The organism is Bradyrhizobium sp. (assembly GCF_030646015.1).
GTDB lineage: Bacteria > Pseudomonadota > Alphaproteobacteria > Rhizobiales > Xanthobacteraceae > Bradyrhizobium.
The window spans coordinates 1-57,126 of record NZ_JAUSLT010000072.1; the positions used below are offsets into that span (position 1 = coordinate 1).

The following is a 57,126-nucleotide window of genomic DNA, read 5'->3' on the forward strand; positions in this document are numbered from 1 at the left end:
CAAGGTGCAGGTGTCGATCAAGGCACTGGAAGTCGCCGAAGAGAAGGAAGCCATCGCGCAGTACGGCTCCTCCGATTCGGGGGCGACGCTGGGCGACATTCTCGGCACCGCGCTGAAGCAGCGCACCGACAAGTAAGCCTCGGGCCTGCTCGTTTCATCCATCGGGCCCCGGTTTCGGCCGGGGCCCTTTTTGTTTCGGTGAACCAATCATTCCTCGCGTTCGTCAAGCCCGGGCATGACGGTAGCCGGCCGTCACGGGCCTTGTTTTCTTCATATTGCATCGCAATTGATGTAATTGAGGCACGACATATTAGGGCTGTGCGGAGAATACCGTGCGGCCCCTCAACGACCGCTCGCTGGGAGAATTCTCGATGTCGCTTGATTCAGACGTGATCGTCGATCGCCGCCGGATCCGCCGCAAGCTGACGTTCTGGCGCGTGGTCTCGGCCCTGGTCGTGATCGCGGCCATCGTCACCGTTGCCGTGGTGGCGACGCCGGCCGGACGCGGCGCGTTCACGACGTCGGGCTCGATCGCGCGGGTCCATATCGACGGCCTGATCCGCAGCGACAATGACCGCGTCGAGGCGCTGGAGCGGCTGGAAAAATCCCGCGCCGCGGCCGTCGTCGTGCATATCAATTCGCCCGGCGGCACCACGGCCGGCTCCGAGCAGCTCTACGACGCGCTGGTGCGCCTGAAGGCGAAGAAGCCGGTGGTGGTCGTGGTCGAGGGACTGGCGGCATCCGGCGGCTACATCGCCGCGATTGCGGCCGATCATATCGTGGCGCAGCAAAGCTCGCTGGTAGGCTCGATCGGTGTCCTGTTCCAGTATCCGAATTTCAGCGAATTGATGAAGACCGTCGGCATCAAGGTCGAGGAGGTGAAGTCTTCGCCGTTGAAGGCCGCGCCCAACGGATTTGAGCCGACCAGTCCGGAAGCGCGCGCCGCACTGGATTCGCTGGTCAAGGATTCCTATGCCTGGTTTCGCGGCCTCGTGAAGCAACGGCGCGGCATGGACGATGCCTTGCTCGAGAAAGTCGCGGACGGGCGGATCTTCACCGGCCGCCAGTCGGTCGAACTCAAGCTGGTCGACGCGCTCGGCGACGAGAAGACCGCCATTGCCTGGCTGGTCGCCCAGAAAAACGTCAAGCCCGATTTGCCGGTGCGAGATTTCAAGCTGACGCCGCGGCTCGGCGACCTGACTTTTCTGCGAACGGCGGCTTCCATTACGCTGGACGCGCTCGGGTTGAGCGCGGTCGCGCGCCAGGTCGAGCACGCCGGCCTGGTCCGGGCCGTCGACCGCCTCAGTCTCGATGGAATGCTCGCATTGTGGCAGCCCGCGGGGGCCAATTGATCCGCTTATGTCCGGTGTCCGTGCCGTTCTCCCGCACTGCGGGTGTCGGCGCAATCCTGAATCCGGCCGCTTGTCACGCCTTTTCGCGCTGCCCAAAATCGATTTAGCGTCTTGACAGTTCAAGCTATTTTCACGGAAATGCATTTCCGCATCTTCCCGGGTCCCAATCTCGATGATCAAATCCGAACTTGTTCAGCGTATCGCCGAGCACAACCCGCACCTCTATCAGCGGGATGTCGAGAATATCGTGAACGCGATCCTCGACGAGATCGTGGCAGCCCTGGCGCGCGGCGACCGGGTCGAGCTGCGCGGTTTCGGCGCGTTCTCGGTGAAGCATCGTCCCGCCCGGGCCGGCCGCAATCCGCGCACCGGCGCGCATGTGCCGGTCGACCAGAAGAGCGTTCCGTTTTTCAAGACGGGCAAGGAAATGCGCGAGCGGCTGAACCGCGACGGCGGAGTTCCCGACACCGGCGCGTAGGCGTTTTACGCGTATCGGCGGTCAGCCCGCTGCCCCTGGCGTTCCCGTGGCGGGAGACACGAGCCGGCCCAAGCCGGCCTTCGCAACGCGAGAGATGATCATGCGAAAATTCTTCTCGGCCCTGTTGCTGATTCCGTTGGGCCTGTTCTTCGTGATCTTTGCGGTCGCCAACCGCCATCTGGTGACGGTATCGTTCGATCCGTTCAATTCCAGCTATCCGACGGTCGCGGTGACGCTGCCGCTGTTCGTGCTCATCATCGTGGTGGCGATCCTTGGCGTGATGGTCGGCGGCACGGCGACCTGGTTCCGGCAGAGCCACTGGCGGCGCTCCGCGCGCCGGCACGAGGCCGACGCCCGGGCGGCGCGGTCGGAACTGGCCGATCTGCGCGCCAATACAGCGGCCCTGCGAGGCGATCCGCAGCGCCTTCCCGCGCTGATGCAGGGCGGCGGCTATCGGTCCGGCGGGCGAGACAAGCAGGACGCGACGTTGTAGAACCCGCCCCGTCCGCTTCCTTGCCCTGGCCTGTTGCTGCCGCCCGTATCCGTGCTTTGAAACCAGTTTGCTTTGAAACCATGTCCCTGATCGTCAAAATCTGCGGCCTGTCCACGCGCGAGACGCTCGACGTCGCGCTGCAGGTCGGCGCGGACATGGTCGGATTCGTGTTCTTTCCGCCCTCGCCCCGGCACATCAGCTTCGAGACGGCACGCGACCTCGGCAAACAGGCCAAGGGCCGCGCCGTCAAGGTGGCGCTCACGGTCGATGCCGACGACGCCACGCTCGCCAATATCGTCGAGGCGCTGCAGCCGGATATTTTGCAGGTGCACGGCAAGGAGACCGTGGCGCGGCTGCGCGACATCAAGCAGGCCCTGGGATTGCCGGTCATGAAGGCGATGGCGGTTGCGACCGCAGCCGATCTTGCGCCGCTGCCGGGCTATGCCGCGGTCGCCGATCGCATCCTGTTCGATGCCCGCGCGCCGAAGGACGCCACGCGTCCGGGCGGCCTCGGCGCAGTGTTCGACTGGCATCTGCTGGAACATCTCGACCTCAAACTGCCGTTCATGGTCTCGGGCGGGCTGCATGCCGGCAATGTCGCGGAAGCCGTGCGCGTCACCCGCGCCGGCGGCGTCGATGTCTCCTCCGGCGTCGAGCGCACGCCCGGCATCAAGGACCCCGAGATGATCCGCAATTTCATTCGCGCCGCGCGCGCCACCGACCTTACTTCACCTCTCCCCGTTTACGGGGAGAGGTCGGATCGCTCTTGCGATCCGGGTGAGGGGGACTCACCGCGTTCACATCTGTCACCGAATTTGCCGAAAGAGCCCCTCACCCCAACCCTCTCCCCGCAAGGGCGGGGCGAGGGAGCAGAGGCAGCGCGACGCGCTAACAAGAGTTGATGGTCCGATGAATCCCAATCTTCCGAATTCCTTCCGCAGCGGTCCTGGCGACACCGGCCATTTCGGCAAATTCGGCGGCCGCTTCGTCGCGGAAACGCTGATGCCGCTGATCCTGGAGCTGGAAAAGGCCTACGCCGCCGCCAAGGCCGATCCGGCGTTCCACGCCGAAATGAACGGCTACCTCAAGCACTATGTCGGCCGACCGTCGCCGCTGTATTTCGCCGAACGGCTGACCGAGTATCTCGGCGGCGCCAAAATCTACTTCAAGCGCGAGGAGCTCAACCACACCGGCTCGCACAAGGTCAACAATGTGCTCGGCCAGATCATGGTGGCGCGGCGGATGGGCAAGAAGCGCATCATCGCCGAGACCGGCGCCGGCCAGCACGGCGTCGCCACCGCCACTTTGTGCGCGCGGTTCGGGCTCGAATGCATCGTCTATATGGGCGCGGTCGACGTCGCGCGTCAGGCACCCAACGTTTTCCGGATGGAAATGCTGGGCGCCAGGGTGGTCCCGGTGCAGTCGGGCACCCGCACGCTGAAGGACGCGATGAACGAGGCGCTGCGTGACTGGGTCACCAACGTGCATGATACGTTTTACTGCATCGGCACCGTCGCCGGCCCGCATCCGTATCCGATGATGGTGCGCGACTTCCAGTCGATCATCGGTGTCGAAACGCGCGCCCAGATGCAGGAAGCCGAGGGCCGGTTGCCGGACTCGCTGGTCGCCTGCATTGGCGGCGGCTCCAATGCCATCGGTTTGTTTCATCCGTTCCTCGATGACCCCAGTGTCGAGATCTTCGGCGTCGAAGCCGCGGGCCATGGCCTGACCCAGCTGCACGCGGCGTCGATCGCGGGCGGCAGGGCCGGCGTGCTGCACGGCAACCGTACCTATCTGCTGATGGACGACGACGGCCAGATCCAGGACGCGCATTCGATTTCGGCCGGGCTGGACTATCCCGGCATCGGCCCGGAGCATTCCTGGCTCTACGAAACCAAGCGCGTCACCTATCTCAGCGCCACCGACGACGAGGCGCTGGCCGCGTTCCAGCTGCTGTCGCGGCAGGAAGGCATCATCCCCGCGTTGGAAACCGCGCATGCCATCGCCAAGGTGATGGAACTGGCGCCGAAGCGGCCGAAAGATCATCTGATGGTGGTCAACCTCTCCGGCCGCGGCGACAAGGACATTCCGCAGGTGGCGGAGATCTTGGCGGGGAAGAAGATATGAGCGAGCGTCGCCGCTCTCTTCACCTCTCCCCGTTGGGGAGAGGTCGGCTGCGCAGCAGCCGGGTGAGGGGCCTTTCCGGTCACTCCGACCGAAGCGTGCTTTCGATCATTTCCAGCACACCCTCAAGATTGTCGTACACGTCGGTATTGGATACGCGGAGCACGAGAAATCCGCATGCTTCCAATACTTCGGACCGGGCTTTGTCTCGCGCCAGTTCCGCCGGCTCGCTGTGCGTAACACCGTCGACTTCGACGATCAGTTTTCCATCGAGCGTCACGAAGTCGACGATGTACCGATCGATCGAATGCTGGCGGCGAAATTTCCACCGCGCCAGCCGCCGGTTGCGCAGCGCTTGCCAAAGCTTCGCCTCGGCACTGGTTTGCGACGAGCGAAGCTTTCGGGCTCTCGCCTTGAACTTGTCCATCCCCCTCACCCGGCTGCTGCGCAGCCGACCTCTCCCCAACGGGGAGAGGTATAGCACAGCGAACGCCGCCACATGACCACCCGTATCGACGCCCGCTTCGCCGAGTTGAAAAAACAGGGCCGCTCGGCCTTTGTCACCTTCCTGATGGCCGGCGATCCCGATCCCGCGACTTCGCTCGCGATCATCAAGGCGCTGCCGCAGGCCGGCGCCGACATCATCGAGATCGGCATGCCCTTTACCGATCCGATGGCGGATGGTCCGTCGATTCAGGCGGCCGGACTGCGCGCGCTGAAGGCCGGCATGACCCTGAAGAAAACGCTGGCGATGGTCGGCGAATTCCGCAAGGGCGACACCGCCACCCCGATCGTGCTGATGGGCTACTACAATCCGATCTACATCTACGGCGTCGACAAGTTTCTCGTCGATGCGAAAGCCGCCGGGGTCGACGGCCTGATCATCGTCGACCTGCCGCCGGAGGAAGACGCCGAATTGTGCCTGCCGGCGATGAAGGCGGGACTGAATTTCATCCGGCTGGCGACGCCCACCACGGACGACAAGCGGCTGCCCGCGGTGCTCGCCAATACCTCGGGCTTTGTCTACTACGTCTCGATCACCGGCATCACCGGCAGCGCCAGCGCCGATACCGCCGTGGTCGGCGAAGCCGTCGCCCGCATCAAGCGGCATACCAAATTGCCGGTCTGCGTCGGCTTCGGCATCCGGACCCCGGAGGCCGCCCGCGGCATCGCGGAAAATGCCGATGGTGCCGTGGTCGGAACCGCGCTGGTCGATGCCCTGGCCGCCAGCCTCGATGCCGAGGGCCACGGGACGGCGAAAACCGTCACCGCAGTTGCTGACCTCGTCGCCGCCCTGGCCCAGGGGGTTCGGGGTGCCCAACAGGCCGCCGAATAAGCCACAATTGCGGGCGACATAGGCATTTGCGGCGGCTTGCCGGCGAGCGCCCGGGCCGCCATATATTCCCAAGTAATGCGTATTTGACCGCATTTCGGAGCGAAGCATGAATTGGCTCACCAACGTCGTCCGACCGAAGATCCGCAACATCCTGCGCCGCGAGACGCCGGAGAATTTGTGGATCAAGTGCCCGGATTCCGGGCAGCTGGTGTTCTACAAGGACGTCGAGGCCAACCAGTTCGTGATTCCCGGATCGAACTACCACATGCGCATGGGCGCGGTGGCGCGGCTGAAATCGGTGTTCGACAACGAGACCTGGTTCGACGTCGCGCTGCCCGAGGTGACCGCCGATCCCCTGAAATTCCGCGACGAGCGTAAATATGCCGATCGCATCAAGGATGCCCGGGCCCGGACCGGCCTGAACGACGCCATCAAGGTCGGCTACGGCAAGCTTGAGGGCGCCGGCGTCGTGATCGCGGTGCAGGATTTCGATTTCATGGGTGGCTCGCTCGGCATGGCCGCCGGCGAAGCGATCGTGCGCGGGCTCGAGCTCGCGGTCGAAAAGAAATCGCCGTTCATCGTGTTCGCCGCTTCCGGCGGCGCCCGCATGCAGGAAGGCATCCTGTCGCTGATGCAGATGCCGCGCACCACCGTGGGCGTGCAGATGCTGCGCGAGACCAAACAGCCCTATATCGTGGTGCTGACCAACCCGACCACCGGCGGCGTCACCGCCTCCTATGCCATGCTGGGCGACGTGCAGATCGCCGAGCCCGGCGCGCTGATCGGCTTTGCCGGCGCGCGCGTGATCGAGCAGACCATCCGCGAGAAATTGCCGGAAGGGTTTCAGCGCGCGGAATATCTCAAAGACCACGGCATGGTCGACATGGTGGTGCATCGCCACGATTTGCGCCCGACGCTGGCGCGGCTGTGCCGGCTGCTGACGAAAGCGCCCGCGGTGGAAACCGCCGCGAAGCCCGCAACCCCCGTCATCGAGGCCGCCCATATCGTCTCACCCGCGGACGTGACGCCGGCAGCACCCCAGGCGTGAATTCACCGGCTGCCAAACGAGATCAGCCGCTCGGCGAATTGATCGCGCGGCTGTCCGCGCTGCATCCCAACCGCATCGATCTCGGCCTGGAGCGGATGCAGCTCTTGCTGAAGCGGCTCGGACATCCCGAACGCGAGCTGCCGCCGGTGATTCATGTCGCCGGCACCAATGGCAAGGGTTCGACGATCGCCTATCTGCGCGCGATTCTGGAAGCAGCAACCCTGCGCGTTCACGTCTATACCTCGCCCTCATTGGTGCGGATCAACGAATGCTATCGTTTGGGCGCAGCCGGCGGCGGCACGCTGGTCGGCGACGAAGAATTGCGTGCGGTGCTGGAACGTTGCGAGCAGGCCAATGCGGGCGCTCCCATCACCCTTTTCGAAATTGAAACCGCGGCGGCGCTCTGCCTGTTCGCGCAGCACCCGGCCGATGTGGTGCTGCTGGAAGTCGGTCTCGGCGGGCGGCTCGACGCCACCAACGTGATCGAGTCGCCGCTCGCCACCGTGATCGCGCCGGTCAGCATGGACCACACCGAGTTTCTCGGCGACACGCTGACGACGATCGCCGGGGAAAAGGCCGCCATCATCAAGCGCCACGTGCCGGTGATTTGCGCGGAGCAATCGCCCGACGCCGCCACCATCATCGAGACGCAGGCCAAGCGCATGCACGCGCCGCTGTATAGCGCCGGGCAGGAGTGGCACGTCAGTGTCGAGCGCGGACGGCTGGTCTATCAGGACGAACGCGGGTTGATGGATCTGGCGGCGCCAAAATTGTTCGGCCGGCATCAGTTCGACAATGCCGGGCTCGCCATCGCCACGCTGCGCGCGCTGGATACATTGAACGTCGACAGCGCGGCGTTCGAGGCTGGCATTGTCAGCGCCGAATGGCCGGCGCGGATGCAGCGGCTGGCGTCGGGCGCGCTGGTGGACCAGGCGCCGCCGGGCTGCGAGGTCTGGCTCGACGGCGGCCACAATGCCGAGGGCGGGCGCGTCGTCGCCGCCGCGCTCGGCGATCTCGAGGAGCGGGTATCGCGTCCGCTGGTGGTGATAACAGGCATGATGGCCAACAAGGATGCCAAAGCGTTTCTCGCCAATTTCGCCGGCCTCACCCGCCACATCATCGCGGTGCCGATCGAAGGTCGCGACACCGCCATGTCGCCGGATCGGCTGGCGGATGCCGCCCGCGCGCTCGGCATGCGCGTGGAAACCCTTGGCAGCGTCGAAGCCGCCTTGCGTTCGCTGGCGCGGCTCGCCTATGAGGTGCCGCCGCGCATCCTGATCACGGGATCGCTGTATCTCGCGGGGCAGGTGCTGGCCGCCAACGGCACCCCGCCGGGCTAACATCCTCGTGTCCCGGACGCGGTGCAGCGCGACTTGGCGGTGCACCGCAGAGCCGGGACCCACAACAGGAATCACCATGCGCTTTGCCGCGATCGCCGATGTGCACGGAAACCATCTCGCCCTCGAAGCCGTCGTGGCCGACATCCGCGCCCAGGGCATCGACGCGATCGTTAATCTCGGCGATATGGCGAGCAGCCCGCTCGAAGCGGGAAAAACGATGGATGCGCTGATGGCGCTCGACGCCGTCCATGTGCTGGGCAATCACGATCGCTGGCTGATCGACCGGCCGCCGGAGAAGCTGGGCTCGTGGGACCGGCCCGCTTACGCGCAACTCGACAAGCAACATCTCGATTGGCTGCGGACCATCCCGCCGACACAGATCTTTCGCGACCAGGTCTTTCTCTGCCACGGCACGCCCGGCAACGACGATCTCTACTGGCTGGAGACGGTGACGCCGGACGGCTCGGTCACGTTGTCAACGCTGGAAGCCATCGAGAAGGAAGCGGAAGGAATTTCGCAGTCGCTGATTCTCTGCGCCCATACTCATATCGCGCGGGCGGTGCGGCTCGGTGACGGACGCATGGTGGTGAATCCCGGCAGCGTCGGCGTTCCCGGCTTTTCCTACAACGTGCCGTATCCGCATCTGATCGAGGCGGGCACGCCGGACGCGCGTTACGCAGTCCTCGAACTGACTGGCAGCGAGTGGCGAGTGACGTTCCGGCATGTGCCTTACGATCACGAAGCGATGGCGGCGCTGGCGCGGAAAAAGGGCTTTGCTGAATTCGCCTCCGCGCTGGCGACGGGATGGGTACGTTAGTCCCGTAGCCCGGATGGAGCGAAGCGCAATCCGGCACAAATTGCACGCTTGCGCAGTCCCCCCGGATTACGCTTCGCTCCATCCGGGCTACGGGAGTTGCCAAAGCAAGCGCTAAAAGCAAACGGCCGGCGAAGCGCCGGCCGTCGGAACCAGTGATCGCGCGAGACGGATCAGACCGCAGCGGTGATCCACTGCTGCAGCTTTGCCTTCGGCGCGGCGCCGACCTGGCGCGAGGCCATCTCGCCGCCCTTGAAGATCATCAGGGTCGGGATCGACATCACGCCGTATTTCGAGGCCGTCTTCGGGCTCTCGTCGACGTTCAGCTTCACGATCTTGACCTTGTCGCCCATCGCGCCGGAAATCTCGTCGAGCGCGGGTGCGATCATGCGGCAGGGGCCGCACCACTCGGCCCAGAAATCGACCACGACCGGCCCGGTCGCGTTGAGCACTTCGGCTTCGAAATCGGCGTCAGAAACCTTGCCAACGGCCATGGGTATACCTCGTTCGGGTTGGGGAAGACGCGGGATAAGAATCGCCCGCCAGATCATGCAATCAACCTATGAACGCGGTCTTGCCGGGTCAAGCTCGGTCATCCCCTCGGACGACGGTTGCCAGTGCCGCGTCCAGCGCAGGAGTAGAAATCTCCATTAATTCAGGGGTTTCGGTCCAGAGCAGCGCGGCGCGGACCGGCAGTTGGGGATAAAGCTTCTGCAATACCGCCCGGTAGAGCGCCAGCTGCCGGACATAGCCCGTGGGGGCCCCGGCCAGGGCCGCCGGCGGGGCATGATTCGTCTTGTAATCGACGATCAAGACCTCGGCTGCGGTCACCGCCAGCCGGTCGATCTGCCCCGAAACCAGGGCCGGCGACCGCCCCGGCCGCTCCAGCCTGCCGGCGATCGAGACCTCGGCCCGGCTGCCGGCCGCGAATACCGGCGCGAAGCGTGGATACCCGATCAACGCCAGCATCGATTCGGCGAGCGCCGCGCGGTCAGCGTCGGTCCAGTCGCCGGCGTTGCGGGCGAGATACCGCAGCGCCGCGTCGCGGCGGCCTTCGGCGACGACGTCAGGCAGGGATTGCAGCAGCCGGTGCACAAGCGTGCCGCGCAACAGCGCCCGTGCCCGCAGCTGGATTGATTCGCCTGATCTGACCGGATGGCCCTCGCTTGTGGCGGGATCGGACGGCCGCAGCAGATTGTCGGCGGATGGTTCCGCGGGCGCGGCGCCGCGCAACCATGACGGCAGCTCGGTCCGGGTGTTTGCCGCCGGCGCGGCAGCCGCGGCGGTAGGAGCCGCGACATCCTCGGGCCGCGAATAGCGCTTCACCACCAGGCCGTCGGCCGTCTCGAACTCCTGCAGCTGCAATCCGGAATTGCCGAGGCCCTTGACGATCAGGTCGTACCAGGAGAATTCGCGCACGCTCTTCATGTTGCCGGGCATGCAGCCGCCGACGATCAGGCGGTCGGCCGCCCGCGTCATCGCCACATAGAGCAGGCGGCGGTATTCGTCCTCGGTCTCTGCAAGCATCCCGGTGCGCGCAGCCGCGACCGCGGCGGGATCGTCGGCCTTCCTGCCGGCCCAGACCACGACGCCGGGCGCGTGCGGCTGCGCATTGCCGCGCGGCAGATGGATCAGCTTCAGGCGCTGGGTATCGGCCGGCGACGAGGTGGTGTCGACCAGGAACACGACCGGCGCCTCCAGCCCCTTGGCGCCGTGCACGGTCATGACGCGGACTTCGTCGCGCGAGATTTCCATGTCGCGCTTCACTTCGGTATCGGCGGCGCGCAGCCACGCCATAAAACCCTGCAGCGAGGCCGGCGCCTTGCGCTCATAGCCCAGGGCCAGTTCGAGAAATTCGTCGAGCGCGTCATTGGCCTCATGGCCGAGCCGCTTCAGGATCCGCTTGCGACCGCCATCGCCGCCGAGCAGCCATGCATAGAAGGCAAACGGCGGCTCGGCGGCAAACCGGCGCTCGCAGGCTTCGAGACGCCTCAGCGCCTCGGCGAATTTGCCGTCAGCCGCGGCGTGAAGGCTCAGTGCGTTGCGCAGCGATCCCTTGCGCGCCCGCGCCAGCGTGAACAGGTCGTCGTCATCCAGCCCGAACAGCGGGCTTTTGAGCGCCACCGCGAGCGCCAGGTCGTCCTGCGGCAGCAGCAGTGCATCGGCGAGATTCATCAGGTCGATGATAGCGATGTGCTCGGTCAATTTCAGCCGGTCGGCGCCGGCGACCGGGACATTGGCGTGTTTCAGCGCCTGGATCACGGCGTCGAAGGCGTTGCCGCGCCGCCGCACCAACACCAGCACGTCGCCGTAACGCAAGCGGCGGCGCTTGCCGGTGTGGCCGGTCATGGTGCCGCCTTCGACCAGCGACTTGATCTCGGCCTGGATGCGCTTTGAAAGTTTCACTTCCGGTGAAGTCGCCGACACCCCGTCGAACGGCGCGCGCCAGCCCTCGATGTCCTGGCGGTCGTCGGCTTCGGCCAATTCCCAGAGATCGATCAGGCTCGGCCCGGCGTCGTCGAGCGAATGATGGATCGGATAGCCGGTTTCGACCGCGTGAATGCTGCCGTAAATTTCCTGCTCGCGGAACACATGGTCGACCGATTGCAGGATCGACGGCCCGGAGCGGAACGAATAGGTGAACGAGATCGGATCGAATTTCAGTCCGGCGTCCACGAACTTCCTGTGCAGCGATCTGCGGCGGGCATCGAACTCGCGGGGTGCTGCGCCCTGGAACGAGAAGATCGACTGCTTCTCGTCGCCGACCGCGAACACCGTGCGCACGACGCCGTCGCGCGCGCCCTCGCCGGAGGTGAATTCGGAAATGATGTGGTCGACGATGTCCCATTGCCGTGGGCTGGTGTCCTGCGCCTCGTCGATCAGCACGTGGTCGACGCCGCGATCGAGCTTGTAATGCACCCAGGCGGATGCGCCGCCATTCAGCATCGCCAGCGTCTTGTCGATCAGATCGTCATAATCGAGCAGGCCGCGTTCCTGTTTCTCGCGGCGGTAGTTCGCCGCCGCCGCCGTGGCGATCTGCAGCAGTGCCTGGGTGCGGTCGCGCTGGGTCAGCGCGCGGCGCCGCTCGATCAGGGTGTGGAGCCGGCCGGCTTCGGCGTCGAACCATTGGGCGAGCTGCGGCCGGGCGTCGCAAAGTTTTTTTGTCACCACCGATTTGCGCGGCGTGCTGGCGTCGGTAAGAAACACCTCGAGATACTTGTCGACCTGCTCGATGCCGGAGAGCACCAGCGCCTGGCGCAGCCGCCCGGCCTGAGCCTGATCGGCGTTGCTGCTGACACCGAGAATGGCGGCGACCTCCTCCCACCGCGATCGCGGTAGATGCGGCCCGTCGACAATCTCGCGTTCGACACTCTCGATGGAATCGCCGGGATCGACCCCGAGCGCGTCGGACACCTGCGCCGCCGCGGCATCGGCGGAACCGGCGCCGTCGGTCCAAGCCATGAAATGGTCGCGGCTGAGACAGGCCTCGCGCACGACATCCTTGAAGGTGACGTCGGCCGCACTGGCCATCGCGACCGTCAAGGCGCGCCCGGTCGGGCTGTCGGGATCGCTGGAGGCTTCGAGCAGCACCGCGAGGTTGGCGCGCTCCATCATCGCGGTCTGGTCGCGGTCGTCGAGCACGGCGAAGCGCGCCGGCACATTGGCCTCGAACGGAAATTGCTGCAGCAGCCGGGTGCACAGCGCGTGGATGGTCTGCACCTTCAGCCCGCCCGGCGTCTCCAGCGCGGAGGCGAACAATTCGCGGGCGCGCATGCGGAGCTTCGCATCGACGCGCGCGATGCCTGCCTCGACGATCGCTTCGTCCAGCGCCCTGTCATCGAGCGTGACCCAGTGGCCGAGGGTGGAGAACACCCGCTCCGCCATGTTGGCGGCGGCGGCCTTGGTGAAGGTGATGCAGAGGATTTTTTCCGGCGGCACATTGCTGAGCAAGAGCCGGATCACCCGCTGCACCAGCACATGGGTCTTGCCCGAGCCGGCATTGGCCGAGACGAAGGCGGAAGACGCGGGGTCGGACGCGCGCGCCTGCGTCGCGCGGACGGCGTCGGGAATGGGGCGCGGCGCGGCTACCATTCCTCGATCCCCAGGCCGCCCGCGGCGGACCACTCCTTGATCCGCGCGAGATCGTCGTACGAGCCGTAGCGGTTCGCCCACATCGACAGATTGAGCGAGGTATAGGGTTGCGCTTCATTCTCGAAGGCGCGGATCAGGTTTTCCAGCTTGTTGCGGGCTTCATCGGCGGCGGCATCGGGTAGCTGCGCCTGATCGCTTTTGTTGATCTTCAACTCCAGCGGCTTCGCTTCGCCCGGCGGATTGTTGCCGCTGAGCCTGACATAACCGAGTTCGCTGACCGAGGCGCCCGCCGCAATGCCTGCAAAACCGCCCTCGCGCAGGATCGCCGCCTCCAGCGTCAGCTGCGGCGACAGCCCCATGCGAACCTGCTTGCCGGTCGGCGGTTGCCCGGTCTTGTAATCGAGAATGGCAAAACTGCCGTCACGGCGGCGTTCGATCCGGTCGGCGCGCGCCGACAGATGGAAGATGCGGGCATTGTCGAGCGGGATCGGAATTTCGCCGCGAATTTCGGCCTCGATGGCACTGACATCGCCGCGCCGCACGATTTCCCAGGCCGAGAACCATCCGGCGATCCGGTTAAACCGTGGCCACCACAGCGCGCGGGCTTCCGGCCGTTCCATCAACGGCGCAAAATATTTCTCGCCGATGCGGCGCAACTCGCGCGCGGGATCGTCGGGCAGCGCGGTGGCGTACACTTGCGTGAATTCGCCGAGCGCATCGTGGATCGCCGAACCGCGGTCGGCGGCCGACAGCGGCATGTCGACGGGGTCGAGCGGCGCAAGCTTCAGAATGTATTTGGCGTAGATCGTATAGGGGTCGCGCAGCCAGTCTTCGATCGCCGTCACCGACAGTTTCAACGGCCTGACCGCGCGCGGCGGCTTTGGCGCGGGCTGCTTGATCGGTTCGACCTTGTCGGGGCTGTCGAGCCGGTCGGCGTAGCCGACATATTTTTCGCCGGCCGCGACTGCGGCGTCCCAGCATTGCTCGCCCGCCACCGCTTCGAGCCGGTGCAGGAAACGCGACGCAACGGCGGGCGCGCCGCCAACCTTCGCGGCGTGACTGAGGATCACGTCATCGGCGCCGAGCAGCTGGGCAAAATCATGCGCGGAGAGGCCGATGCGCCGCTCCGGCAAATCGAGGCCGAGCTCGTGCCGCATCGGCCGGCTCAGCCACGGATCGATCCGAGGCTGCGGCGGCCAGACCCCTTCGACCAGCCCGCCCAGAATGATTCGGTCGGATTGCGTCAACCGCGCTTCCAGCTGGCCGTAGATGTGAAGCTGCGCCCGCGCCGATTCCGGCCGCCGCACGATGCGGTCGGCGAACGCGGTCTGGAATACTTCGGGGTAGTCGCCGAGTTCGACCATCAGGCCGCTCGGCGCCTGTCCCGCGAGCAGATCGTCGAAGGCGGCTGCAAGCGCCGAGCCTTGCGGCCCGTCGAAGGCGACCGCGACGCCATCCGGGTCGCGCGACAATTCCAGCAGGACATCGCGATGGCGTGTTGCAAGTTCGGCGAAGTCATGCGGCTTCGACGCGCCGAGGCTTTCGAGCGGAGCGAGGGCTTTTCGCAACAGTTCAACCAGCGCCTGGGCCAAATCGAGTTCTTCGTTGGTGAGTCCGGCGCGCGGCTCGGCGCGGTGCAGCGAGGACGTCTCGCCTTTGCGGAGTTTTGTCAGCTCCTGGCGAAATCGGGAGAGATCGCGGGCCAACCCGCTGCTTCCTGCTTGCGGACGCGTGCCGCGCAACAGCGCCAGCTCGAGCACCTCGATGGCACTCTTGAAAGCGCCGTGCGCGCCGCCGAGCCGGCACAGCGGATGCTTTAGCAGTGCCAGCAGCGTCGGCGGCTCCAGCCCGTTGGCCGCCGCCTCGGCGGCGAGCCTGGCGAAAATTCCCGCCGACGTGTCCGTCAGCGCGTCGCCGCCGGAATCGTCGAATTCCAGGTTCCAGCGGCCGAGCGCCGCGGCCACGCGCCGCGCCAGCGCGCGATCCGGTGTCACCAGCGCCGCCGATTTGTTCAGGTGTCGCGCCTCGCGCATCGCCACCGCGATCGCCAGCGCCTCCATCTCGGGATTGGCCGCCGCGATGACGGCGAGGCTGGTCATCCCCCGCGAAATCTTTTCCAAAACCTCCGGCTCGCCCAGCCGCCGGTGCCATTGCGCGGTCGCATTCGAGGGCCGCATCGCCTCGGAGACCAGCACGTCGCGCCCATGCGGCGCCGGGCTCCCTAAAATTTCGACGTCGCCGCGCTTGATGCCGAAGCGGTCGAGCAGCGCGTGCATCGCGAATTGCGGATGGTTCGATGCCGGATGCGCGGTGAACCTGCCATCCGTAGTCTGGACGCCGCCGATCAATTGCCAGGCATCGTCGTCGAGATCGGTATCGAGCCCCGGCAGCACTACTGCGCCCCGCGGCAGGCCGGCGACGGTCTGCAGCAGTCGTGCGGTCGACGGCATCGATCCGGTCGAACCCGCCGCGATCACCGGCCCGTCATGATGCGCGGTCAGGCGGGCGGCTTCGGCCTCGATCAACAGATCGCGTCGCGCCGCCGGCTCGATCCTGCCATGCGCGGCGAGGATATTGGGCCACGCCGTCTTGGCGATGTCGAGGAACTGCAGCGTGAGCTGCCAGTACCGGTCGAGCGCATCCGGCACCAGCCCATCGAGCGCGCTCCATTCGACCTTGCGGGTCACCATGTCGTCCATCAGCCGCGCCAGATCGTCGGCCAGCGCCAGCGTCGAGGCCGGTCCGCCGGTCACCAGCGGCGCCTGCGCCGCGTCGGCCGGCCGGATCTGCTTCGCCCATGCGGCGATCAGTTGCGCCAGCAGCAGGCGGCGCTGCAGCCCGTCCATCGCGGGGGGAATTTCCAGCGCGGCCGATCCGGGCGAGGTGGCCTGCGCGAACGCCAGCTCGTCCTCGTCGATGTCGCCAAGTGCCACGATGCGCGGCAGCACCACCGCGTCGGTCTTCAGCTCGTCGAGAAAGATTTCCCGCGCCATGCGCCCGGCGCGCAGGGTCGGCAGATACAGCGTCGCCTGCGCCAGCCTGGCCGGATCGCTGCGGGCCTCGAAGCCCTCGACCAGCCTGCCATCGACCAGAGCGGCGATGACGGTGCGCAGGAACGGCGCGGATACTGGGACGCTGAAAACGCGCATGAGCTGCCTGATTCGGGATCAGGGGGCATCATGGCATGGGCGCCTTCGGCGTGCATATCTTATTGAATATGCAGGCTTCTGTATCTGTGCATGGGGTTGTTTTCGAAGTTATTGTGGTCGTCATTCCGGGTTCGATGCCTTGCATCGTCCCGGAATGACGGGTGTCCCTACGCCACGCTGGCGAGGAACGCCCGTTCCGCCGCCTGCACCGCGTCGGGGGTTCCGACATGCATCCACACGCCGTCCAGCCGCAGGCCGAACAGCCGCCCCTGCTCGTTGGCGGAATCAAATTTCCGGGTCAGCGAAAATTCGCCCTTCGGCGCGTCGGCGAACAGTGACGGCGACATGATCGCGGCACCGGCATAGACGAACGGAACCACCTCGTGTTCCCGGCGCTTGCGCAGCACGCCGTCGGCCAGCATGGCGTAATCGCCGCGGCCGGCATAGCCGATGCTGCTCGCCGTCGGCGCCATCAGCAGCAGGATATCCATCCGCGCGGGGTCGAAGGCTTCCGCCAGCCGGGCCAGATTGGGCCGCACGCCATCGATCCATAGGGTGTCGGCGTTGACATGGAAGAACGGCGCGTCGCCCAGCAAAGGCAGCGCCTTGACGACGGCGCCGCCGGTGCCGAGCACCTGGTCACGCTCATCCGAAATGATCACGCGGGGCCGGGTTCGCCCCTTGGTGTGATCGATGATCTGGTCGGGCAGGTAATGCACATTGACGACGGCCTCTTCGACGCCAGCGTCGCCGAGCTTGTCCAGCACATGATCGAGCAAGGCGCTGCCGGCCACGCGCACCAGCGGCTTCGGCATGTTGTCGGTCAGGGGACGCATGCGCAGGCCAAGACCGGCGGCGAGGACCATGGCTTTGGTGGGCTTGACGGACATTTTTGGAAACTTCTCGAACAGTTATGGTGAACCGCAATCATATCACGGCGATTCGCTGGCCGCATGGATCATGACGCCTTAGTCGTCCGGCATGACGGCCATACGACGGCGTCACCCTCAGGCGTCGGCCTCTTGCGAGCGCTTGGCTTTTTTCAGCTTGGCGCCGGTTTTGATGAAATTGACGCCGATCTGGTCGCCATTGACCCAGGACAGCTCGCAGCGGCGGTAGGCCAGGCCGGTGGACGACAGCAGCAGGAAGAATTCCTTCAGATGCAACCCCTCGACCGAGCCCTCAACCGTGAGCTTGGCGCCGGTTTCCGACACGTCTTCCATCGTGCATTCGCGCCGCCAGGTGCCGTCGATGCCCATCATGTGCGCGGAAAAACCGCGCTCAAAGATCACGCGTTCGCCCTTGCGCCGCTCGCTCGTCGCCATTGATTTGCTCCGCCAAAGCCGCCACACCCCGGGCTTTCGGGGCAGGCACTAAGCGCAGGTTAACGCGGGGGTGGCTAATAACCCGTAAACCTACGGGCCCGGCGGCGGCACATGGGCGGCATACCACTCCCGAAGCGGCGCCAGCACCGGGTGCGCCAGCGAACGGGTGAGATAGGTCCAGATCCGGGGCTGGTGCTTCAGATACTGCGGCTTGCCGTCGCGGCGGTTGAGCCGGGCAAAGGTGCCGAGCAGCCGCGTGTTCCGCTGCGCCGACATGATGGCGTAGAGTTCGGCGAACTGGGCCGCGTCGAAGCTGCCGTCGGCCGCGCGCCGCGCCTTGATGTAGCGCGTCAGCAGCGCGAGTTCGAGCGCTTCGGGAACGTCGATCCGCGCATCCTGCAGCAGCGACACCAGATCGTAGCTGGCCGGTCCCATGACGGTGTCCTGGAAGTCGATGATGCCGACCCGCGCAATGCCCTGGCGCTCGCCGAGCCAGATCAGGTTGGGCGAATGAAAATCACGCAGCACCCAGGTCTTGTCGGCTGCCGCGGGCCTGGCGAGCAGATCGCGCCACATCGCGACGAATTCGGCGCTGACATCATCGGTCAGGACGGCGCCGCGATCCGGCAGATACCATTCGGGCATCAGTCCGATCTCGACCAGCAGCGCATCGGTGTCGAAGAAGGGAATGGCGTAGGTGAACCCGGGCGCCAGCGGCAGTCTTTCCGGCAAGGGCTCGCGATGCAGTGCCACCAGCATGTCGGTCGCGGCCTCGTAACGATCCGCGATCGGCGCGGGCGGATCACCCTCGATGACGCCTTCGCCGCCGAAATCCTCGGTGATCAGAAATCCGGCGTCGAGGTCGGCATGGTGGATGGCGGGCGCCGAGAAGCCGCGCTCGCGCAAGCCGTTGGCGATGGCGACGAACGGCTTGACGTTCTCGGCCAGATGCACGGCCGTGGCATAGGTCTTGCCGCCATCGGGCCGCCGCGGCGAGTTCATCAGGATCACGACGTCATCGTCGCGGATCAGCCGCGCATAGGAGCGGGTCGAGGCGTCGCCGGCCATGCGCCGGCGCTTGGCGTCGAGATGGCCGGCGCCGTCGAGAAACTGCCGCAGCGTCTTCAGCCGCGCGACCTGCGCGGCGGCCTTGCCGTAGCCGGTGATTTCGGCCGATCGTGCCGCCGAGCCCAGCGCCGGGCGATGGCTGAGCGCGATGTCGATGCGGTCTTCCGGCAGCGTACCGGCGGCCCGTTCCGGCCATTCGATCAGCACCACCGTGGCGTCCGGCAAGGGCGACAGCCCGATCTCCTCCAGTTCGATGGGATCGTTGACCCGGTAGAGATCGGCGTGAATCAGCGGAAACGGGGCGAGGTCGTAGCTTTGCGCCAGCGTGAAGGTCGGGCTTGGCACCTCCAGCGCGTCGTCGTCGGCGAGATAACGGATCATGGCGCGCGCCGCGGCGGTCTTGCCGGCGCCGAGATCGCCCGAGAGGGTGATGAGGTCGCCGGGGCCGATCAGCAAAGCGAGGTCGGCCATCAAATGCGCCGTCGCGGTCTCGTTCGACAGCGCCAGCGAGAATGTGACGGGAGCGGTCATTCCGCGGCGTGACGATGCGCGGCCTGGTCGATCGGAAAGTCGCAGGTGACGGTCGTGCCCCTGCCGACGATCGAATCGACGCTCACCTTGCCACCGTGCAGCTCGACGAACGAGCGCACCAGCGACAGGCCGAGGCCGGCGCCGCGATGCTTCGAGCCGTTGGAATGACTCTCGAACCAGTCGAACACCTTGTCCTTGACGTCCGGCGGAATGCCCGGGCCGGAATCGGTCACGGTGAAGACCACGCTGTGTTCGGTTCGCCGGGCGCTGAGGCCGACCGTGGCGTCCTGCGGAGAGAACCCGACGGCGTTGGCCAGCAGATTATACAACACCTGCACCACGCGGCGCTCGTCGCCGGTGAAGTTGCCGATGTTGGGATCGACGTCGACCTTGAGTTCGATGCGGTCGGTGGCGAGCCGGTCCTGGATGCCTTCGGCGGCGGCCTCGATGGTCTTGCGGATATCGATGGAGCCGAGATTGAGCGACATCGCGCCGGCGTCGATGGTGGCGAGATCGAGGATGTTGTTGATAATGGCGAGCAGCGCGTTGGTCGAGGCGGTGATGTAGCCGAGATATTCGGCTTGCTTCGGCATCAGCGGGCCGGTCACGGGGTCGGCGAGGAAATGCGCGAAGCCGATGATGGTGGTCAGCGGCGAGCGCAGCTCGTAGGACACGTGGTGGACGAAATCGACCTTCATCTGGTCGGCGGTCTCCAGCGCCTCGTTGCGCTCGCGCAGCGCGCGCTCGACATTCTCGGTGTCGGTGATGTCCTGGAAGGTCAGCATGGTGGCGCCGTCGGGCAGCGGCATGGTCATGCAGTCCAGCACGCTGCCGTCGTTGCGCTCCAGCTTCAGCGGCACCTCGACCCGGTTCTCGATCGCGGTGATGGCTTCGCGGATGGTCCGCCAGGCCGCTTCGTCGTCGAACAGCGGCTTGCACCAGCCTTCCACGGTCTCGATATGCGGCTGTTCGCGCAGCGCCTCGGGGGATAGCTTCCACATCTTGGCGAAAGCCGGATTGAACAACTGGGCGCGACCGTTGCTGCCGAACACCGCGACGGCTTCGGCGAGATTGTCGAGCGTTTCGCGCTGCACCCGGATCAGGCCGTCGAACCGCCGCGCCAGATCGAGGCTTTCGGTGACGTCGTCGAACAGATAGGTGACGCCGCCTTCCGGATTGGGCGTGGTGACGACGCTGACGGCGCGGCCGTCGGGCAGGTACCAGGTGTCCTTTTCGGGCTCCACCGCGCGGTAGGCCTCGTGCAGCTTGGCCTTCCAGGCCCGGAAATCCGGCTGTTCCGGAACTTTTCGCGCGGCGCGCAAACGATCCAGCACGCTGGAATCATCGGGGTTGCTGTCGAGGAAGGCGCGGTCCAGGTCCCACAGCCGGCGGTAGGAATCATTGTAGAACGCCAGTCGCCGCTGGCCGTCGAACACCGCGACGCCGGACGACAATTGATCGAGGGTGCGGCGATGCGCTTCCGCCATCCGCTCCAGCGCCGCGCGCAGCGCGGTGGCCTCGGAAGCGTCGATGGCGATGCCGGCGCTGCCGCTGCCGACATTCATCGCGCGCACATCGTAGATTCGGCGCTCGCCGCCGACCACGATCGGCAACCGCGCGGTGAAGCTTGATGCTTCCTTCAACGCCCGGTCCATCGCGCCGCGGTCGTCGCTGTCGAGCAGTTCGAGGCCGCGATCGATCGCGTCGGCGACGCTGACGGCCTCGGTCGCCCGCGCATAGGCGGCATTGGCGTAGTTGAGACCGCCCTTGGCGCCTTTGGCCCAGATCGGCCAGGGTGCCGCGGCGGCGAAGCCGCGCAGCATCTCGGTTTCCTCGGACAGCGCCTTGTAGCGCAAATTGGTCTCCGCCAGTTCCCGGCGCAATCCGCCGAGTTCGCGAATCCGCACAATGGCTTGGCCGCCGATGGCGCGGCCCATGGCCTCCAGCGCGTGTCCGTTCGAGGTGGTGAGATTGATCAGAAAGCCTTCGCCGGCCTCGCGCAGCGCGTCGACCGCATGGTCCATCTGCAGCGCCGGCTCCGGCGGCAGCCAGGTTCCAAACGCCAGAATGCGCTGCGGCGAATCCTGCGCCATCAGCAGCGAGGTATCGCCTGATATTTGCGGGCGATTGTCGCCCGCGGCCCACGCGATCAGGATCTGGGGTTCGGCAAACAACAGCGCGCGCAGGCGGTCGGCCTGGACTTGCAGATCCCCGATGTCGGAGCGCAGCCGCGCCTCATTGGCTGCCGCGCGAACCCGGGTGCGCATCAACAGGATCGCGGCCACCACAGAAAAGCCGAGCAGCGCCAGTGCTGTGGCCAGGATCACGAATTCCTGGTGATCGAGATCGAGCCAGGCCACGATCGACTGAATGAAGGGCAATTCGCCGGCATAAGCGGGTGCTGCCGGCAGCAGTGCCGTCATGCCAAAGGCGATCAGGCCGTTACGTGCCAGTGAAGTGCACGACAGCAGGGTCCGACGCATCGCCACGATCACGCCCGACATGGTTTGCCCCAAACCGCACGACTTTACGCCCGGCGCGCTTCAACCCGCCGTTCGCGAATCGAAAGACAATATCCCCAACGGGACTCGGGGGGTAAGAGTCCAGATCGTGAACGTGAATCGCATCGTAAAAAAATGCCGAACTAAATTTTTTCGACACGATTTTTATGAAAAGGCACCCGCTATTTTACGGAGTCTAGCGGCCGGTCGAACCGAATCCGCCGGTGCCGCGATCGGTGGTGGAAAGCGTCGCCACGGGAACCAGCTCCGCCATGACCACAGCGGCAATCACCATCTGCGCGATGCGCTCGCCGCGCCGGATCGGGAACGGGGCATCGCCATGGTTGATCAGGAGCACGCCGATCTCGCCGCGATAATCCGCATCGACGGTGCCGGGCGAGTTCAGCACGGTGATGCCGTGCTTGGCGGCAAGCCCGGAGCGCGGCCGGACCTGCGCCTCAAAGCCCGGCGGCAGCGCGATCGTCAGCGCGGTCGGGACCAGCGCGTATTTTCCGGGAGCGAGCACCATCGGCGCGCCTTCCGGCACCGCCGCCAGCAGGTCGAGCCCCGCGGCATGCGCGCTCTGATAGGCCGGCAGCGCCAGGCCCTCGCCATGCGGCAATTGCCGGATCTCGACTTTGACTGAGCTCACGAGGTTTTCTCCACAGTACGGGCAATCCGCGCCACCAGTTCGGTGGCGACTTGCTCTTTGCTCATGACCGGCCAGGAGTCGACCGCGATCTCGCCGCCATCGCGGGTCAGCAGATGAACCGTGTTGCGGTCGCCGCCCATCACGCCGGTCGCCGGCGATACGTCATTGGCGACGATCCAGTCGCAGCCCTTGCGCGCGAATTTTGCTTTGGCATTGTCGATCAGGTGCTCGGTTTCGGCAGCAAAACCGATCACCAGCGGCGGGCGTTTTTCCCGCAGCTTCGAGATCGTCGCGAGGATGTCAGGATTTTCAACCAACTGCAGCGGCGGCATGCCGGCCGACGTCTTCTTCAGCTTTTGCTCGCCCGCATTGTCGACGCGCCAGTCGGCGACGGCGGCGGCGAAGATCGCGATATCCACCGGCAGCGACGCTTCGACCTGGGCCAGCATGTCGCGCGCGGACTCCACATGCTTCACGGTGACCCCCGCGGGATCGTCGAGGTCGACCGGTCCGGAGACCAGGATGACGTCGGCGCCGGCGGCCTGCGCCGCCGCGGCAATGGCAAAACCCTGTTTGCCGGAGGAGCGGTTGGCGATGTAGCGCACCGGATCGATCGGCTCGTGGGTGGGCCCTGCGGTGATCAGCACGCGTTTGCCGGCCAGCGGGCGCGGTTGTGGTGGCCGCAGAAATTTCTCGGCGGCGGCCGCGATTTCCGTGGGCTCCGCCATACGGCCGACTCCGGCCTCGTTGGCTTCGGCCATCTCGCCGGCGTTGGGCCCGATCATGGCGATGCCGTCGCGTTCGAGCTGTGCGACGTTGCGCCGGGTCGCGGCGTTGTTCCACATCAGGGGATTCATCGCCGGCGCCAGCAGGATCGGCCGGTTGGCCGCGAGCAGGATGGCGCTGGCGAGATCGTCGGCGTGGCCCTGCGCCATCTTGGCCATCAGGTCCGCGGTCGCGGGCGCCACCACGATGAGGTCGCAGTCGCGGCCGAGCCGGATATGGCCGGCGTCGAACTCGCTCGCGGCATCGAAAAGATCGGTGTAGGCGCGCTCGTTCGACAGCGCGCTGGCGGAAAGCGGCGTGACGAACTGCTGGGCGGCGCGGGTCAGCACGCAGCGGACGTGAATCTGCCGCTCCTTCAGCCGCCGGATCAGGTCCAGCGCCTTGTAGGCGGCGATACCGCCGCCGATGATCAGGGTGACGCGCGGCAGGCTGTGGATGGCGCGAGGCCCGCGATCCGCCGACGGCGCCTGGAGGACGGCCGGCGGCGTGGCGGGGATCGGCGAGGGGTAATGCGCCGCCTCGCGCAAAATCACCCGCACCTCGTCCTCGACCGATCGACCGTTGCGGGCGGCGCGCAACCGCAGCTCGTCCCGGATAGCGTCATCGAGTTTTCGGATGGTCAGGCTGGCCATGGGCGATATCCAGATAAATTGATTGCAATGCTAGCATAAAATGCATGCATTGCAATCAAAGTTGACGGACAGCGAACAGGATCGCGATGAAGGTGCCTGCGATGATCCAGAGCGCCAGGGTGCGCGCGCGGTTCTTGCGGCCTTCGGATCGGCCCAGCGCTGCAATCGTCTCCGGCGACAGCGTAATGCCCTCCCGGGTCATGGTTTCCAGCTGCTCCAGCACCGCAACCGAGCGCGAGGCGATCGAGGGCAAGGCTCCCAGCACCCGGCCCAGCTCGCCGGCGCCGGCCGCAGCGCCTTGAATGCGTCCTACGGGTCCGAGATTGCGCTCGATCCATTCGCGAACCACGGGGTCGGCGACCTTCCAGATATCGAGCTTCGGATCGAAGCCGCGCGCCACGCCCTCGACCACCACCATGGTCTTCTGCAGCAGGATCAGTTCGGGACGGGTTCGCATGTCGAACAGGCCGGTGACCTCGAGCAGCAGGGTCAACAGCTTCGCCATCGAGATTTCCTCGGCGACGCGGTTATGGATCGGCTCGCCGATGGCGCGGATCGCCTGCGCGAAATTCTCCACCGAGTGATGCGCCGGCACATAGCCGGCCTCGAAATGCACTTCGGCGACGCGGCGATAGTTGCGGGTGATGAAGCCCAGCAGAATTTCGGCGAGGAAGCGGCGCTCCTTCATGCCGAGCCGGCCCATGATGCCGAAATCGACCGCGACCAGCCGGCCGGCGTCATCGAGAAACAGATTGCCCGGATGCATGTCGGCATGAAAGAAGCCGTCGCGCAGTGCATGGCGCAGGAAACTCTGGATCACCTTGCGCCCGAGCTCGGGCAGGTCGACCTGCGATTGCTCCAGCCGCGCATGGTCGCTGAGCGCGATGCCGTCGATCCATTCCATCGTCAGCACATTGTGCGTGGTGCGGTCCCAGTCGACTGTGGGCACGCGAAAATCCGGATCGTCGCGGGTATTCTCCGCCATCTCGGAGAGTGCGGCCGCCTCCAGCCGCAGATCCATCTCCATCGCGACCGAGCGCGACATCGTATTGATGACCTCGATCAGCCGCAGCCGCCGGGCTTCGGCCGAATGCGCCTCGGCCTTGTGCGCGACGAAGAAAAAGTCGGCGAGGTCGCGGCGGAAACGCGCGGCGACGTCGGGCCGCAGCACCTTGACCGCGACCGATGTGCGGACGCCGTCCCGCTCGGTTTCCGCGCGATGCACCTGCGCGATCGAGGCCGCGGCCACCGCGGGCCCAAAGCTCGCAAACGCCTGCGCCACGCTGCGTTCCAGCGATGCCGCGATGACGGCTTCGGCCTCTTCCTGCGCAAACGGCGGCAGCCGATCCTGCAGGCTTTCCAGGTCGCGCGCCATGCTGGCGCCGACCACGTCGGGCCTGGTGGCGAGAAACTGTCCGAGCTTGAGATAGGCCGGCCCGAGCCGGGTCAGCGCGCGCGACAGCCGCGGGCCGGATTTGGCGCCGGGCCGCTCGATCAGCCGGGCGATGCGCAGCGCCAGCTGCCCCGGCGGCGGCACCAGCGAGGGATCGACCACGCTGAAGACGCCCTCGCGCGCGAACACGAAACCGGCGCGGGCCAGCCGCGCGATGTGGGTAAGTGCAGAAATCACAAACGCCAGCCCGAATGCAACGCCACGATGCCGCCCGAAAAACTCTGCCAGCTGGCGCGGGAAAAGCCGGCGGTGCGCATCATCTCGGCGAACGCATTCGGCTTGGGGAATTTCCGGATCGATTCGACGAGGTATTGATAGGAGTCGGCGTCGCCGGTCACGGCGCGGCCGAGCGGCGGAATCACCTTGAACGAAAACAGGTCGTAGATGCGATCGAGCCCGGGCATGTCGACGGCGGAGAACTCGAGGCACAGAAATCGCCCGCCCGGCTTCAGCACCCGCCAGGCTTCGCTGAGCGCCAGATCGATCCGCGGCACGTTGCGGATACCGAACGCGATGGTGTAGGCGTCGAAGCTGCGATCCGGGAACGCCAGCGCCTCGGCATTGCCTTCGACGAACGACACCCGGTCGTCGAGATGCCGTGCCGCGGCGCGGGTGCGGCCGACCTCAAGCATGTCGGAATTGATGTCGCAGACGGTGGCCCGAAAGCCCGCGCCCGCCGCCCTGGCGGCGCGAAAGGCGATGTCGCCGGTGCCGCCGGCGACGTCGAGCAGCGCAAACGGCGTATCCGCGCGCGGCGGATTGAGCGCGTTGATCATCAGGTCCTTCCAGACCCGGTGCAGGCCGACCGACATCAGATCGTTCATCAGGTCGTAGCGCTGCGCCACGCTGTGGAACACGTCGTTCACCAGCGTCTGCTTGTCCCCGAGGGGGACGTCCCTGAAGCCAAAATGCGTGGTCTGGTCCGGTCGATCCATCAGCTCTTCTCCGTCGCCGGACCATAGCGCGCCCGCCGCAATGGCGCTATCACGTCACGTCCTCAAGGTGAACGCCCCGGTATGCCCGAATTACCCGAAGTCGAGACCGTCCGCCGCGGCCTGCAGCCCGTCATGGAGGGATTCCTGATCGCGAAAGCGGAGGCCCGGCGCAAGGATCTGCGGTTTCCGTTCCAGAAGGATTTTGTCGCCAGGCTGGAGGGTCAGACCGTCACCGGGCTCGGCCGCCGCGCCAAATACCTGATGGCCGATCTGGGCTCCGGCGACGTGCTGTTGATGCATCTGGGGATGTCGGGCTCGTTCCGCGTGGTCGCCGATGAGGGGACCAAATCGCCCGGCCAATTCCACCATCCGCGGAATGAGGACCGCGCGCATGATCATGTGGTGTTTCACATGTCGTCGGGCGCATCCGTTGTTTTCAACGATCCGCGCCGTTTCGGCTACATGAAGATCATCGCGCGCCACGCGCTGGAGGCGGAGCCGTTGCTGAAGGGGCTCGGCCCCGAGCCGCTCGGCAATGAATTCGACGCCACCATGCTGGCGCGCGCCTGCGCCGACAAGAAGACCAGCCTGAAGGCCGCCCTGCTCGACCAGCGCGTGGTCGCGGGCCTCGGCAACATCTATGTCTGCGAGGCGCTGTATCGCTCGCAGCTGTCGCCGCGAAGGTCGGCCGCGACGCTGGCGAAGAAAAACGAGCCCACCGATCACGCCAAACGGCTGGTGAGCGCCATTCACGGCGTGCTCAACCAGGCCATCAAGGCGGGCGGCTCGTCGCTGCGCGATCATCGCCAGACCTCGGGCGAACTCGGGTATTTCCAGCATTCGTTCCAGGTCTACGACCGCGAAGGCGAGCCATGCCAGACAGCCAAGTGCGGCGGCATCGTCAAGCGGTTCACCCAGAACGGGCGTTCGACCTTCTGGTGCCCGAAATGCCAGAAGTAAAAGGAAAGTGAGCCGCGCAAGCTGGCGGGCGCGCCGAACGCAGCCGTCATCCTGAGGTGCCAGCCTCGAAGGATGAGAGTTCCGCGCTTGTGGCCCATCCTTCGAGGCCTTCGCTTCGCTACGGCACCTCAGGATGACGTCTCGCGAGTCACTGGATCGACGCAACGTGCGCGACCCCGTGACAAACGAAACGAAGCAATCCGGCGGGGCTGGTAGCCGGATTGCTTCGTCGCCTTGCTCTGCGCAATGCCCAGCGCCGAGCCTGGTGTTGGTGGCGAACCCGAGCGATCAGGTTCAGGAGGTCAGCGCGTCAGCGTGAACTGCTTCTTCCGGTGCCGGCAGGAACATCGTCGGAACGATGTCGGGCGAGGCCGGGAGCAGGCTGATCATCAGCGGCTCGTCGGCGGTCACGCCGCCGTTCAACCGGGTCTCGACCCACTGCCAGAGGCCGCGGACTTCGTCGGCCGATTTGCCGGATGGCGCGTATTCGATGACTGCCAGACCGAGGCCCAGCGCATCCTGATGATCGTTGCGCATGACGATGTAGGGCTGTGCGACCACGCTGGCGAGATCGTTCGATATCTCGTCGCCGAGGACGATCGCGGCATTGCTGACGCGCTGGCCGCGGATCGGGGTCTGGTTGAGGACGAAGGCAAACGGCGTGTTCCAGGCGCGGGCGAGGTTCAGCGTCGAAGCGGTGGCTTCGACATCGGCAACGCTCGGGCGCGACGGGATCAGGCATAGATCGGCGTAGCGAATGGCCGCCGTGGTCGCAGCACTGGTGCCGCCGGCGGTGTCGATGATAACAAGGGTCACGCCGCTGCGGTCCAGCGACTGCAGCTTGTCTTCGATATCACCGGCGCTGTAGACCGGCTCGACCAGCGGCTCGGCATAGGGGCGACGCCCCTGCCAGTTCGAAAGCGTGCCTTGCGGATCGGTCTCGATCAGGCGAACGGTGTGCCCGGCCTGGATGGCCGCCAGCGCGAGGCCGATGGCGAGCGTACTCTTGCCGCTACCACCCTTTTGGGTGGCTAGAACGATCGTATGCATTGTAGTTCCTTTGAAGAATTTTTGAGGGATTTGCGGTACGCTCTACTGGTGCATCACATTCTGCGATGCCGAGCATTCTCGCTCAGGACTGCCGGCCCGATCCCAAAACGTCATGGATCGCGGCTGTCCGAATCACCTAACTCTTCGACGCTACCTTTTTTGAGGTATCTGGCTATTCCGGAACAATACGGTACCGCGAAGCTTTGCCCGGGTAACCGTCACAGTTGTCCATCCAGCGAAGAGACGGCCAGCACGATGCGCAAGGTCTCGATCGAGGCGGCTCTGGAGCCGCGGTCGGCAAATTGAAATTCCCGACACGATCAAGACGATTGATACATAGTGTCACCCGCGACAATGGAGGATGGCTGAGCATGACCGGCAACTGGCGCGATCGCACCGACACCGTCTTCGAGTGTCAGAAGCAGCCGGCATCGGGCAGCCGCGGCATGGTGGTCAGCAATCATCCGCTGGCCTCGGCCGCGGGTGCGGAGATGCTCGCCGCCGGCGGCAACGCCATCGATGCCGCGATCGCTACGCTGTTCACGCTGACCGTGGTCGAGCCGATGATGGTCGGCATCATCGGCGGCGGCATGGCGCATATCCGGCTCGCCGACGGCAGTCACCGTTTCATCGACGGCCAAAGCACCGTTCCCCTTGCGGTGAGGCCGGATACCTATCGCTCGAAGCCGGGCTCGGCCCATGACGTGTTCGATACCGTCGGCGACGAAAACCTGAACGGCCCGAAGGCGGTCGCGGTGCCCGGTTCGCTCAAGGCCTGGTGCGAGACGTTGCGGCGGTTCGGTACCATGCCGCTCGCCGATGTCATGCAGCCCGCGATCAAGCACGCCTCGCGCGGCTATGCGGCGACGCCTTATCTGCATGAATGCATCAGCGACGGCGCGGCCGAGATGCTGAAGAACAAGGCGATCTCGGCGATCTATCTGCCTGATGGTACGCCGCTGAAGGTCGGCGAGCGCGTCGTGCAATCGGAATATGCCGAGACGCTGAGCTATATTGCGCAGCATGGTGACGCCGCGCTCTATACGGGGCAGCTCGGCGACGTCCTCGTCGATTACATGAAGGCCAATGGCGGCTTCATCACGCGGCAGGACCTGACATCCTACAAGACCGTCGAGCGCGCGCCGATCCGGGCCGATTATCGCGGCTGGCAGATTCTCGGGCCGCCGCCGCCCGCCGCCTCCGGCGTGCACATCGCGCAGATGCTGAATATTCTGGAGGGTTACGACATCGCAGCGCTCGGCTTCGGCACCGTGCAGACCATCCATTATCTCGCCGAGGTGTTGAAGATCGCCTTTGCCGATCGCGCCGCCGCCAGCGGCGATCCGGATTTTGTCGGCGTACCGGTGGAGCGGCTGACCTCGAAGGACTATGCCAAAGAGCGCCGCGGTGCGATCGATCCGAAGCGCGCGCAAAAATGGAGCGCTGAAGTGGCGCAGCTCGAGGGCGCGCACACCACCCATATGACCGCCGCCGACGCGATGGGGAATGTGGTCGCGACCACGCAGACCATCAACAATCTGTTCGGCGCCAAAATCCTGATTCCCGGCCTCGGCACGGTGCCGAACAATTACATGAACCTGTACGATCCCCGGCCGGGCCACGCGCTGTCGCTGGCGCCGGGCAAGCGCGTCACCACGTCGATGTCGCCCATGATGGCGCTGCGCGACGGCAAGCTCGTCTATGCGCTGGGCCTGCCCGGCGGCAAAAAGATTTTTCCGAGCGCCATGCAGGCGTTGATCAATCTGATCGATCACGGCATGAGCCTGCAGGAGGCGGTCGAGGCGCCCAGGGTCTGGACCGAAGGCAATGCGCTGGAGGTCGAGGCGACGGTTCCCGACGGCGTTCGCACGGCGCTGGTGTCGATGGGGCATCAGGTACTCGCCGTATCGACCGTGGCCGGCGGCATGAACGCGATCCAGTTTCACGATGACGGTTCGATGTCGGGCGCGGCGTGCTGGCGCGCCGACGGCACGCCGGTCGCCCTCGCCGGAGGTCTCGCGCGCGCGGGCATCCGGTTCGGCCTGGCGTGACCGGCGCGGGATTGCGCAGCCGCACGTTGGTCAGGGCAGACGGCCGCCTTGCAGGTGGAATGTCCAGCCGGCCGCGGTGACGGCCTGCTGCACGGCATCGCGCACTTGCGCGTAGTCGATCGCGCCGCCGCCTCCCGGCGAAGCGTCGGCGCGTTCGCCGGACAATTTCCAGCCGCTTACTTTGGTTTTTTCGACGGTCACGGTCGGCGGCGGCAGGCCCCAGCTCGACTCGGTAACAGATTCACGAAATTGCACCGTGCGATCCGCGACCGACGGCCGGCACGACATCCGGTAGTTGACGGTGCGGGCGCCGAGCCACCATTTCGACCGGATCGGCTGGGCTTCGCCCGTCAATCCTTGCCCGTCCTCATGGACGGTCAGACCGAGCGCGCCAAGCCGGGCTTTCAGCGCAGCCAACAGATCCTGTTCGGACGACGGGTCGGGCACTTTTTCTCCTCAGTGCGTGTACAGGATGCGCTGCCAGATCGTGCCGCCCAGATATTTGCTGCCGGCCACGAAGTAGACGATGACAAGCGCGAACAGGATCAGCGCCGGCATGCCTTCGAGTTTGAATCCCTCGGCGGTAACGCTGCCGGTCAAGTAGCCGATCGCGTAACCACCGCCGAAGAACACCGTCGCGAAGTCGAGAATGGCGGCGAGCACCTTGCGCCAGGTGGCTACCGGTTTGACCGTGTCGGTCATATCAGCGCCTCACTTGCCGATGGCGGAAAAATCGGTGGCCCCATGGGTGAGAAGACCAGCGTCGCCGGCGTCGCTGGTCGATGTATCCCGGACCTTCACGTCGATCGCAATCAGCTTCAGCTCGCCCTCCGAAACCGCGAAGTCGAGTTCATAGCTGAGGCGGCTCGGCGTCGTGTCGAAATAGCCACGCAGCATCAGCGATCCGTTGCTTGCGAATTTTGCCGGGGTGGTCGGAACGATCGGCTTCGCCGCGATCGTGTCGATGTGCTTGCCGGCGAACACCTTGAAGGCCTGCTTCAGGGTATCGGCGCTGAACCTGTCGCGGAACGGCTTGGCCATTTTGGCGTACATCACGGCGTAGTTGCCGGTCAGGTTGGCGTCGTTGAAGGTCAGCAGCGAGGTCTTGACCATGACCTCCTCGACGAAGGGCGTCGGCAGCGGCGGGGATTGCGCAACCGCCGAACCGGAGCCGGTGATGCAGACGGCGAGCGTTGCGATCGTCGTCGTCAAAAGGCGTTTCATGGTCATGCCCCGTGAAATGGCTTGTGCCGAAATGAATAGCGAACTGGAGCGGCAATTAGCCTCGCCGGCATTGATCCACGTCAACAATCCGGCCGCGCCACCGGCGATTTCGTGACCCACTTCATGATCGGGAAGGCAGGCGGCACGGTATTCCCCATGGCGAGGAGGGTGTCTTCCCGGCAGCGCCCTTGCGCTGTCCGGCGCGGCTCTCAGGATGAGTTGGCGCTACTTCCGCACGCAGATCACGCGCACCACGGACGCCTTGGCGTCCGCCGATCCGCCCGCCGCAGTGACGCCATTGGCTTTGAGAAAGCCGCGCACGGTATCGGCCGGCACCAGCGCCGCGGCTGCGGCATTGGCCGGTCCCGCCACCTGCACCGGCTTCAACAGCGCGATCCCTGCGAATTTGCCGTCGGTATCGAGCGCCGCGGCACCGGAAAAACCCAACCCCGGCGCCGGCGACAGTTCGCTGCCACTGCCGCCTGGCGTGATCGACGCCTTGACGCTGCTCGCCGCGGCGCGGCCGGCCTGGTTCTGCGGATCGGCGATCCCCGTCAGTTCGACGCTGGATTTCGCTGCGCCATTGCCGAGATTCAGCGGCGTCAGTCCGCGCGCGCCGTAGATGCGCAGCAGCGCGAGATCGTGATCCTTGTCCTCGGCGACGCGGTCGGCGTTGCCATGGCCGGCGATCGCGATCGCGAGGCAGCTGTCGGTGACCTGACGGTCGGTCAGGATGGCGCCGTCGCCGCTGACGACAATGCCGGTGCCGTATTCGACGGTCTTGCGCGGCGGCGGGCCGGCGGCCTGCGCGCCCGCCGGGAACGGGTTGAAGGCGCTCGACATCGCGATCACCACCGGCTCGACGGTGTTCTCGACGGCCTGGTCGTACAGGATGGTGAGGATGCGGACCTCGTCGCCCTTGAACGTCCCGCGCAGATAGAATTTCTTCAGGCCCTGCAAGCCCGACAGCACGAAGAAGTCCGGCTTGACCACCGTGTAGTCGATCTTGCGCCCGCCAGGCTCCTTCTTTTCCTGCTCGGCGAGTTTTGCAGTGCTCGGATTGGCTTCCTTGCGCCGCGACAGCTGGATCTGGACGGTGCCGGTGGCGGAGGTCCATTTGCTGCCATTGGCGTCGGTCGATTGCTGCGGCACCAGTTTGGTCGGGATGCCCAGCCGCGCCCCGGTGCCCATATCGGTGACGATCTTCCAGCCGACGTTTTCCTGTTTGCGCTTCGCCGTCTCGGCGAGGATGCCGCGCTCCTGCGGATTGAGCACGCCGGTCTGCTTGGCACCGCGGCCCTTCTGGAATTCCTTGATGGCGGCGATCATGCGCTCGCTGACTTCGCCCGTGATCGCGCCATTGTACTGGCCGACCCAGGCGAGATCCGACTGGATCGCCAGGCGTTCGGCCTGCGGCATCGCCTTGGCGGTATCGGCCGGGGTCTGCAGCGCGGGCCGGATCGGCACGGTGGTGACCGGCTTTGCATTGGCGCCGGCCGTGGCCGGCGGCGTCAGCTGGGCCTGGGCGGAAGCCCCCATCGCTGCGAACATCAATGTTGCCGTCAGCAACGATCTCATGACAGGTCCCGGTCCATTAAAGTCAGTGCAATTAAGCACATCTGCTTGGTCGGCAACAGCTGAGCGAAGGTTCAAGCAACCCCTCATCCTGAGGAGCCGCGCGTGCTTCGCGCGGCGTCTCGAAGGATGGCTGCAGGCAGTGTGCCAGATGGTTCGAGACGCGCGCCGGACAGCGCAAGGGCGCTGCCGGGAAGACGCGCTCCTCACCATGAGGTATTGGTGGGCGATGAGGAAGGACAAAAACCGACCATGCTGAGCGCCGAGGAACTCGAACGATACGCCCGCCACATCGTGCTGCGCGAGGTCGGCGGTCCCGGCCAGGCCGCGCTGAAGGAAGCCGCGGTGCTGGTGATCGGCGCCGGCGGCCTCGGCGCGCCCGCGCTGATGTATCTCGCCGCGGCCGGCGTCGGCACGCTCGGTGCGGTCGACGACGACATGGTGTCGTTGTCCAATCTGCAGCGCCAGATCATTCATTCGACGCCTGACATCGGCCGCCAGAAGGTCGACAGCGCCGCCGGGCAAATCTACGCGCTCAACCCGCACGTCCGCTTCGCCGCGCACGCCTCGCGGCTGACGGCCGGCAATGCGATGGAGCTGATCGGCAGTTACGATCTGGTGCTCGACGGCTCCGACAATTTCGAAACCCGCTATCTGGTGTCGGATGCGTGCTTCCTCGCCGGCAAGCCGCTGATCACGGCCGCACTCGGCATGTTCGACGGATCGCTGACCACGATCCGCGCCCATGAGACCAACGCCGAGGGCGAATTCAACCCGACCTATCGCTGCCTGTTTCCCGAACCGCCCCCGGCGGGGACGGTGCCGGCCTGCGCCGAGGCCGGGGTGCTGGGCGCGCTGGCGGGGGTGCTGGGATCGATGATGGCGCTGGAGGCGATCCGCGAGATTGTCGGTTTCGGCGAGGGGCTGGTCGGCCGGCTGCTGATGATCGACGCCCGCGCGATGCGGTTCGAAACCCTGCGCTACAAGCGCGATCCGTCAAACCCGCTCAACGGCGATAAGCCGGCGATCACGGATCTCAGCGGATATCTGAACGAGATCTGAGACGCCGCAGGCAGCCGGGCTTCCGTTTCACAGCATGCTCGGCAGCACGCGATCCGGCGGCTTGTGGTTGTCGAGGAAGGTCCGGATGTTGATGATCACCTTCTCGCCCATCTCGACGCGGCCTTCGATGGTGGCCGAACCCATATGCGGCAGCAGGGCGACCTTGCCGGCCCTGGCGAGCCGCACCAGTTTGGGGCTGACCGCCGGCTCGTTCTCGAACACGTCGAGGCCGGCGCCGCCGATCTCGCCGGCTTCGAGCAGCTTGATCAGCGTGTCTTCGTCGATCACCTCGCCGCGCGCGGTGTTGACGATATAGGCGTCCTTGCGGATCAGCTTCAGCCGCCGCGCCGACAGCAGGTGAAACGTCGCAGGCGTATGCGGACAGTTCACCGAGATGATGTCCATCCGCGCCAGCATCTGGTCGAGGCTTTCCCAATAGGTCGCGCCCAACTCGTCGGCGATGACAGGCGCGACCGGGCGGCGGTTGTGATAGTGGATCTGCAGGCCGAAAGCGCGGGCGCGGCGCGCCACGGCTTGGCCGATGCGGCCCATGCCGATGATGCCGAGGCGCTTGCCGCCGATGCGATGGCCGAGCATCCAGGTCGGCGACCAGCCCGGCCAGTTCTTGCCCTCGGTCAGGATGGAGGCGCCTTCGATCAGCCGCCGCGGCACCGCCAGGATCAGCGCCATGGTCATGTCGGCGGTGTCTTCGGTCAGGACCTTCGGGGTGTTGGTGACGGTGATGCCGCGCGCATGGGCCGCGGTCACGTCGATATTGTCGACGCCGTTGCCGAAATTCGCGATCAGCCGCAGCTTGCATTCGGGGTCGTTGAGGAGCGCTTCGGTGATTTCATCGGTGACGGTGGGCACCAGCACATCGGCGGTCCGCACCGCCTCGGCGAGCTGTTCCGGCGTCATCGGCGTGTCGTCGAGATTGAGCCGGGCGTCGAACAGCTCGCGCATCCGGGTCTCGATCGAGTCCGGCAGCTTGCGCGTGACGACAACGAGAGGCTTTTTCTTGACCGGCATTTCCTGCTCTCACGAGTCTGTAGCTCGCCATCCCCTTAGATCGTCAAACGGCCCCGCCGTTGAGGCCTCATTAACCCGGTTGTTCGACACTGCGGCGGGCCGCGCGGTCCCGGTGTTTGGTTACGGCTTGCTGATCGTTTTCTTGTAGGTTTCTTGTAGTTTTCCTGGGTTCCCCAATATTTCCCGCTGGTTTTCCGACGGGAAATTCCGGGCTCGTCCTGGTTCAGAGCGTTCCGTCCTCTCTAGCAGAAGGCCGGGCCAAGACAAGAACCCAGGACAGGAGCCCAAGGCAAGAACCCAAGGCAAGAACCCCGGCAGGTCGCCCGGGAACGAAAGATTGCGGGGGCGCAACGGGATCGCGGAGGGCGCGATCGGGATCGCGGGGGCGATCGGGCGGGGGTACAGGGGTTCGGCATTCCCGGTGTTTCAGCTCGAAGAATTTGAGTTGGGTTTCTCGGCAGGAGACGAGTTGATGGCGTTGAGGCGTTTTTGCAGGTTGGTGGTGCTCACAGGCTGCATGCTGGGTGCGTCGGCCGTTTCAGGGTTTTCGGCCAAGGAATCCGGCCAGACCACCAGCGGCCTGCCGCTGCCGCGCTATGTCAGCCTCAAATCCGACCATGTGAACGTCCGGGCCGGTCCGACCAAGGACAATGACGTCGCCTGGGTCTACACCCGCTCCAGCCTGCCGGTTGAGATCACCGCCGAATTCGAGAACTGGCGCCGGGTCCGCGATTCCGAGGGCGCCGAGGGCTGGGTCTATCACTCGCTGCTGTCGGGCCGCCGCACCGCCGTCATCACCATGAAGGCCAAGGACGAACTCGCGCCACTCTACGATCGCGCCGATCCGACCTCAGCCGTCGCCGCCCGCCTGCAGGCCGGCGTCGTGGCCCAGGTGAAGAAATGCGTGAACGGCTGGTGCCGCGTCATCGGCAACGGCTTTGACGGCTGGATCGAGCAGCAGCGGCTGTGGGGCGTCTATGCCGACGAGAAGGTGGATTGACCCGCGCAGCCCCTCAACACGTCGTCCCGGCCAAGTGAGCGAAGCGAACGCCGAGCCGGGACCCATAAGCCGCGGCCCATCGGTCAAGGCAATCGGTTAGATGCCTTCTGCAAACAATCAGCAGCGGTGGTTATGGGTCCCTGCGCCCCGTGCGCAATTTGCGCACTAGGCAGGGACGACGGGCTAGCGCTTCTTGCGCAGCCGCACGACCATGTCGACCCGGGCGATTTCGTAGCCTTCGGGCACATCCGGCATCTTCTGCAACACCAGATGCGGGTCGGGAATGTCGACCAGCTCGTGGCTGTTTTCGAGATAGAAGTGGTGATGCGTCGTGACGTTGGTATCGAAATAGGTCTTGGTGCCGTCGACGCTGACCTGGCGCAGCAGGCCGGCATCGGTCAGCTGGTTCAGGGTGTTGTAGACGGTGGCGAGCGATACCGGGACCTTGGCGAGGGTGGCTTCCTCGTAGAGCATTTCCGCGGTGAGATGGCGGGCGCCCTTTCCGAACAGCAGCCAGCCCAGCGCCATGCGCTGACGGGTCGGACGCAGCCCGGCCGCCTGCAGCATTTCATTGACGTCATGCCAGGGGCAGCCGGTCAGCGCCGGCTGGTGGCCCGCGGGGCGGGTCGCAGGATGGGCGGCGTCGTCATTCAAAATCGAAGTATCCACGCTTATTTCCACGTCGGGCACCGCACTCGCTGTCGCACTAGTATTGCGACGGAATATAGAAGGAAATCCGTTAGATGCAAGTATTTCGCAACTAGAACGGCCCCATGGTAACTAGAACGATCCTAAGGTAAATGGAACCGGTAGCGGAACGCGGCGATTTCCCCAGCGGTGGTGCTTTGCCACCGGCAGGGCCTATGATAGAGAGCGCGCGGACTTAGCTTTGCGATCCGGCAAAGGCGAGCGCCGGTTGCCGCAGGACCATCCTGAACTGCGGTATTTGCGCCAACTAGCGATAATTGGTGCTTCCTACGCGAATCGGGTCCCTTTCGCTCGAAAGCGCTCCATCAGGATTTGAAAGAGGCTCGGCAGCATGCTGGATCGACGCGGCAGTTACGAATACGAGGATCTGCTGGCGTGCGGCCGCGGCGAGATGTTCGGCCCGGGCAACGCACAATTGCCGCTGCCGCCGATGCTGATGTTCGACCGTATAAGCGAAATTTCCGAGACCGGCGGGGAGTATGGCAAGGGCCTGATCCGCGCCGAACTCGAGGTGAAGCCGGATCTCTGGTTTTTCGGCTGCCATTTCAAGGGCGATCCGGTCATGCCGGGGTGTCTGGGTCTCGATGCGTTCTGGCAGATGGTCGGCTTTTATCTGGGCTGGACCGGCGGCGCCGGGCGCGGCCGGGCGCTGGGCCTCGGCGAGCTGAAGTTTTCCGGACAGGTGCTGCCGAACGTCCGCAAGGTTGTGTACAATGTCGACATCAAACGCGTGATGCGCTCAAAGCTGGTGCTGGGCATCGCCGACGGGTGGCTTTCCACCGACGGTGATATTATCTATCGCGCGAAGGATCTGAAGGTCGGGCTGTTCAAGCAGGACGCCGAACCTCAGCCGGGCATCTGACACTGTTCCGGCCGAGGCGGCATTCGGTTTGACGACGGCCATCACACAAAACCGCAACGACAGGGCGAGGCGATCATGAGGCGGGTTGTCATCACGGGGATGGGCATCGTCTCGTCCATCGGAAACAACACCCAGGAAGTACTGGCGAGCCTCCACGAGGCGAAGTCCGGAATCACGCGCGCGGACAAGTATGCCGAGCTCGGTTTCCGCTCCCAGGTGCAGGGCGCGCCGACGCTCGATCCGGCCGGCGTCATCGACCGGCGCGCGATGCGCTTCCTCGGTGAGGGCGCGGCGTGGAATCACGTCGCGATGGAGCAGGCGATCCAGGATTCCGGGCTCGAGCCCACGGAAGTTTCCAACATCCGCACCGGCATCATCATGGGCTCCGGCGGACCGTCGGCCCGCACCATCGTGGAAGCCGCCGACATCACCCGCACCAAGGGGCCGAAGCGGGTCGGGCCGTTCGCGGTGCCGAAGGCGATGTCGTCGACCGCGTCGGCGACGCTCGCCACCTGGTTCAAGATCAAGGGCGTCAACTATTCGATCTCGTCGGCCTGTGCCACCTCGAACCATTGCATCGGCAACGCCTACGAGACCATCCAGATCGGCAAACAGGACGTGATCTTCGCGGGCGGCTGCGAGGAACTCGACTGGTCGCTGTCGGTGTTGTTCGACGCGATGGGCGCGATGTCGTCGAAATACAACGACACGCCCGCGACCGCGTCCCGCCCCTATGACGTCAGCCGCGACGGCTTCGTCATTGCCGGCGGCGCCGGCGTGGTGGTGCTGGAAGAGCTCGAACATGCCAAGGCGCGCGGCGCGAAAATCTACGGCGAGATCGTCGGCTACGGCGCCACTTCGGACGGCTACGACATGGTCGCCCCCTCCGGCGAGGGCGCCGAGCGCTGCATGAAAATGGCGATGGCCACCGTCGACACCAAGATCGACTACATCAATCCGCACGCGACCTCGACGCCGGCCGGCGATCCGCCGGAAATCGAGGCGATCCGCAAGGTGTTCGGCGTCGGCGACAAGTGTCCGCCGATCTCGGCGACCAAGGCGCTGACAGGACATTCGCTCGGCGCCACCGGCGTGCAGGAGGCGATCTATTCGCTCTTGATGATGCAGAACGGCTTCATCTGCGAAAGCGCCAACATCACCGAGCTCGACCCCGTGTTCGCCGACATGCCGATCGTGCGCAAGCGCATCGACAATGCCAGGCTGGGCACCGTGCTGTCGAATTCCTTCGGTTTCGGCGGCACCAACGCCACGCTGGTGTTCAAGCGGATGGATGCGTGAGATTGCGCGCAAGCTGATCGCCTCATTCAACGTCATGGCCGGGCTTGTCCCGGCCATCCACGTTTTAATTGACGCGAGATCAGAAAGACGTGGATGGCCGGGACAAGCCCGGGCATGACGAAAGAGAAAGTGTCGAAACAATGCAGGACCTGTTGAAGGGCAAGCGCGGGCTGATCATGGGCATCGCCAATGATCATTCGATTGCGTGGGGCATTGCCAGGACGCTGGCGGCGCAGGGCGCCGAACTCGCCTTCACTTACCAGGGCGACGCGCTGGGCAAACGCGTCAAGCCTTTGGCCCAGTCGCTCGGTGTCGACACGGTGATTCCCTGCGACGTCGAAGACCTGGCCAGCGTCGATTCCATGTTCGAGACGCTGCGCGCCAAATGGGGTCATCTCGACTTCCTGGTCCACGCCATCGGCGCTTCCGACAAGAATGAGTTGAAGGGCCGCTACGCCGACACCTCGCGCGAAAATTTTTCCCGGACCATGGTGATTTCGTGCTTCTCCTTCACGGAACTGGCCAAGCGCGCCGCCGAGCTGATGCCGACATCCGGCGGCAGCATGATTACGCTGACCTTCGGCGGCTCCATGCGTGTGATGCCCAACTATAACGTGATGGGCGTCGCCAAGGCCGCGCTGGAAGCTTCCGTGCGCTATCTCGCCGCCGATTTCGGTTCGCGCGGCATTCGCATCAACGCGATTTCGGCAGGACCGATCCGAACGCTGGCGGGATCGGGTATCGGCGATGCGCGCGCGATGTTTGCGTTCCAGCAGAAGCATTCGCCGCTCGGCCGCGGCGTGACGCTGGACGAACTCGGCGGCTCGGCGCTCTATCTGCTGTCGGAACTGTCGGGCGGCGTCACCGGCGAAATCCACTACGTCGATTCCGGCTACAACATCATCTCGATGCCGCGGCCGGAAGAGCTGAAGAACCTCGGGTAATAGAGGGTAGGGTGGGCAAAGCTTCCGCCGAGCTCGAAGAGCGAAGGTGGAAGCGTGCCCACCATTGCAGGTCGCGATCGGGATAGATGGTGAGCACGGCGCAAGGGCGCCTTTGCCCACCCTACGATTCTCGCCTCGTTCCTACCCCGCCGCGATCTTCTCCGCGCGCTGGAATGCCGGGCGGGCGGCGCAGCGATCGAGATAGGCGTCGAATGACGGGCGCGGCGGCACCATCTTGAACATCCGCACCGCGAAATTCAGTCCCGACCCGATGACGATATCCGCGGCCGAGAAGGTTTGCCCAAGAATCCACGGGCCCTTGCTTACCGCCGCATCGAGCACGTCGAACACGCGCTGCGCCTCGCCCCAGCCGGCGGCGACCGGATTCATCTCGATCTTGGTCGCGAGCTGCACGATCGCGGGCTCGATGCAGCCGGGCGAGAAGAACAGCCAGTAAAGATATTTCGCGCGCGTGGGATCGCCGAGCGGTGGCGCCAGCCTGGCCTCGGGATAGCGCTCGGCGACATAGGCGCAGATCGCGGCGGCGTCGGCCAGCGTGGCGTCGCCGTCCCCGAGCGCCGGAACCTTGCCCATCGGATTGATTGCGAGATATTCCGGCGTTTTTTGCGCGCCGGTGGTGATGTCGGTCAGCACGCGCTCATAAGGCTGCCCGGTTTCTTCCATCAGCCAGAGCGCGGTGAACGATCGCGAGCGCGGCGCCCAGTAGAGTTTCATCATTTGAGTGTTCCCTGCTTCTTCCATCGATAAAATTTCATGACGAACCCGGTCATCGGTTCGACCTGTTCCTTTTCATGGACAAATCCCTCGCGCTCGTACCAGCGCCACGCCTTTTCGTTTTCGCGCACGCAGCGCAGCTCGATCTCTTCGGGCAGCTGCAGGCGCGAGAATGCCAGCAATTGCCGTCCGAGGTTCTGGCCCTGATATTCCGGCGCGACGAACAGCTGGTCGAGATACAGCTTGGGCAGGTGCAGCGCCAGCATGGCCGCAAGCTTCCCGTCATCGTCGGCGACGAACAGGCTCCAGCCCTTCTCGACCTCAAGCGGAATCCGCGCACGCAGCTTCGCCAGCAGGAAATTGCTGGCCTGCTCGATCCCGGTCGAGGCCCAGCTGTTCATCCAGACCCGCGCGATCGCGTCATATTCGTGCGGCACGGCGGGACGGATGGTGGGCGGCGGCATTCAAACTCCTTCGGGCAAATCAAGTTCGGGCAGGTCAAGAAAAAGCCCCCGCGATACTATCGCGAGGGCTTCTTCGACTTCAATCACGCGCGGCGGCTATTCCGCCGCCTTTGCGCCGCGATCAGGCCAGATCGAAGCGATCGGCATTCATCACCTTGGTCCACGCCGCCACAAAGTCTTTCGCGAACTTCTCCTTCGCGTCGGCGCAGGCATAGACTTCCGCGATGGCGCGCAGCTGCGAGTGCGACCCGAAGATCAGGTCGACGCGGGTGCCGGTCCACTTCGCCGCCTTGGTCTTGCGGTCGCGTCCCTCGTATTCGGAGCCAACCGGGTGCCATTCGGTGCCCATGTCGAGCAGGTTGACGAAGAAGTCGTTCGTCAACGTTCCCGGCTTCGCGGTGAAGACGCCGTGCTTCGCATTGCCGGCATTGGCGCCGAGCACGCGGAGGCCGCCGACCAGCACCGTCAGTTCGGGAGCCGTCAGCGTCATCAGTTGCGCCCGGTCGACCAGCGCCTCTTCCGGCATCATGAATTGCCGCTTGCCGCTGATATAGTTGCGGAAGCCGTCTGCGCGGGGCTCAAGCGGAGCGAAGGAGGCGGCGTCGGTCTGCTCTTGCGAGGCGTCCATGCGGCCGGGCGTGAACGGGACCGCCACGGTCAGGCCGGCATCCTTCGCCGCCTTCTCGATCGCGGCGCTGCCGCCGAGCACGATCAGGTCGGCGAGCGACACTTTCTTGCCGAATCCCTTCTGGATCGCCTCATAGCTAGAGAGCACCTTCGCCAGCTCCGGCGGATTGTTGACTTCCCAATCCTTCTGGGGCGCGAGGCGAATCCGCGCGCCGTTGGCGCCGCCGCGCTTGTCGGAGCCGCGGAACGTCGAGGCCGATGCCCATGCGGTCGAGACCAGCTGCGACACGGTGAGGCCGGAGGCGAGGATCTTTGCCTTCAGCGCGGCGACGTCCTGGTCGTTGATCAGCGGATGATCGACCGCGGGGATCGGATCCTGCCAGATCAGGGTTTCCTTCGGCACCAGTTTGCCGCGGTAGCGCACGGTCGGCCCCATGTCGCGATGCGTCAGCTTGTACCAGGCGCGCGCGAACGCATCGGCGAACTGATCCGGATTCTCGAGGAAGCGCCGCGAGATCTTCTCGTAGGCCGGGTCGAAGCGCAGCGCGAGGTCCGTGGTCAGCATGGTGGGAACGTGCTTCTTCGACGGGTTGAAAGCGTCCGGAATCGTGGCCTCGGCGCCCTTCGCCTTCCACTGTTGTGCGCCGGCCGGGCTCTTGGTCAGTTCCCATTCGAAGTTGAACAGGTTCTCGAAGAAGTGATTGCTCCACTTCGTCGGGGTCTGAGACCACGTCACTTCCGGGCCGCCCGTGATGGCGTCGGCGCCGATGCCGGTGCCATGCTTGCTCTTCCAGCCAAGGCCCTGATCCTCGATGGCGCTGGCTTCCGGATCCGGACCGATCAGCGACGGGTCGCCGGCGCCGTGGGTCTTGCCGAAGGTGTGGCCGCCGGCGATCAGTGCCACGGTCTCTTCGTCGTTCATCGCCATGCGGAAGAACGTCTCGCGGATGTCCTTCGCGGACTTGACCGGGTCCGGATTGCCGTTCGGGCCTTCCGGATTGACGTAGATCAGGCCCATCTGCACCGCGCCGAGCGGTTCGGCGAGTTCGCGTTCGCCGCTGTAGCGTTCGTCGCCCAGCCAGGTGCCTTCGGGACCCCAGTACAGTTCTTCAGGCTCCCACACATCGGCGCGGCCGCCGGCGAAGCCGAAGGTCTTGAAGCCCATCGATTCCAGCGCGACGTTGCCGACGAGAACAAACAGATCCGCCCAGGAGATCTTGCTGCCATACTTCTGCTTGATCGGCCACAACAGGCGGCGCGCCTTGTCCAGGTTGGCGTTGTCAGGCCAGGAGTTGAGCGGCGCGAAGCGCTGCTGGCCGGCGCCTGCGCCGCCACGGCCGTCGGTGATGCGGTAGGTGCCGGCGCTGTGCCAGGCCAAACGGACGAACAATCCGCCGTAGTGACCGAAATCGGCCGGCCACCATTCCTGCGATTCCGTCATCAGGGCATGCAGGTCCTTGATCACGGCGTCGAGGTCGAGGCTTTCAAATTCCTTGGCGTAGTCGAAGCCCTTGCTCATCGGATCGGCGGAAGGGTGGCGCGAATGCAGCACACCGATATCGAGATGCTCGGGCCACCAATCGCGGTTCCTGCGTCCGCCGCCGGTGAACGGGCACTTGCCGGCGCTGTCGTCAGTCTTTGCGTCCATGTTTCTCTCCGATCATGCTCTGAAATCTTGTCGAGTCGCTCCGCATGGAGCGACCGGTGATGGGGTTCTGGTTGCCTGCATCGGACTGGCGGCGCCGGTGATTATTGGGGGCGGTCAGCCATGGCTGTTGTTCCTTCCGGCAGGTAGGGCGAAGCATGCATTTGACCAAGGGGACACCGCGGAGGCATTGACCTGGAACAACCACGTGAGCCGGCCCCGCGGGGTGCTCGGTGCCTTCAGTCAAATGTGCTGCACCCCCACCTTGGAAGATATCTAAGATCAGGTCCAGTCGAATTGTCTTGGGCTCTCGATCAGTTTATCTTATCAGCATGATCACGCTTCGACAGCTGCGTTATCTCTCGGCGCTCGCCAGGCACGGCCATTTCGGCCGCGCCGCCGAGGCCTGTTCCGTGACCCAGCCCGCATTGTCGATGCAGATCCGCGACCTCGAGCGGACCCTCGGCGTCGCGGTAGTGGAGCGGCGGCCGGGCGACGTGATGCTGACCGATGTCGGGCGCGAGATCGCACGTCGGGCAGAAGACGTGCTGACCGCCTCGCGCGACCTGGTGGATTTTGCCAGGCATCGCAGTGGCCCGCTGACCGGCCGGCTGACGCTCGGCGTCATCCCGTCGTTGGCCCCCTATCTGCTGCCGCGGATCCTCCCCCTGCTGCAAAGCAGGTTTCCGGAATTGCAGCTGGAGCTGCGCGAAACCCAGACCCGGCAACTGATCGAGGACATCAAGAGCGGCGCGCTCGATGCCGCGATGCTCGCTTTGCCGGTGGCCGAGCCCGACATCGATACGATTGCCCTGTTCGAGGATCTGTTCCTGCTGGCGGTGCCGGCGAGCGATCCGCGAAAGGAGACTGCGCGGGTGGCCGCTGCAGATATCGATCAGAGCCGGCTGATCCTGCTCGAGGACGGCCACTGCCTTCGCGACCAGGCACTGGCGTTCTGCGCCACCGCGACGCGGGTCCGCAGCGGCGCCGGCACCGTGTTCGGCGCCAGCAGCCTGAACACCGTGATGCAGATGGTCGCGGGCGGCTACGGCGTCACGCTGATTCCGCAGATCGCCGCCGATGTCGAGCGGCGCGACGCGCGCGTGAAATTCCTGCGCCTGGAAAATCCGCAGCCCGGCCGCAGCATCGGCCTCGTGTTCCGCCGCACCTCGCCGCGCAAGGCGGATTTTGCCGCACTGGGCGAGGTGGTGAAGGAGAGTGTGGAAGAGACTCGTGCCCCGGACGCGCAGCGTGAAACGGTGCGCCGCTGAGCCGGCCGCGCTTTCCTCCCCCTCTCCCGCAAGCTTGCGGGGGAGGGCCGGGGTGGGGGTGCCTCAGCGGGTACGGACCGGATGGATTCCTGACAGATCAAACCGCGATGGTCGCACGTAGAGTGCTCAGCGGAGGAGAGAGCCCCCTCCCTAACCCTCCCCCGCAAGCAAGCGCGGGAGAGGGGACAGAGCGTCACTGCCGAGCGACCGAAGATGAACTCAAACCCCCAGCGTGCCGGCCTTGGCGGCGGCATAGCGCTCGGCGATCTTGGTCCAGTTCACCGTGTTCCACCACGCCTTGAGATAGTCGGCGCGGCGGTTCTGGTAGTTGAGATAATAGGCGTGCTCCCAGACGTCGTTGCCCATCAAGGCGCGCTTGCCGTCCATGATCGGGTTGTCCTGGTTCGGGCGGGTCTCGATCGCGAGCTTGCCTTCCTTGGTCACGGTCACGAATACCCAGCCCGAGCCGAACTGGCGGCCGCCCGCGGCGTTAAAGTCGTTCTGGAATTTCTCCAGGCCGCCGAGGTCCTTGTCGATCGCCGCCAGCACCTCGCCCTCGGGCTTGCCGCCGTTCGGTGCCATGATCTCCCAGAACATGGTGTGGTTGGCGTGGCCGCCGAGATTGTTGCGAACGGCGAATTTGATGTCGTCGTTCAGGGCATTGAGGTTGCCGAGCACGTCGGTGATCTTGCTGCTGCCGAGCTGCGGATTGGTCTTGGCGACATTGTTGAGGTTCGCGACATAGGCGGCATGATGCCGGTCATGGTGGATTTCCATCGTCTTGGCGTCGATGTGGGGTTCCAGCGCATTGAATGCATAGGTCAGCGGCGGGAGCACGAACGGGCCGGCGGCTGTGGGCGCGGCAGCGGGGGCCGCGGCGGGTGCCTGGGCGAACACAGCGCGTGGCGCGATGGCGGCTGCGGCGATGCCTGCGGCCATCGTGACGAGATGGCGACGTGATATGGCGGACATGAGAGGTCTCCCTGGGCTGGTGCGAGCACGGGGTGCTCGATTCGGAACATGGTAATGAACGAGGTCGGTGGATGACGCAAAAATCGATTTCAGACGACCGGCCGTCTGTGGCCGGGAGAAACGCGCGAGCATCAACTACGTGCCGGGCGGGCCGACGGTTTCGGCTGATGCTGCGGCGGAATCCCGCAGCCGATCATCGAAACGTGATCGGCCGTCATGGAAGCAAACAAGTCATGGAAGCAAACAAGTCCTGGAAGCCAACAAAAAGGGCGGCTGAAAAGCCGCCCTTCGTTGTCACGTTCGATTGCGAGATTACTCGCCGGCGGCTTCGCGGGCCGGAGCCTCGGCCTTCTGGCCGGCCTCGAGATCCTCGCCGGTGACCTGGTCGACCGCCTTCATCGACAGACGCGTCTTGCCGCGATCGTCGAAGCCGAGCAGCTTGACCTTGACCTTGTCGCCTTCCTTGACGACGTCGGAGGTCTTCTGCACGCGGCTGGCCGCGAGCTGGCTGATGTGGACGAGGCCGTCCTTGGCGCCGAAGAAGTTCACGAAGGCGCCGAACTCCATCACCTTGACCACGGTGCCGTCATAGATCTGGCCGAGCTCCGGATCGGAGGCGATCGACTTGATCCACTTGATCGCCGCCTTGATCGATTCGCCGTCGGCGGAGGCGACCTTGACGGTGCCGTCGTCGTCGATGTTGACCTTGGCGCCGGTCTTTTCGACGATCTCGCGGATCACCTTGCCGCCGGTGCCGATCACTTCACGGATCTTGTCGGTCGGGATCTTGAAGGTCTCGATGCGCGGCGCATATTCGCCGAGCTCGGCACGGGCGTTGGTCAACGCCTTCGACATTTCGCCGAGGATGTGGATACGCCCTTCCTTGGCCTGGCCGAGCGCGACCTTCATGATCTCCTCGGTAATGCCGGCGATCTTAATGTCCATCTGCAGCGAGGTGATGCCGACGTCGGTGCCGGCGACCTTGAAGTCCATGTCGCCGAGATGATCCTCGTCACCGAGGATGTCGGACAGCACCGCGAAGCGCGAGCCTTCCAGGATGAGGCCCATGGCGATACCCGCCGTCGGCCGCTTCAGGGGAACGCCCGCGTCCATCAGCGCCAGTGAAGCGCCGCAGACCGAAGCCATCGAGGACGATCCGTTCGACTCGGTGATCTCGGAGACGACGCGCACCGTGTAGGGGAATTCGTGGTGCGGCGGCAGAACCGGGTGGATCGCGCGCCAGGCCAGCTTGCCGTGGCCGATTTCACGCCGCTTGGTGCCGCCCATGCGTCCGGTCTCACCGACCGAGTAGGGAGGAAAGTTGTAGTGGAGCAGGAACTGCTCCTTGTAGGTGCCCGACAGCGAGTCGATGTACTGCTCGTCCTCACCGGTGCCGAGCGTGGTCACCACCATCGCCTGGGTTTCACCGCGGGTGAACAGCGCCGAACCGTGGGCGCGCGGCAGCACGCCGACTTCGGCGATGATCTGGCGCACGGTCTTGGAGTCGCGGCCGTCGATGCGCTTGCCGGTGTCGAGGATGTTCCAGCGAACGATCTTGGCTTCCAGTTCCTTGAACACGCCGGCGATGCGGAGCTTGTCGTATTTCGGCTCCTGGCCTTCCGGGAAATAGTGCGCCATCACCTTTTCCTTGGCCTTGCCGACCGCCGCGTAACGGTCCTGCTTGATCGGAATGGCGTAGGCGGCGCGCAGCTCGGTCTCGATCATGCCCAGAATCTCTTTTTCCAGCACGCTTTCGTCGACGACCTTGACGTCGCGCGGTTCCTTGGCGGCCTTCTCGGCGAGCTCGATGATGGCGTTGACCACCGGCTGGAAATGCCGGTGTCCGAACATCACGGCACCGAGCATGATGTCTTCGTTGAGTTCCTTGGCTTCCGATTCCACCATCAGAACGGCGTCGGCGGTGCCGGCGACGACGAGGTCGAGCTGGGTTTCGACCATCTCGTCGAGCGTCGGGTTCAGCACGTATTCGTCATTGATGAAGCCGACGCGGGCGGCGCCGATCGGTCCCTTGAAGGGGGCACCGGAAATGGTCAGCGCTGCGGAAGCGGCAACCAGCGCCAGAATGTCGGGATCGTTCTCCATGTCATGCGACAGCACGGTGACGATGACCTGGGTCTCGTTGCGCCAGCCATCGACGAACAGCGGGCGGATCGGACGGTCGATCAGGCGGGAGACCAGCGTTTCCTTCTCGGTCGGCCGGCCCTCGCGCTTGAAGTAGCCGCCGGGAATGCGCCCCGCAGCATAGGTCTTCTCGATGTAGTCGACGGTCAGCGGCAGGAAGTCGACGCCATCGCGGGCGTTCTTGGCGGCCACCACGGTGGCAAGCACCACGGTCTCGCCGTAGGTGGCGAGCACGGCGCCATCGGCCTGACGGGCGATCTTGCCGGTTTCAAGCCTGAGGGGACGGCCACCCCAGTCGATTTCGACTGAATGAATATTGAACATGTAGGTCTTCTTTCTTGGGTTTACGAAAGAACGTCAGCCCAGAAACACAAAGACCATGCGCAAGATTGCGAGACGCTGATCACGATACGAGATCAGCGTCCGGCGATCCTGCCATGGTCTTTATACTTCGGATGGCGTCCATCCCTTCGGTAGTACGGGCATCTTGCCCCGCCCAGCGGCCGGATTGCTGCTGGACGTGTTTGAGCATGATCGTCTCCGAAAATCGGAGTCTGGGTTCCAGAAGACCATGCGAAAAACGCGCGCAAGATTGCGCGCGTGAACACTCAACGACGAATGTTGTGCTTTTCGAGCAGCGCCTTGTAACGCGACTCGTCCTTGCGCTTGATGTAATCGAGCAGGGAACGGCGCGTGGCGACCATCTTCAAAAGGCCCCGGCGTGAATGATTGTCCTTCACGTGGGATTTGAAATGCCCGGTGAGGTTATTGATGCGTTCCGACAGGATCGCAACCTGAACCTCGGGCGAGCCGGTGTCGCCGGCCTTGTTGGCATTCGTCTTGATGACTTCCGCTTTGCGTTCGGCGGTAATCGACATCGTCAAACTCTTTCATTGCTGCGAGCCGAACTGGCGGTCAGTCCGGTCAGGTTAAACACGCGCTTGGGGATGAGTTCGCCATTGCCAATTTCGGCGAGGGCCAAAAGCCGGCCTGCCACCGTGACATAGACTGTGCCGCTACTATTGGGCGCATCCCGTCCGCGCAACAAAACGGCCTGGCCCCGATGGAGCCTTGCCGCATCAGCCCGTGTGACGGCCAGTGCCGGGATGTCGTCCAGCGCGGTCTCAACGGGCAAAAGCGCGTCGGCGAGGCTACCCTCGCCAGACGCGGCTCTATCGCACAAAGCTTCCAACTGTTCCAGCAGAATCATGTCCTTCTCGCCGAACGGCCCGACCAGGGTCCGGCGCAGCGCGCAGATATGGCCGAAACAGCCCAGAAGACGGCCGATATCGCGGGCCAGCGCCCGCACATAGGTTCCCTTGCCGCACTCGGCCTCGAACACCGAATGGCTGCTATCCAATTGTTCTACAAGGGATAAATGGTGAATCTCGACCGGGCGCGGCTTCAGGTCGACGGTTTCGCCGTCGCGCGCCAGATCATAGGCTCGCTCGCCCTGGACCTTGATCGCGGAATACTGCGGAGGGATCTGCTCGATCACGCCGGTAAACCGCGGCAGCAGCGCCCTTATCTCTTCGGCGGAAGGCCTGAGATCGCTGGTTTGAGTCGCCCGGCCCTCGGTATCGTCGGTGTCGCGTTCCTCGCCCCAGGCCACCGTAAAGCGATAGCGCTTGCGGCCGTCCATCACGAACGGAACCGTCTTGGTGGCTTCCCCGAGCGCGATCGGCAGGCCGCCGGAGGCCAGCGGATCGAGCGTGCCGGCGTGGCCGGCGCGCTTGGCCGTGAACAGCCGCTTCACCACCGCGACCGCCTGGGTCGAGGTCATGCCGATCGGCTTGTCGAGGATCACCCAGCCATGGACGTCGCGCTTGTCGCGCCGCATCTGGTTGTTCGGGCGCGGCTGCTTGCCGGAGCGCGGCCGGTTCTCGTCGCGAATCGAATTCGGGTCGCGATTCGCGTCCAAAGAAATATTTTTTTCGGGCGCTTCCGAATCGCCGATATCCGGCTCGATCACGCTGTTGGCGGTGGTCACGATCATTCCTTGTCGTCCGAATCGGGTGCGAGGTCTCTTTGCACCGCAGGTGTTCGCAGTAATTTCTCTATTCGTTCCGCTTCCTCGAATCGTTCGTCGACGCGGAAGCGGACATCAGGCGCGAATTTCAGGTTAACGCGGTGCGCGATCTCGCCGCGCAGGAACTTCTTGTTGCGCTCCAGTGCCGCGATCACCTTGTCGATGTCGCGGCCGCCGAGCGGCATCACGTAAACCGTCGCGAGCTTGAGGTCCGGTGACATCCGCACCTCGGGCACGGTGATGATGTGACCCTCGAGGTCCGGGTCGTGCACGCTACCCTGCGACAGGATATCGGCGACGGCGTGGCGCACCACCTCGCCGACGCGCAACTGACGCTGCGAGCCGCCGGGGGCGGAGTCCTTCTTGTGGTGACTGGGCATGGCGGTCTCTCGAAAACAAATCGTCATGGCCGGGATTGTCCCCGGCCATTCGCATTCTTCTTGCGGTTGAATTCCTGAGACGTGGGTGCCCGGCACATCGGCGCGTTTCGCGCTTCTGGCCGGGCATGACGTCGAACTAGTTCAATATCCTTCTGACGAAGCCGTAAGGTTCAGACTTACAGGCTGCGCTGGATGGTCTCCACGCGATAACATTCGATGACGTCGCCGGCCCGCATGTCGCCGTAATTCTCGAACGCCATGCCGCATTCCTGGCCGGACTGCACTTCCTTCACTTCGTCCTTGAAACGCTTCAGCGTCGACAGCTTGCCTTCATGCACGACGACATTGTCGCGGATCAGGCGGACATTGGCGCCGCGTTCCACGGTGCCGTCGGTGACGCGGCAACCCGCGACCTTGCCGACCTTGGAGATGTTGAACACTTCCAGGATCAGGGCATTGCCCAGCATGGTTTCGCGCAGCGTCGGCGCCAGCAGGCCGGACATCGCCTTCTTCACGTCATCGACGAGGTCGTAGATGATGTTGTAGTAGCGGATCTCGATGCCGTTGCGCTTGGCCGCAGCGGCCGCTTCCTTGTGGGCGCGGACGTTGAAGCCGATGATGGCGGCATTGAAACCTTCCGCCAGCGTGACGTCGGATTCCGAAATGCCGCCGACACCTGCGTGCAGGATGCGCGCCATGACTTCTTCGGTGCCGAGCTTGTCGAGCGAGCCCAGAATCGCCTCCAGCGAGCCCTGCACGTCGGCCTTGATGATCAGCGGGAAGTCCTTGCGGCCCGTGGTCTTGAGTTGCGACATCATCTGCTCGAGCGAACCGCGCATGCCGGAAATCGAGGCAGCCGCGTTCTCGCGCTTCTGATGGGCGCGGTAGCTCGTGACCTGGCGGGCGCGGGCTTCGTTCTCGACCACGGCAAGCCGGTCGCCGGCTTCCGGCGGGCCGTTGAAGCCGAGTACCTCGACCGGGACGGACGGACCGGCCTCGTCGATGGTGACGCCCTGATCGTTGATCAGTGCACGGACACGGCCCATTTCGGCGCCGGCGACGATGATGTCGCCCACGCGCAAGGTGCCGCGCTGCACCAGCACGGTCGCGACCGGACCACGGCCGCGATCCAGCTTGGCTTCGATCACGGTGCCCTCGGCGGGACGCGAGACGTTGGTCTTGAGGTCGAGCAGGTCGGCCTGCAGCGCCACCATTTCCAGGAGCTTGTCGAGGTTGGTCTTGTTCTTGGCGGAAACCTCGACGTCGACCACGTCGCCACCCATCGATTCGACCTGCACTTCGTACTGCAGCAGCTCGGTGCGGACGCGCTCCGGCTTGGCGTCGGGCTTGTCGATCTTGTTGATCGCGATGATCATCGGAACCTTGGCCGCCTTGGCGTGATTGATCGCCTCGATGGTCTGCGGCATGACGCCGTCGTCGGCCGCGACCACCAGGATCACGATGTCGGTGACCTTGGCGCCGCGCGCCCGCATCGCGGTGAACGCGGCGTGGCCCGGGGTGTCGATGAAGGTGATCTTCTTGCCGCTCTCCGGCGAGGTCACCTGATAGGCGCCGATATGCTGGGTGATGCCGCCGGCTTCACCCGAGACCACGTTGGCGTGGCGAAGCGCGTCGAGCAGCGAGGTCTTGCCGTGGTCGACGTGGCCCATCACGGTGACGACGGGCGAACGCGGCTCGGTATCGGAGGAATCGTCGACGACGTCGAACAGGCCTTCCTCGACGTCCGAGGCGGCGACGCGCTTGACGGTGTGGCCGAGTTCCTCAGCGATCAGCTGTGCGGTGTCGGCATCGATCACGTCGGTGATCTTGTGCATCGCGCCCTGCTTCATCAGCAGGCGGATGACGTCGACCGCGCGCTCCGACATGCGGTTGGCGAGTTCCTGGATGTTGATGGCTTCCGGGATCACCACTTCGCGAATCAGCTTTTCCTTCGGCTCGTTGGACTGGTGTCCCTTGAGGCGCTGGGTGCGGCGGCGGAACGAGGCGATCGAACGCTCGCGCACGTCGTCGGCGGTGAGCGCGGTGACCAGCGTCAGGCGGCCGCGCTGCTTCTGCGGCGCCGGCTTGGCGGTGGTCTTCGGCGGCACGGCGGGGCGAACGGCGCCGCCCGGACCGCGACGGATCTGGCGCGGACCTTCATCCTCGTCGGTGGCTTCGGCGGCAACGCCTGGAGCGCGCGCGGCGGGCGCAGCGGCAGCCTTGGCGGCGGCGGCGGTCTTGGCCTCGGCTTCGCCAAAACGCTTCTTGGCTTCGAGTTCGGCCTTGCGCTTGGCTTCCTCGTCCTGGCGGTGGCGTTCTTCCTCGGCCTTGCGGCGGGCCTCGGCGGCCTCGCGCTCGGCTTGCTCGATGCCTTCCTTGGAGTTGCGGCGCCGGGCTTCCTCTTCGGCCAGCCGGCGTTCCTCGATGTCGCGGACCCTGGCGTCGGCGAGTGCGCTGGCGCGGGCGGTGCGTTCATCGTCGGTCAGCGTCTGCAGCACGACGCCTGAATTGCGTCGCGGCGGAGCCGGCGGGGCGGCGGGACGGGCGAGCGGCGCAGCCGGCCTGGGCGGTGCTGCCTTGGCAACGACCGGCTCCGGCGCGTGCGGCGCTTCGGCTGGCCCTTCGCCACCGGCGCGGCGCTTGCCACGCTTCTCGACCACGACCTGCTTGGTCCGGCCGTGGCTGAAGCTCTGGCGCACGGTGCCCGTCTCGACGCGCGGCTTCAGCGTCAAGGTCTTGGTCGGAACACTCAGTGTCTTGTCGCCAGGCGATTTCGTATCAACCATTCAGCAGTCCTAATCTTGTTCTGTTGTGCGTGTCCGCACAGTCTGTTCAGGCGAATTCTTGTTCGACAAATTCTTGTTAGGCGAGTTCTTGGCACCGGCGGTCTTGTCGTCATCCGCCATCCGGTATCGGACCAGGAGTTGGCTGCGCGACAGGAACGTTTTGCTCGCCGGGCCCGCGAGCACGGCAGCATGTATCACATTTGACCGCCCTAGTGCCAAATCCAATTGTTCGGAGGTCAGCGCCGTGACGACCGGGAATTCGGGCGATTCATCGCCAATTCCGGCGTTTTGCCTGACGATGGCGTCCAATTTGCGGATTCCGTCCGCGGCGCCGTCCGAGGCGTGGATCAGGGCGGCTGCCTCGCCTGCCTTGAGGGCGTCCTCGACCTTGCTGAAGCCGGACACCACCTGGCCGGCCTTGGCGGCCATTGCCAGCGCCTCGCTGACGCTGCGCGCCAGCAGGGCCTCGGTATCCGCCGCCAGCGTGGCCGCGGCACGGACCTCGCGCTTGAAACCCTTGCTGAACTGGTTACGCCGGACCGCTTCCGCAACCGCCTGCCTTGAGGCCGAAACCCACAGGCCCCGGCCGGGAAGCTTGCGCTTCAGGTCCGGGATCACCTCGCCCGTGGGCGCGACGACAAACCGGATCAGTTCGTCGATCGGCCGCACCACTCGCGTGACCGCGCACATCCGCATCGTCGCGGACCTGTTGGTCCGCGGTCCGTTGTCGAGATCGGGGTCGGCGAGTGCAAGCATGCGTGCGACATCTCTCCTGTCATCTGCGCGTTACGGTCGCGCAGAACCGGTAGCCATTTTCGCGGAAACCGCGCATCAAACCGGCTGGTCTTCGGTGGCCTCGGCCTCGTCGGTCTTTTTGACGAGGTCGGCCTCGGTGATCCAGCCGGCAATGACGCGCGCCTGCATGATCATGTTCTCGGCATCGTCGCGCGAGATTTCGTTGGGGTCGAGAATGCCGGGATGCTTGGTCGGTTCGGCGCCTTCCTTGCGTTCGGTCCAGCCCACCAGATCGTCGGTGGCGCAACCGGCGAGGTCCTCGACCGTCTTGATCTCGTTCTCGCCGAACTTCACCAGCATCTTCGAAGTTACGCCGGGCACCGTCTTCAGAGCGTCATCCACACCGAGTTCCTTACGTTTGTTTTCGAGCTCGCTTTCGAGCGTTTCCAGATATTCGCGGGCCCGGCTCTGCAGCTCGTTGGCGGTTTCGTCGTCGAAACCTTCGATGCCGGCCAGTTCCTTGACGTCGACCAGCGCCAGTTCCTCCACCGAGGTGAAGCCTTCGGACGCCAGCAATTGGCCGACCACTTCGTCGACATTGAGCGCTTCCATGAACACCCGCGTGGAGTTCTCGAAATCGGCCTGGCGGCGCTCGGATTCTTCCTGTTCGGTCAGAATGTCGATGTCCCAGCCGGTCAGCTGCGAGGCGAGACGAACGTTCTGTCCGCGCCGGCCGATCGCCAGCGACAGCTGGTTGTTGGTGTCGGGCACCACGACCTCGATGCGCTCGCGGTCCTCGTCGATCACGACCTTGGCGACTTCGGCGGGCGCCAGCGCGTTGACGACGAAGGTCGCGATGTCGGGCGACCACGGGATGATGTCGATCTTCTCGCCCTGCAATTCGTTGACCACGGCCTGCACCCGCGAGCCGCGCATGCCGACGCAGGCGCCGACCGGATCGACCGAGGAATCCCTTGAAATCACGCCGATTTTCGCGCGCGAGCCGGGATCGCGGGCCACCGCCTTGATCTCGACGATGCCGTCATAGATCTCGGGCACTTCCTGCGCGAACAGCTTCGCCATGAACTGCGGATGGGTGCGGGAGAGGAAGATCTGCGGTCCGCGGGTTTCGCGGCGCACGTCGAAAATATAGGCGCGGACGCGGTCGCCGTTGCGGAACACCTCGCGCGGCAGCATTTCGTCGCGGCGGATGATGGCTTCGCCGCGGCCCAGATCGACGATGACGCTGCCATATTCGACGCGCTTGACGATGCCGTTGACGATATCGCCGATGCGGTCCTTGAATTCCTGGTACTGCCGGTCGCGCTCGGCCTCGCGCACCTTCTGCACGATCACCTGCTTGGCGGACTGCGCGGCGATGCGGCCATATTCCAGCGGCGGCAGGGTGTCGGCGATGGTGTCGCCGACCTGCGCGCCGGGATTGGCGCGCTGCGCGTCGACCAGCGAAATCTGGTTCGACGAATTCTCGACCTGCTCGACCACCAGCATGTGGCGCGACAGCCGCAATTCGCCCTTCTTGGCGTCGATCTCGGCGTGGACGTCGGTCTCGCTGCCGTAGCGGGCCCGCGCCGCCTTGGCGATGGCGTCTTCCATCGCCGCGATCACGATCGAGCGGTCGATCGATTTTTCGCGCGCCACCGCGTCCGCGATCTGCAGCAGTTCAAGTTTATTGGCGCTGACAGCTGCCATGGCTCATTCTCCTTCAGTGGGATCGATTTCGCCTCTTCGCAGTCTGTCTGCGGCGAGGCGGTGTTCCTTGGTGTTTTTCGGGGCGATCTTCTTTACCGGCTTCAACTTCGCCTTCGGCGCATTGCTCTTGGTCGGGTCGCTTCGCTTCGCATGCGGCGGGGGCGGCGGCTTGATTCCGAGATTCTGCTTCATCTCGCGCTCGGCCAGCTTGCCGCGTCGCATCGACTCCGCGACCAGCTCGTCGGTCAGCACCAGCCGCGCGTCGGCGATGTCTTCCATGACCAGCAAGACCTCGGGATCCTCGTCGCCGCGAACGTCATCGCGACGCAAATGCACGGCATCGCCCTCGACGCCGCCGAGCATGCCGCGAAACCGCTTGCGGCCCTGATGCGCGACCGCCATTTCGATCTTCACGAGATGGCCGGCATAGCGTTCGAAATCGGAGCGGCGCACCAGCGGCCGGTCGATCCCGGGCGAGGAAATCTCCAGCCGGTAGGCCTTCTCGATCGGGTCGGCGACATCCAGCACCGGCGACAGCGCCTTTGAGATCGCCTCGCAATCGTCGATCAGCATGGTTCCGTCAGGCCGTTCCGCCATGATCTGGACGGTGCAGCCGAATTCGCCTGAAATCTTGATCCGCACCAGCCGGTAGCCCATGCCCTGCAGCACCGGGCCGGCCACCGCCGATACCCGCGCCGCGACGCCCGGCTCGACCACGAGACGCGGTTCGGCAAGCAGATCGAAGTCCACGGAACCAGCAGTTGGGTCGGTCATGTCCAGGGTCAAATTTGGTCTGACTTGCAGTGGGTTAGCCGGGCTTAAGCGCGGTCCGGCAGTGCTGCCCCGAATGGAACCCGGCGCCGCACCCAGCGCCGGGCTCGTTCAGGTAATAAAAAAGAGCGGGTCCCGAGGGGCCCACTCTCAATACGCGATCGTATGAGAACCATAAGTTGCGGCTGATATAGCGGTTTTCCGCTGCGACGGCAAGGCCCGCGAGGCCGCGAACCCGTGATTTTGCGGCCTTTCCGGCAGGTTTCAACCTAACCCTTCCTTCACGAACCCCACCTAACGTACCGAAATATCCGCCAATGCGGCGCGTTTGAGTGTGTTTTGGATGACCGTCGCCACATCGCTGATCCCGGGGCTTGATGAGATCGTCAGAAATGGCGATCCCAAGCGTCGCGCCGAGGCCGCGCGGCGGATCGCGGAGCTGTATCTGCAGGGCGCGGCGAATTACCGGGCCGACCATGTCGACCTGTTCGACGGCATTCTGACCGGCCTCGTTCCGCACGCCGGACTCGCCGCGCGCGCCGATCTGGCCGAGCGGTTGTCGATCCTCGCCAACGCGCCGCGCGGGCTGGTCGGGCAACTCGCGTGCGAAGACGAGATCGCGATCGCCGGTCCGCTGCTGCGCCGATCGCCCGTCATCGACGAGCAGGCGCTGGTGGAAATCGCCCGCAGCAAGGGCCAGGGCCACCTGCTGGCGATGTCGGAGCGGCCGACGCTTTCTCCCGATCTCACCGATGTCATGGTCCGCCGCGGCGATCGCGAGGTGGTGCGGCGCGCCGCCGGCAATGCGGGCGCGCTGTTTTCGCACGCCGGATATTCCGGCCTGATCAAGCGCGCCGGCCAGGATGCCGTGCTGACCCTCGCGGTCGGCCAGCGCGCCGATCTCTCGAGCCCCCACCTCAAGCAGTTGCTGGCGGGATCGGTCGAGGTGGTCCGCCGCCGCCTGTTCGAAGTGGTCAGGCCCGAGC

Annotated in this window: 48 protein-coding genes and 2 pseudogenes (1 of these 50 only partly in view); 19 read left to right on the forward strand and 31 right to left on the reverse strand. The window is 65.1% G+C overall.

Features of this window, described 5'->3' with window-relative positions:
- The first annotated feature begins 371 nt into the window (after positions 1–371).
- From sppA to trpB, 5 genes and pseudogenes are all read left to right on the forward strand, one after another.
- The gene (gene sppA, locus Q7T45_RS10440; RefSeq protein WP_304870414.1) at positions 372–1,352 is read left to right on the forward strand and encodes a signal peptide peptidase SppA; all 981 of its coding nucleotides are present in this window, start codon (positions 372–374) and stop codon (positions 1,350–1,352) included.
- A gap of 172 nt (positions 1,353–1,524) precedes the next feature.
- On the forward strand, positions 1,525–1,830 hold the full coding sequence (locus Q7T45_RS10445) for an integration host factor subunit beta (RefSeq protein WP_304870416.1): 306 nt from the start codon (positions 1,525–1,527) through the stop codon (positions 1,828–1,830).
- Between the two features lie 100 nt (positions 1,831–1,930).
- The gene (locus tag Q7T45_RS10450) at positions 1,931–2,323 is read left to right on the forward strand and encodes a lipopolysaccharide assembly LapA domain-containing protein (RefSeq protein ID WP_304870418.1); all 393 of its coding nucleotides are present in this window, start codon (positions 1,931–1,933) and stop codon (positions 2,321–2,323) included.
- Between the two features lie 80 nt (positions 2,324–2,403).
- Positions 2,404–3,042 (forward strand): annotated as a pseudogene (locus tag Q7T45_RS10455) (phosphoribosylanthranilate isomerase); the annotation flags it as partial.
- Between the two features lie 190 nt (positions 3,043–3,232).
- On the forward strand, positions 3,233–4,450 hold the full coding sequence (gene trpB, locus Q7T45_RS10460) for a tryptophan synthase subunit beta (RefSeq protein WP_304870420.1): 1,218 nt from the start codon (positions 3,233–3,235) through the stop codon (positions 4,448–4,450).
- A gap of 79 nt (positions 4,451–4,529) precedes the next feature.
- Here trpB and Q7T45_RS10465 read toward each other — a convergent pair whose 3' ends face one another.
- Complete coding sequence (locus tag Q7T45_RS10465; RefSeq protein ID WP_304870422.1) at positions 4,530–4,874, reverse strand: endonuclease domain-containing protein; 345 nt, start codon at positions 4,872–4,874, stop codon at positions 4,530–4,532.
- A gap of 72 nt (positions 4,875–4,946) precedes the next feature.
- Between Q7T45_RS10465 and trpA the strand changes: the two genes are divergently transcribed.
- From trpA to Q7T45_RS10485, 4 genes are all read left to right on the forward strand, one after another.
- Positions 4,947–5,783 (forward strand): tryptophan synthase subunit alpha, encoded by an 837-nt coding sequence (gene trpA, locus Q7T45_RS10470; protein ID WP_304870424.1) that lies wholly within the window; start codon positions 4,947–4,949, stop codon positions 5,781–5,783.
- Between the two features lie 106 nt (positions 5,784–5,889).
- Positions 5,890–6,831: an acetyl-CoA carboxylase, carboxyltransferase subunit beta gene (gene accD, locus Q7T45_RS10475; protein WP_304870426.1), complete on the forward strand. Its 942-nt coding sequence runs from the start codon at positions 5,890–5,892 to the stop codon at positions 6,829–6,831.
- A complete protein-coding gene (locus Q7T45_RS10480; RefSeq protein WP_304870428.1) occupies positions 6,828–8,171 on the forward strand; it encodes a folylpolyglutamate synthase/dihydrofolate synthase family protein in 1,344 nt (447 codons plus the stop codon). Before accD ends, Q7T45_RS10480 begins: the two co-directional genes overlap by 4 nt.
- A 76-nt stretch (positions 8,172–8,247) precedes the next feature.
- Positions 8,248–8,988 carry a metallophosphoesterase gene (locus Q7T45_RS10485; protein WP_304870430.1) on the forward strand — a complete coding sequence of 247 codons (741 nt, stop codon included), beginning with the start codon at positions 8,248–8,250 and terminating at the stop codon, positions 8,986–8,988.
- A 170-nt stretch (positions 8,989–9,158) separates the two neighbouring features.
- Here the strand turns inward: Q7T45_RS10485 and trxA are convergent, their stop codons facing one another.
- From trxA to ubiE, 11 genes and pseudogenes are all read right to left on the reverse strand, one after another.
- Complete coding sequence (gene trxA, locus Q7T45_RS10490) at positions 9,159–9,479, reverse strand: thioredoxin (protein WP_192736238.1); 321 nt, start codon at positions 9,477–9,479, stop codon at positions 9,159–9,161.
- A gap of 66 nt (positions 9,480–9,545) precedes the next feature.
- Positions 9,546–13,077: pseudogene (gene addA, locus Q7T45_RS10495) on the reverse strand (double-strand break repair helicase AddA).
- Positions 13,071–16,226, reverse strand: coding sequence for a double-strand break repair protein AddB (gene addB / locus Q7T45_RS10500; RefSeq protein WP_304870433.1), 3,156 nt, complete (start codon positions 16,224–16,226; stop codon positions 13,071–13,073). The pseudogene addA and the gene addB overlap by 7 nt, the downstream one beginning before the upstream one ends.
- A 167-nt stretch (positions 16,227–16,393) precedes the next feature.
- Complete coding sequence (locus Q7T45_RS10505) at positions 16,394–17,116, reverse strand: nucleotidyltransferase family protein (RefSeq protein ID WP_304870436.1); 723 nt, start codon at positions 17,114–17,116, stop codon at positions 16,394–16,396.
- A 117-nt stretch (positions 17,117–17,233) separates the two neighbouring features.
- A complete protein-coding gene (locus Q7T45_RS10510) occupies positions 17,234–17,551 on the reverse strand; it encodes a PilZ domain-containing protein (RefSeq protein WP_304870437.1) in 318 nt (105 codons plus the stop codon).
- Positions 17,552–17,641: 90 nt separating this feature from the next.
- Positions 17,642–19,150 (reverse strand): tRNA (adenosine(37)-N6)-threonylcarbamoyltransferase complex ATPase subunit type 1 TsaE, encoded by a 1,509-nt coding sequence (gene tsaE / locus Q7T45_RS10515; protein WP_304870439.1) that lies wholly within the window; start codon positions 19,148–19,150, stop codon positions 17,642–17,644.
- Entirely contained in the window at positions 19,147–21,654 is a 2,508-nt protein-coding gene (locus Q7T45_RS10520; RefSeq protein ID WP_304870441.1) for a PAS domain-containing sensor histidine kinase, read from the reverse strand. The genes tsaE and Q7T45_RS10520 overlap by 4 nt, the downstream gene beginning before the upstream one ends.
- 193 nt (positions 21,655–21,847) lie before the next feature.
- Positions 21,848–22,303: a dUTP diphosphatase gene (dut, locus tag Q7T45_RS10525; RefSeq protein ID WP_304870443.1), complete on the reverse strand. Its 456-nt coding sequence runs from the start codon at positions 22,301–22,303 to the stop codon at positions 21,848–21,850.
- A complete protein-coding gene (gene coaBC, locus Q7T45_RS10530; protein ID WP_304870445.1) occupies positions 22,300–23,721 on the reverse strand; it encodes a bifunctional phosphopantothenoylcysteine decarboxylase/phosphopantothenate--cysteine ligase CoaBC in 1,422 nt (473 codons plus the stop codon). The genes dut and coaBC overlap by 4 nt, the downstream gene beginning before the upstream one ends.
- A gap of 55 nt (positions 23,722–23,776) precedes the next feature.
- Positions 23,777–25,351, reverse strand: coding sequence for a 2-polyprenylphenol 6-hydroxylase (gene ubiB, locus Q7T45_RS10535; protein ID WP_304870447.1), 1,575 nt, complete (start codon positions 25,349–25,351; stop codon positions 23,777–23,779).
- Entirely contained in the window at positions 25,348–26,109 is a 762-nt protein-coding gene (ubiE, locus tag Q7T45_RS10540) for a bifunctional demethylmenaquinone methyltransferase/2-methoxy-6-polyprenyl-1,4-benzoquinol methylase UbiE (protein ID WP_304870449.1), read from the reverse strand. The genes ubiB and ubiE overlap by 4 nt, the downstream gene beginning before the upstream one ends.
- An 81-nt stretch (positions 26,110–26,190) precedes the next feature.
- On the opposite strand from ubiE, the gene mutM reads away from it, so the two are divergent.
- On the forward strand, positions 26,191–27,069 hold the full coding sequence (gene mutM / locus Q7T45_RS10545) for a bifunctional DNA-formamidopyrimidine glycosylase/DNA-(apurinic or apyrimidinic site) lyase (RefSeq protein ID WP_304870450.1): 879 nt from the start codon (positions 26,191–26,193) through the stop codon (positions 27,067–27,069).
- 294 nt (positions 27,070–27,363) lie between these two features.
- Here mutM and Q7T45_RS10550 read toward each other — a convergent pair whose 3' ends face one another.
- Positions 27,364–28,119, reverse strand: coding sequence for a ParA family protein (locus Q7T45_RS10550; protein WP_304870452.1), 756 nt, complete (start codon positions 28,117–28,119; stop codon positions 27,364–27,366).
- 371 nt (positions 28,120–28,490) lie between these two features.
- Here Q7T45_RS10550 and ggt point away from each other — a divergent pair, with 371 nt between their 5' ends.
- Positions 28,491–30,170 carry a gamma-glutamyltransferase gene (gene ggt, locus Q7T45_RS10555; RefSeq protein ID WP_304870454.1) on the forward strand — a complete coding sequence of 560 codons (1,680 nt, stop codon included), beginning with the start codon at positions 28,491–28,493 and terminating at the stop codon, positions 30,168–30,170.
- A 30-nt stretch (positions 30,171–30,200) separates the two neighbouring features.
- On the opposite strand, the gene Q7T45_RS10560 is transcribed toward ggt, so the two are convergent.
- Genes Q7T45_RS10560 through Q7T45_RS10570 form a run of 3 tightly spaced genes read right to left on the reverse strand, consistent with a single transcriptional unit; the run spans position 30,201 to position 31,283 of the window.
- On the reverse strand, positions 30,201–30,617 hold the full coding sequence (locus Q7T45_RS10560) for a hypothetical protein (protein ID WP_304870456.1): 417 nt from the start codon (positions 30,615–30,617) through the stop codon (positions 30,201–30,203).
- A gap of 9 nt (positions 30,618–30,626) precedes the next feature.
- Positions 30,627–30,872, reverse strand: a complete 246-nt coding sequence (locus tag Q7T45_RS10565) for a hypothetical protein (protein WP_304870458.1) — start codon at positions 30,870–30,872, stop codon at positions 30,627–30,629.
- A gap of 9 nt (positions 30,873–30,881) precedes the next feature.
- A complete protein-coding gene (locus Q7T45_RS10570; RefSeq protein ID WP_304870460.1) occupies positions 30,882–31,283 on the reverse strand; it encodes a hypothetical protein in 402 nt (133 codons plus the stop codon).
- Here Q7T45_RS10570 and Q7T45_RS10575 point away from each other — a divergent pair.
- Complete coding sequence (locus Q7T45_RS10575) at positions 31,276–31,509, forward strand: hypothetical protein (RefSeq protein WP_304870462.1); 234 nt, start codon at positions 31,276–31,278, stop codon at positions 31,507–31,509. The genes Q7T45_RS10570 and Q7T45_RS10575 overlap by 8 nt on opposite strands.
- A 110-nt stretch (positions 31,510–31,619) precedes the next feature.
- Here the strand turns inward: Q7T45_RS10575 and Q7T45_RS10580 are convergent, their stop codons facing one another.
- Positions 31,620–32,972, reverse strand: coding sequence for a serine protease (locus Q7T45_RS10580; RefSeq protein WP_304870464.1), 1,353 nt, complete (start codon positions 32,970–32,972; stop codon positions 31,620–31,622).
- 249 nt (positions 32,973–33,221) lie between these two features.
- On the opposite strand from Q7T45_RS10580, the gene Q7T45_RS10585 reads away from it, so the two are divergent.
- Positions 33,222–34,031: a molybdopterin-synthase adenylyltransferase MoeB gene (locus tag Q7T45_RS10585; protein WP_304870466.1), complete on the forward strand. Its 810-nt coding sequence runs from the start codon at positions 33,222–33,224 to the stop codon at positions 34,029–34,031.
- Between the two features lie 27 nt (positions 34,032–34,058).
- Here the strand turns inward: Q7T45_RS10585 and Q7T45_RS10590 are convergent, their stop codons facing one another.
- On the reverse strand, positions 34,059–35,060 hold the full coding sequence (locus Q7T45_RS10590) for a D-glycerate dehydrogenase (protein ID WP_304870468.1): 1,002 nt from the start codon (positions 35,058–35,060) through the stop codon (positions 34,059–34,061).
- Between the two features lie 472 nt (positions 35,061–35,532).
- Between Q7T45_RS10590 and Q7T45_RS10595 the strand changes: the two genes are divergently transcribed.
- Positions 35,533–36,060 (forward strand): SH3 domain-containing protein, encoded by a 528-nt coding sequence (locus tag Q7T45_RS10595; RefSeq protein ID WP_304870470.1) that lies wholly within the window; start codon positions 35,533–35,535, stop codon positions 36,058–36,060.
- A gap of 183 nt (positions 36,061–36,243) precedes the next feature.
- Here the strand turns inward: Q7T45_RS10595 and irrA are convergent, their stop codons facing one another.
- Entirely contained in the window at positions 36,244–36,735 is a 492-nt protein-coding gene (gene irrA, locus Q7T45_RS10600; protein WP_370691254.1) for an iron response transcriptional regulator IrrA, read from the reverse strand.
- 364 nt (positions 36,736–37,099) lie between these two features.
- Here irrA and fabA point away from each other — a divergent pair, with 364 nt between their 5' ends.
- The 3 genes from fabA (at position 37,100) to fabI (ending at position 39,873) form a co-directional block, all read left to right on the forward strand.
- The gene (gene fabA, locus Q7T45_RS10605; RefSeq protein WP_304870473.1) at positions 37,100–37,630 is read left to right on the forward strand and encodes a 3-hydroxyacyl-[acyl-carrier-protein] dehydratase FabA; all 531 of its coding nucleotides are present in this window, start codon (positions 37,100–37,102) and stop codon (positions 37,628–37,630) included.
- A 75-nt stretch (positions 37,631–37,705) separates the two neighbouring features.
- Positions 37,706–38,929 carry a beta-ketoacyl-ACP synthase I gene (fabB, locus tag Q7T45_RS10610; RefSeq protein ID WP_304870475.1) on the forward strand — a complete coding sequence of 408 codons (1,224 nt, stop codon included), beginning with the start codon at positions 37,706–37,708 and terminating at the stop codon, positions 38,927–38,929.
- Between the two features lie 140 nt (positions 38,930–39,069).
- Positions 39,070–39,873, forward strand: coding sequence for an enoyl-ACP reductase FabI (gene fabI / locus Q7T45_RS10615; protein ID WP_304870477.1), 804 nt, complete (start codon positions 39,070–39,072; stop codon positions 39,871–39,873).
- Between the two features lie 141 nt (positions 39,874–40,014).
- On the opposite strand, the gene Q7T45_RS10620 is transcribed toward fabI, so the two are convergent.
- From Q7T45_RS10620 to katG, 3 genes are all read right to left on the reverse strand, one after another.
- The gene (locus tag Q7T45_RS10620; protein WP_304870480.1) at positions 40,015–40,611 is read right to left on the reverse strand and encodes a glutathione S-transferase family protein; all 597 of its coding nucleotides are present in this window, start codon (positions 40,609–40,611) and stop codon (positions 40,015–40,017) included.
- Positions 40,608–41,072 (reverse strand): GNAT family N-acetyltransferase, encoded by a 465-nt coding sequence (locus Q7T45_RS10625; RefSeq protein WP_304870482.1) that lies wholly within the window; start codon positions 41,070–41,072, stop codon positions 40,608–40,610. The genes Q7T45_RS10620 and Q7T45_RS10625 overlap by 4 nt, the downstream gene beginning before the upstream one ends.
- 121 nt (positions 41,073–41,193) lie before the next feature.
- On the reverse strand, positions 41,194–43,347 hold the full coding sequence (gene katG / locus Q7T45_RS10630; protein ID WP_304870484.1) for a catalase/peroxidase HPI: 2,154 nt from the start codon (positions 43,345–43,347) through the stop codon (positions 41,194–41,196).
- 329 nt (positions 43,348–43,676) lie between these two features.
- On the opposite strand from katG, the gene Q7T45_RS10635 reads away from it, so the two are divergent.
- Complete coding sequence (locus tag Q7T45_RS10635) at positions 43,677–44,615, forward strand: LysR substrate-binding domain-containing protein (protein WP_304870486.1); 939 nt, start codon at positions 43,677–43,679, stop codon at positions 44,613–44,615.
- Between the two features lie 219 nt (positions 44,616–44,834).
- Here the strand turns inward: Q7T45_RS10635 and Q7T45_RS10640 are convergent, their stop codons facing one another.
- The 9 genes from Q7T45_RS10640 to rimP form a co-directional block, all read right to left on the reverse strand.
- Positions 44,835–45,587, reverse strand: a complete 753-nt coding sequence (locus tag Q7T45_RS10640) for a superoxide dismutase (RefSeq protein WP_304870488.1) — start codon at positions 45,585–45,587, stop codon at positions 44,835–44,837.
- 312 nt (positions 45,588–45,899) lie between these two features.
- Complete coding sequence (pnp, locus tag Q7T45_RS10645; RefSeq protein ID WP_304870489.1) at positions 45,900–48,053, reverse strand: polyribonucleotide nucleotidyltransferase; 2,154 nt, start codon at positions 48,051–48,053, stop codon at positions 45,900–45,902.
- A gap of 284 nt (positions 48,054–48,337) precedes the next feature.
- Positions 48,338–48,607, reverse strand: coding sequence for a 30S ribosomal protein S15 (gene rpsO / locus Q7T45_RS10650; RefSeq protein ID WP_291864026.1), 270 nt, complete (start codon positions 48,605–48,607; stop codon positions 48,338–48,340).
- A 2-nt stretch (positions 48,608–48,609) separates the two neighbouring features.
- On the reverse strand, positions 48,610–49,725 hold the full coding sequence (gene truB, locus Q7T45_RS10655; RefSeq protein WP_304870495.1) for a tRNA pseudouridine(55) synthase TruB: 1,116 nt from the start codon (positions 49,723–49,725) through the stop codon (positions 48,610–48,612).
- Positions 49,722–50,138: a 30S ribosome-binding factor RbfA gene (gene rbfA, locus Q7T45_RS10660; protein WP_304870497.1), complete on the reverse strand. Its 417-nt coding sequence runs from the start codon at positions 50,136–50,138 to the stop codon at positions 49,722–49,724. The genes truB and rbfA overlap by 4 nt, the downstream gene beginning before the upstream one ends.
- Positions 50,139–50,314: 176 nt before the next feature.
- The gene (gene infB / locus Q7T45_RS10665) at positions 50,315–52,924 is read right to left on the reverse strand and encodes a translation initiation factor IF-2 (RefSeq protein ID WP_304870499.1); all 2,610 of its coding nucleotides are present in this window, start codon (positions 52,922–52,924) and stop codon (positions 50,315–50,317) included.
- Positions 52,925–52,933: 9 nt separating this feature from the next.
- Positions 52,934–53,680 carry an RNA-binding protein gene (locus Q7T45_RS10670; RefSeq protein WP_304870500.1) on the reverse strand — a complete coding sequence of 249 codons (747 nt, stop codon included), beginning with the start codon at positions 53,678–53,680 and terminating at the stop codon, positions 52,934–52,936.
- A gap of 75 nt (positions 53,681–53,755) precedes the next feature.
- Positions 53,756–55,369 carry a transcription termination factor NusA gene (gene nusA / locus Q7T45_RS10675; protein ID WP_304870501.1) on the reverse strand — a complete coding sequence of 538 codons (1,614 nt, stop codon included), beginning with the start codon at positions 55,367–55,369 and terminating at the stop codon, positions 53,756–53,758.
- Positions 55,370–55,372: 3 nt separating this feature from the next.
- Positions 55,373–56,143, reverse strand: coding sequence for a ribosome maturation factor RimP (gene rimP, locus Q7T45_RS10680; RefSeq protein WP_304870503.1), 771 nt, complete (start codon positions 56,141–56,143; stop codon positions 55,373–55,375).
- Between the two features lie 340 nt (positions 56,144–56,483).
- Here rimP and Q7T45_RS10685 point away from each other — a divergent pair, with 340 nt between their 5' ends.
- Positions 56,484–57,126 carry the 5' portion of a DUF2336 domain-containing protein gene (locus Q7T45_RS10685; protein WP_304870505.1) on the forward strand. Its footprint extends 440 nt past the window's final position, so only the first 643 of its 1,083 coding nucleotides appear in the window; its start codon is at positions 56,484–56,486; its stop codon lies off the right edge, out of view.

What these genes read in the sequence shown, in the direction of transcription:
- sppA (WP_304870414.1), top strand. Translation starts at nt 372, where the DNA reads ATGTCGCTTGATTCAGACGTGATCGTCGATCGCCGCCGGATCCGCCGC.
- Q7T45_RS10445 (WP_304870416.1), top strand. Translation starts at nt 1,525, where the DNA reads ATGATCAAATCCGAACTTGTTCAGCGTATCGCCGAGCACAACCCGCAC.
- Q7T45_RS10450 (WP_304870418.1), top strand. Translation starts at nt 1,931, where the DNA reads ATGCGAAAATTCTTCTCGGCCCTGTTGCTGATTCCGTTGGGCCTGTTC.
- trpB (WP_304870420.1), top strand. Translation starts at nt 3,233, where the DNA reads ATGAATCCCAATCTTCCGAATTCCTTCCGCAGCGGTCCTGGCGACACC.
- Q7T45_RS10465 (WP_304870422.1), bottom strand. Translation starts at nt 4,874, where the DNA reads ATGGACAAGTTCAAGGCGAGAGCCCGAAAGCTTCGCTCGTCGCAAACC.
- trpA (WP_304870424.1), top strand. Translation starts at nt 4,947, where the DNA reads ATGACCACCCGTATCGACGCCCGCTTCGCCGAGTTGAAAAAACAGGGC.
- accD (WP_304870426.1), top strand. Translation starts at nt 5,890, where the DNA reads ATGAATTGGCTCACCAACGTCGTCCGACCGAAGATCCGCAACATCCTG.
- Q7T45_RS10485 (WP_304870430.1), top strand. Translation starts at nt 8,248, where the DNA reads ATGCGCTTTGCCGCGATCGCCGATGTGCACGGAAACCATCTCGCCCTC.
- trxA (WP_192736238.1), bottom strand. Translation starts at nt 9,479, where the DNA reads ATGGCCGTTGGCAAGGTTTCTGACGCCGATTTCGAAGCCGAAGTGCTC.
- addB (WP_304870433.1), bottom strand. Translation starts at nt 16,226, where the DNA reads ATGCGCGTTTTCAGCGTCCCAGTATCCGCGCCGTTCCTGCGCACCGTC.
- Q7T45_RS10505 (WP_304870436.1), bottom strand. Translation starts at nt 17,116, where the DNA reads ATGTCCGTCAAGCCCACCAAAGCCATGGTCCTCGCCGCCGGTCTTGGC.
- Q7T45_RS10510 (WP_304870437.1), bottom strand. Translation starts at nt 17,551, where the DNA reads ATGGCGACGAGCGAGCGGCGCAAGGGCGAACGCGTGATCTTTGAGCGC.
- tsaE (WP_304870439.1), bottom strand. Translation starts at nt 19,150, where the DNA reads ATGACCGCTCCCGTCACATTCTCGCTGGCGCTGTCGAACGAGACCGCG.
- Q7T45_RS10520 (WP_304870441.1), bottom strand. Translation starts at nt 21,654, where the DNA reads ATGTCGGGCGTGATCGTGGCGATGCGTCGGACCCTGCTGTCGTGCACT.
- coaBC (WP_304870445.1), bottom strand. Translation starts at nt 23,721, where the DNA reads ATGGCCAGCCTGACCATCCGAAAACTCGATGACGCTATCCGGGACGAG.
- ubiE (WP_304870449.1), bottom strand. Translation starts at nt 26,109, where the DNA reads ATGGATCGACCGGACCAGACCACGCATTTTGGCTTCAGGGACGTCCCC.
- mutM (WP_304870450.1), top strand. Translation starts at nt 26,191, where the DNA reads ATGCCCGAATTACCCGAAGTCGAGACCGTCCGCCGCGGCCTGCAGCCC.
- Q7T45_RS10550 (WP_304870452.1), bottom strand. Translation starts at nt 28,119, where the DNA reads ATGCATACGATCGTTCTAGCCACCCAAAAGGGTGGTAGCGGCAAGAGT.
- ggt (WP_304870454.1), top strand. Translation starts at nt 28,491, where the DNA reads ATGACCGGCAACTGGCGCGATCGCACCGACACCGTCTTCGAGTGTCAG.
- Q7T45_RS10565 (WP_304870458.1), bottom strand. Translation starts at nt 30,872, where the DNA reads ATGACCGACACGGTCAAACCGGTAGCCACCTGGCGCAAGGTGCTCGCC.
- Q7T45_RS10570 (WP_304870460.1), bottom strand. Translation starts at nt 31,283, where the DNA reads ATGGTCAAGACCTCGCTGCTGACCTTCAACGACGCCAACCTGACCGGC.
- Q7T45_RS10580 (WP_304870464.1), bottom strand. Translation starts at nt 32,972, where the DNA reads ATGAGATCGTTGCTGACGGCAACATTGATGTTCGCAGCGATGGGGGCT.
- Q7T45_RS10585 (WP_304870466.1), top strand. Translation starts at nt 33,222, where the DNA reads ATGCTGAGCGCCGAGGAACTCGAACGATACGCCCGCCACATCGTGCTG.
- Q7T45_RS10590 (WP_304870468.1), bottom strand. Translation starts at nt 35,060, where the DNA reads ATGCCGGTCAAGAAAAAGCCTCTCGTTGTCGTCACGCGCAAGCTGCCG.
- Q7T45_RS10595 (WP_304870470.1), top strand. Translation starts at nt 35,533, where the DNA reads ATGGCGTTGAGGCGTTTTTGCAGGTTGGTGGTGCTCACAGGCTGCATG.
- fabA (WP_304870473.1), top strand. Translation starts at nt 37,100, where the DNA reads ATGCTGGATCGACGCGGCAGTTACGAATACGAGGATCTGCTGGCGTGC.
- fabB (WP_304870475.1), top strand. Translation starts at nt 37,706, where the DNA reads ATGAGGCGGGTTGTCATCACGGGGATGGGCATCGTCTCGTCCATCGGA.
- fabI (WP_304870477.1), top strand. Translation starts at nt 39,070, where the DNA reads ATGCAGGACCTGTTGAAGGGCAAGCGCGGGCTGATCATGGGCATCGCC.
- Q7T45_RS10620 (WP_304870480.1), bottom strand. Translation starts at nt 40,611, where the DNA reads ATGATGAAACTCTACTGGGCGCCGCGCTCGCGATCGTTCACCGCGCTC.
- Q7T45_RS10625 (WP_304870482.1), bottom strand. Translation starts at nt 41,072, where the DNA reads ATGCCGCCGCCCACCATCCGTCCCGCCGTGCCGCACGAATATGACGCG.
- katG (WP_304870484.1), bottom strand. Translation starts at nt 43,347, where the DNA reads ATGGACGCAAAGACTGACGACAGCGCCGGCAAGTGCCCGTTCACCGGC.
- Q7T45_RS10635 (WP_304870486.1), top strand. Translation starts at nt 43,677, where the DNA reads ATGATCACGCTTCGACAGCTGCGTTATCTCTCGGCGCTCGCCAGGCAC.
- Q7T45_RS10640 (WP_304870488.1), bottom strand. Translation starts at nt 45,587, where the DNA reads ATGTCCGCCATATCACGTCGCCATCTCGTCACGATGGCCGCAGGCATC.
- pnp (WP_304870489.1), bottom strand. Translation starts at nt 48,053, where the DNA reads ATGTTCAATATTCATTCAGTCGAAATCGACTGGGGTGGCCGTCCCCTC.
- rpsO (WP_291864026.1), bottom strand. Translation starts at nt 48,607, where the DNA reads ATGTCGATTACCGCCGAACGCAAAGCGGAAGTCATCAAGACGAATGCC.
- truB (WP_304870495.1), bottom strand. Translation starts at nt 49,725, where the DNA reads ATGATCGTGACCACCGCCAACAGCGTGATCGAGCCGGATATCGGCGAT.
- rbfA (WP_304870497.1), bottom strand. Translation starts at nt 50,138, where the DNA reads ATGCCCAGTCACCACAAGAAGGACTCCGCCCCCGGCGGCTCGCAGCGT.
- infB (WP_304870499.1), bottom strand. Translation starts at nt 52,924, where the DNA reads ATGGTTGATACGAAATCGCCTGGCGACAAGACACTGAGTGTTCCGACC.
- Q7T45_RS10670 (WP_304870500.1), bottom strand. Translation starts at nt 53,680, where the DNA reads ATGCTTGCACTCGCCGACCCCGATCTCGACAACGGACCGCGGACCAAC.
- nusA (WP_304870501.1), bottom strand. Translation starts at nt 55,369, where the DNA reads ATGGCAGCTGTCAGCGCCAATAAACTTGAACTGCTGCAGATCGCGGAC.
- rimP (WP_304870503.1), bottom strand. Translation starts at nt 56,143, where the DNA reads ATGACCGACCCAACTGCTGGTTCCGTGGACTTCGATCTGCTTGCCGAA.